Here is a 57671-nt window from a genome sequence, read left to right as displayed (position 1 = left end):
GAGTCGAAGAGCGTTGAAGAAATGATTATGGAACAGCCAGATCTATTGAATGATATGCAGTTCATTCAAAATAACTATAATGCTGTTACACAAATCGTTTACTCGCAACCATCGCTTTCACAATACATTAGTAATGTGAATGCACTTACTGCCTCAGGTGGTATTTATTATGGACCTAGTGGTAAAGAAACATACTACAACTTAAATATGTCAGGTGTTATCGACATGATGCGTGGTATGGGAAATAATGATACGTATTGGGTTCGTGAAGATGGTGCGAAAATGTTGGGGGATTATATTATTGTTGCGGCCGATTTAAATAAATATCCTAGAGGTACAATTGTAGAAACTTCATTAGGAAAAGGAATCGTCTGTGATACTGGAAGTTTTACGCAAAATTCAGATACTCAATTAGATATTGCGACAGACTGGTAATATATATGAGTGTGAAGTAGAAGTCATGTGCTTCTACTTTTTTTGTTTTCCATTAAAAAATGGCATCCGAAGATGCCAAATTCATTGTTCTTTTGAATTTATAATTTTTTGTACTTTAGAAACAGGATTGAATGTCGTAAGACTCTTTGTGTTTATTGTCATGCCACTAATGGTTTGGATAAACCATAAGAAGAATAAAATCACCAGGATAGGTATTACACAAGATGTTACGATCATGATGGCTGTTGCTTCCATGAAATTATTTAATGACTTGTTAAACATCTTCGTATATTTTTGGGCTGTTGAAGAAAATGCTTCAGCTGCTTTTTCAAAGAAGTTTTTATTTTCTTTATCCTTTTTGATTTTCTTCTGGATGTTGTTGGCATTATCAATCGTTTCTTGAATACTTGTTTCATAGGTGGCTTCGATTGTCTTGGATAGTTTTACACTACAAGGCACGATTAGACACATTGCCACAGCCATAATACCAATCTTAATACATACAATTCTTAACCAATCCCATTTAGTGACGTTGTTGACTAGCCATGCCAAACAGAGTATTGGAATGATGTATTTAAAGGTGACCATACATGTGAGTGTCAAAGAATATTTCTCCAAATAAATAGCTCCTAGAACTAATAAGAATTTAGAACTTAAGTCGGCCAATCCATTCGCAATAGGAGTTCCTGTATCTCCAGGTAAAATGGTAATGGCTGTAGAGATGGCAGCACTCGATGCAGCAAGTGTCATGACCGTATTTCTTTTTTCATCTAAATATTGAATGGATTGTGCATGAAATTCAGGTGTTGATGTTTTTTGTGCAACCATATAGAAGCTTGATAAACAAATAAGGATGGGTAAGATCCATTTTAAAATAGTTTTGTACATAATGACGATTCCTTTCTATATTTCTCATTTTATCACAAATAGAGTATAATCAATCTAGGAGGATTTAATTATGATTCTAGTTATTGTTATTATTGTTGTTTTAGTTTTATTAGTACTATTCTTTATGTCTAGCTACAATAAACTTGTTCGTTTATCAAATAAGGTAGATGAAGGTTTTTCTACAATGGACGTGTATTTGAAGAAGCGTTTTGATTTGATTCCTAACTTAGTAGAAACAGTGAAGGGATATGCGAAACATGAGGCGGATACATTAAGTTCGGTGATTGCACAAAGAAATATGGCGAAAACATCAAAGGATGTTATGGATAGTGAAAATAAGATCACAAATGCGATTCATGGTATTTTTGCGGTGGCAGAACAATATCCAGATTTAAAGGCCAACACAAATTTCATGGATCTTCAAAATCAATTGAAGAAGGTCGAGGAGGATATCGCAAATTCTCGTAAATACTATAATGCGTTAGTTCGTGAATATAATGATGTGATCATGAGTGTTCCGACAAATATTGTGGCATCTTTATTCCATTTCGAAAAGAAAACAATGTTTGAAGTGGCCAATGCTTCGGAAAGAGAAAATGTTCAAGTTAAATTTTAAGAAGGTCTTTGCCTTCTTATTCGCATTTGTACTTTGTTTTGGATGTATCGATGTATATGCTGATGACGGAGGATATACGATTGATAATTATACGGTGAATGCCACATATAATTCGAATAATACAATTGATGTTAAAGAAGTGATTGATGTGAACTTTTCAAGTTATCGTCATGGTATTTATCGTAATATTCCAGAAACGATGTATATCAATCGTGATGAAAAGTATAAGTTAAAAATTCAAGATATCAATGTATTAAATGATGAGTATGATGTAGATAGTGATTCTGGGAATCGTGTGATTCAAATTGGTAGTGCAGACTATACGATCATTGGCCCACATACATATACTTTGACATATAAAATTGTGATTCCAGAAGATTATCATTCGGATTTAGATTTTATATATTATTCTGTACTTGGAAACAATTGGGATACAACAATCAATCACTTTAGTTTTGATATTCAATTTGAGAAGGCTTTGACAGAAAAGGAAATGTCAAACATTCAAATCTTTAGTGGAAGTCTAGGCAATCAATCAAATGATTTAAATGTGACTCCAATCATTACTTCGAATTCTATTAGTGGTTCTGCCTATGATATTGGTGCTAAACAAGCCATTACGATCTTTGGTAAGTTAAGAAAGAACTATTTTGTAGGAGCTAAAAAGACCACTTCAAAAGTACCATTTGTCTTTTTGGGGTTGGCCATTCTATTTGGTTTATATAGTTTGATTCGTGCATTCTTATTAAAGAAAACGCATATTACTCCAATTGTGAATTTTTATCCACCAAAAGATATGGATCCAGCTATGGTTGGAACAATTGTAGATGAGTCTGTGGATCAAGAAGATTTGATGGCATTGATTCCATATTGGGCAAGCAAGGGATATTTAACGATTTCTGAAAAAGAGAATGATTTAGTACTTACAAAAGTAGAGAATCATGAACCACCTATTTTAAAACATCAAAAGAAGATTTATAACGGATTGTTTAGAACGAAAAATAGTGTGCGATTATCAAAATTATCAAGTAAGTTTGGTAAGGCTATGGATGATGCAAAAGAAGCTTTAAATGATGAATTTAGTGGCGATAAGAATTTATCAACAATTGATCATGGCTTTGCGACGACCATTCTAGCCATGATTTGTATGATTGTATGTATCTTATTTAATTCAAGATATAGCATTGTAGATAATTTGATTGAAACCATTTTAGCTACATTTAGTTTTGTGCTTATGATGGTCATGAATTATTCTGCAGCTGCAACTGGTGTATTTAATAAAAATAAACTGGGTGTATTAAAGAAAGTATTAAGTATTGCGTTTATTTTGATTCTTGCATACTTTATATATCGACAATGCGATTCGATTCTAAGTATTGTACCATTTGAATTTATGATGATAGGCATTGTGGTTGTTTCACTACCAATTCTATTTAGTTCTAAATTTAATGTGGTGAGTGACTACTTTAAAAGTGTAGCTCCTGAACTATTAGGTTTTAAAGACTTTATTGAAAAGGCAGAAGTTCCACAATTGGAAAGATTATCTTTAGAAAATCCAGCTTACTATTATGATGTGATTCCATATGCGATGGTCTTTGGATTATCTGAAATGTGGACAAAGAAATTTAGTACGATTCCTTTGGCACAACCAGATTGGTATGATTCTTATTATTCTGATCCATACTCTTCATATTTCTACTATAGAATGCTGACAAGAAGTATGTATGAACCAATCCATGAGAATTTAATGGATTATCAAACAGAACAAATGAAAAGTACAGCCGATAGCATGGGCTCTAGCTTTGGTGGCTTCTCTGGTGGAGGCGCCGGTGGCGGAGGCGGCGGAAGCTGGTAATAGATGAGTATTAGGGTGATGAGCCCGCGTAACTTGGTAGGTGTTGTGCACCTACCTTTTTTGCGTTCAATAGTAAACGGGGGGGGACTTCACACTAATGCATATTTCGTACATATTCATTACTATAGAAAAAACAAACAAAGAGTCTATATACTTATAATGGTTGTCTTTCACAAGAAATTGTATGATCCAGTGATATGTTTATCAAACATAATTTTGATAAACATGTTTGAGCGACAGTTGAAATAAAGTCTTTGAAGAAGTGTATACCTTGTACTAGCGACGTATACGTCGTAAGTTTACGGTATAAATTTGAAAAAATTGATAATTTTAGAATAACTTAGCACATTACACATGAAAGTTACGACAAATACGACGCAAGTGTAATGTGAATATTGAAGATTTTAGAGTATAATCTAAAGAGGTTAAAAAAGAAAAAGACAGATAATCCTTATACTATAAGTGTTTTCTGTCTTTTAATTTAATGATATTACTTTTCATATATTGTTCTAGAATAAGTTTTTTTATTTTTTCTTCGTTCTCTTATTCTTTTGATTTGATAAGTTGCTTTCACTTCTAATGAATGGCGAGCTTTTCTTAAGCTTCTTGCATGCAGATTAGAGTCAATAAATGCAACGGCAGAATCTTTAGTGTCATTTCTTAAGGCTAAAGGAAAATTTCTTGTTTGAGTATACAAAACATCGACTAAAAGTACATCATTAATGTTTCCGTAGATCATATAAATGATTATATAAATGCTTAAAATTTCAGGGGTTCATCAACTTGAATATTTCTTTTCTTTATTTAGTATACATAGTGAATATTTTGCTTGAAAAAAAGACTTGGAATTATCCAAGTCTTATTGAGCATTCATCTTTTGACGATATAAGTTACGACGATCTAGAGCTGTTAAACCTTTTTTACGGATACGAATCGCATCTGGTGTAACTTCAACTAATTCATCATCGTTGATCCATTCTAATGCTTCTTCTAGTGAGAAGATTTTTGGTGGAGTAAGAAGCATTGCTTCATCACGACCACTTGAACGGATGGCTGTTAATTTCTTGTTCTTTAATGGGTTAACATCCAAATCGATGTTTTTAGAACTTTGACCAATGATCATACCTTCATAAACAGGTGTTTGTGGAGAAATGAATAATTGACCACGTTCTTGAAGGTTCCATAGGGCGTAAGTCATAGCTTCACCTGTTTCAGTTGAAATCATAGCACCTTCCATACGTTGTGCGATTTCACCTTTATATGGTTCATAACCACTAATACGACGTACTAATGTACCTTCACCATGTGTATCATTGATAAATTCAGAACGGAAACCTAATAAACCACGAGTAGGTGCTGTATACACGATCTTAACATATCCATTTTCTTCAGACATGTCTTGCATAACACCCTTACGAAGATTTAATTTGTTGATGATGGTTCCTGAATATTCTTCTGGAGCTAAACATACAACTTCTTCGATTGGCTCTACTTTGTGTCCATTTTCGTCTTTGTGTAGGATAACCTCTGGCTTAGAAACAGCTAGTTCATATCCTTCACGACGCATATTTTCAATTAATACAGAAATATGCAATTCACCACGACCACTTACTTTGAAGCAATCAGCTGAATCGGTTGGTTCAACCTTTAATCCAACGTTTACTTCTAGTTCTTTTTCAAGTCTTTCTTTTAAGTTACGACTTGTCACATATTTACCACTTTGTCCGGCAAATGGACTTGAGTTAACGTGGAAGTTCATTGATAGAGTTGGTTCTTCAATTTCAATGTGTTCCATTGGTTCAATGTGATCTGCTGTACAGATTGTATCACCAATACTAATATCTGGCATACCAGCAATAACTACGATATCACCTGAATGTGCTTCTGGAACGCTTGTTCTAGATAATCCTTTGTATACGAATAATTTAGATAAGCTTTCTTTGGCATTCAATCCAGATTGGTTACAACGAATATATTGTTGTCCTTGTTTTAAGACACCTGAATATAAACGTCCGATTCCTAAACGACCAATGTATTCATCGTATGCCAAGGCAGATACTTGCATTTGAAGAGGTTCTTCATCCATATCTGGATATACATCACAATGTTTTAAGATTGTATCGAATAATGGGTCGATGTTGTCGCTTGGAGTTTTAAGGTCGTATTGAACACGTCCTTCTCGAGCTACACCATAAAGGATAGGGAAGTCTAATTGTTCATCGTTCGCATTTAAGTCTAAGAATAATTCATAAACTTCATCTACAACTTCTTCAGCTCTTTGGTCTTTCTTATCGATCTTGTTGATCAATAGAATTGGTTTTAAACCAATTTCCAAAGCTTTTGATAATACGAAACGAGTTTGAGGCATTGGACCTTCACTAGCATCGACTAATAAGATAACTGTATCTACGGTACGGATAATACGTTCAACTTCACTTGAGAAGTCGGCGTGGCCTGGCGTATCTACAATATTAATTTTTACACCGTTATGAATAACGGAACAGTTTTTAGAATAAATCGTAATTCCACGTTCACGTTCTAGATCGTTTGAGTCCATGATACAGTTTACAACTTCTTCGTTGTCACGGAAAACATCACTCTGTCTTAAAAACGCATCAACTAACGTACTCTTACCGGCATCAACGTGGGCGATAACGGCAATGTTAAGAATTTTTTCTTTATTGGACATACTGTCACTCACTTTCCTGTCAAAAACAGTACAATTATAAAGCAAGAAGCCTTAAAACTCAATAAAATGTGGTATAATAAAACAAAATTTTTCTGAAAGGGGTAACACCATGCAAGTGCAATATATAAAAGAGTATTCAAATTGTTTGGATCGTGAAATGGAATATAAAATCTATGGTCAAGGCGGCAAATTATGTCTAGCCATTCCAAGTCAAAATGGACGTTTCTTTGAATGGGAAGATCGAGGCATGATTCATGAAGTATCCAAATGGATCGAAGCCAATCAATTGACAATCGTAACGTGTGATACTTTGGATTTAGAAACATGGTCCTATCCTTACAACACAAAGGTTCGTATGTTGAAACATGAACTTTGGTTTGAATATATTCTTACAGAATTAATTCCTAGTGTACAAGAAAAGATGAATAATCACGATAAGTGGATGGTTACAGGGGCAAGTCTAGGAGCAACGCATGCCGCTAATTTAATTTTCCGTTTCCCAAATCAATTCGATACCTTATTAGCCTTATCTGGCATTTATGATACAGAATTTTTCTATGGCGATTATCATGATGAAAATACTTATCACAATAATCCATGTGCCTATTTAAAGAATATGCCACAAGACCATCCCTATATGGAATTGTATAAACAATCTAAATTGATCTTTTGTGTAGGACAAGGTAATTGGGAACAAGAATGTGTTGAATCACTTAGACAAATCAGCACTATTTTATATGATCAGCACATCGAGGCTTGGTGTGATTTCTGGGGTTATGATGTCTATCATGATTGGCCTTGGTGGAAGGTACAACTACAGTATTTTATGGAACAAATATTTAAGGAGTCGTAAGTATGATAAATAAAGTAAAAACAATTAAAAATGAATTGATTTCACAAATGAACATGAAAGTTAAGGGGAATATTTATCATTGGACTCAAATTAATTTTGCGTTTAATTCCAACAAAATAGAGGGCTCGAGACTATCGAAGGATCAAACTGAACAAATATTTGAAACAAATAATATGTTTATTGAACCTAAAGATAAAGAATTAGTTCCTTTAGATGATGCACTAGAAGCACGAAATCATTTTCGGTTGTTTGATTATATGTTAAAAACAGTGGATGAACCATTATCAAAAGAAATGATGATTCAGATGAATATGATTTTGAAAAGGGGTACGTCTTATGAGGATAATCCGGCATATAATGTGGGTGGTTTTAAAGTAAGAGAAAATGGGATTGGAATGATAAATCCTTTTAAAACGACAAAACCAGCTGATGTTGAAACGGAATTAGATGCTTTGTTAGAAAAGTTTCAAAATAAAGGGGTTTTATCCTTTGAAGATATTGTAGAATTTCATGTTTGTTTCGAAAGAATACATCCGTTTGGAGATGGAAATGGACGTACTGGACAAATGATTATGTTTAAACAATGTCTACAGAATAATTGTATTCCATTTGTACTATTAGATCGAGATTGTGCATTTTATCTGCGTGGCTTAAAAGAATGGGATTTTGAAAGAAATTATTTAATTGATACTCTTTTAACACAACAAGATATTTATGCATCTGTTTGCGAACAATTTGATATATTTAAAGATTTTGGTCAAAAAGAGTTGTCAAAGAATAAGATTGTTGATGAAAATGAACAATATGTTTTGTTTGAAATAGATGAAGGAATCTATCAACTTGTAGCTGATGATCAAGTCATTGGGGAAACGGAAAAGAGCAATATTTGTGATGCATTAGAGTCAATCAAAAGCCAAAAAGTCAAATTAGATTTTTAAAGTAATAGCGAGAACTACTCCTTTTGTGTTAGATGACCTTATGTTCGAGCCACTTATTTGATTTAAAACGAGCTAAGAAAATAAATGAACGAATCGTCCAAGTGGAAGGTACAACTACAGTATTTCATGGAATAAATATTTAAGGAAGTATGACAAAAATTAAAAATGAATTGGTTTCACTATGACATTATCGTTTTTGAATCAGAAGGTATTAATTAGTGCATAATAATTTCCTTGCATTTTCACAGATGGGTGGTATATTACTAGTGACGAAGGTCGTCATCAGACGGCAAACTAGCGAATCACTATCGTAACCAATCGGTAGGGCTCGCTTTTTATTTTTGAAAAGACTCAATATTCTTATATTTTTTGACCCTTATAAAAATTTTGAATTTTTTCCTTTATAGTTTGAAACATGAAATCTAAAATTAAAATAAATGCGATATTGCACTAAAAAAAGAGATGCACAATATATGCATCTCTTAGATGTTAAGCGTGAACTACTCCTTTTGTGTTAGATGACCTTATGTTCTAACCATTTATTTGATTTAAAACGAGCTAAGAAGATAAATGAGCGTACTGTCCAATCGGATCCCATACCAATCCATACGGCTAAGGGTCCCATATGGAATTGATGGACTAAAAAGATTGTGACTACAACTCTGCAGATCCACATGGATAGAGTGGATGTGATCATACTGAATTTTACATCGCCAGTAGCTCTTAGGCCATAGCCTGGTAAAAATGAGGGTGTCCAGAATATCATTTTGTATGTGAAGACAATGCGTGTTAACCAAATGGCTAGTTTGGCACTTTCTGGCTCCATTCCGGCAAGACTAGTGATTTGTTTGATTGGAAACATGATCATAGCACAACATATAATGCAGGCTATCCATGCATATTTTGTGAGTAAAATTGTATAGTGTTTCGCTTGTTCGTATTCTTTAGCACCTACACATTTTCCAACAACAGTCATCATACCAAGCCCAATACCGATACTTGCTTGACATGCAAAACTTTCTAACATGGCAACCATGGCTTGGGCTGCAATGGCCGTTGTTCCCATTGTGGATACAGTGGATTGAATAACGAGTTTTCCAAATTGAAACATACCATTTTCAATGCCAGTTGGAATACCTATTTTTAATATTTTTGTGATTGTTTCAATTTCTGGTCGGATACTTAAATAAGAATCGACATATAAATCTTGTTTGGGCTGTTTTAATAGAATCAGGATAATGGCTGCACTAACGATTCTAGATAGTAGGGTAGAAATGGCGGCTCCGGCTACACCTAAGTTTAGGGTAAAGATGAAAAAGGTGTTTCCTAAAATATTTAAGATATTTGACCCAAACGCAATGGCCATGGGAAGTCTTGAGTTTTGACTGGTACGAAAGCTTGCGGCAGCTGCATTATATAGGGCAATGAATGGATAGGACAGGGCTGTGATGTAAAGGTAACTTAATGAATTGTCCATCACGCTTTTTTCGACAGATCCAAAGATAAGGGTAAGTAGTGGTCTTCTAAATACAATGCAGGGAATTGTTATCAATATGGAAATGAGGGTTACGGAAAAAATCAATTGTTTCAAGGCTTGGTTGGCCTTATCTTTTTGGTTCGATCCTAGGTATTGGGCACAGATGATAGCGCCTCCGGTTGCCATGGCGGCAAATACGTTGATGATTAAAATGTTTAATGAATCCACAAGGGAAACGGCGGAAATGGCGGCTGAACCTATGTTGGTGACCATAATGGTGTCAACGGATCCCATTAATGCGGTTAAAACTTGTTCGAACATTAATGGAATTAATAGCCTTTTTAATTGTTCTTTGGTGTACATGGTAAAACTCCTTTAAAAATAAAAAGATATCTTTCGATATCTTAACCTACAAGCACTACATCACGGATGTTTGGCACTTCTTCAAGCAATAATTCTTTGATACCGCCTGAGAAATCTACAGAAGCCATCATACATCCTTGACATGCACCTTTGAAAGATACATAGACAACATTGAATTCATCAACTCCTAATAATTCAATATCGCCTCCGTCATGTTGAATATAAGGGCGAATCTTATCTAAACAATCATTAACGGCTTTACTATCTACTACAGTATCCATAAAATAACACTCCTAACTTATAAAAATAGTGGACATAAAATCAATGGGACAATAAGTCCTACCACAAATCCTCCAATGACTTCGACAAATTTATGACCAAGAACATTCTTTAATTTTTCTTGATAGATTGGATCGTCAAAGCGAAGTCCTGTCATTTCACGTAAATCTTTGACTAACTGTTGTGTTAATTCAATATTTTTACCTGAGTAATAGCGGACGTGACATGCATCATACATGACAATAAAGGAAAAGATAGTGGTTACGGCAAATATGGCTGAATCAAAACCTTCCTGAATTCCAATAGATAAGGAAAGGGCGGTAACTGTGGATGAGTGACTGCTTGGAAAGCCTCCACTAGCGATGACCCAGTGTAAGTCCCATTTGCCGGTTCTATAATAATATACGACCGTTTTTCCCACTTGTGCAAGCACATTGCTCAAAAGAGCTGTGATCAGCGGGTATAAGGACGATGGTATCATAAACTCACACTCCTAACAAAAAACATTATATCACACAATGTTAAATCGTGGTATAATCATGAGTGGAGATAGCTATGGAGGGAAAATAAATATGATTACGTTAGATTTAAATCATGCTTTCTTAAAAGAAGATGTAAAAGCTTATCAAGATCAAGTTCGCGCAATTGATGAAGCTTTACAAAACGGTACATGTAAGGGTAACGACTTTATTGGTTGGCTAAACTGGGCTAACAATTATGATAAAGATGAATTTAGTCGCATTAAAGAGGTTGCCGCAAAAGTACGTGAAAACACAGAAGTATTCGTTGTATGTGGTATTGGAGGATCTTACTTAGGTGCTCGTGCTGCCATTGAAATGATGAATGGTTTATATGGTGACAACAAGCCTGAAATTATTTATATGGGAAATACTTTCTCATCAACTTATATTTCACAGGTTATGAACTATATTAAAGATAAGGAAGTTACAGTAAATGTTATTTCTAAATCTGGAACTACAACAGAAACAGCTTTAGCTTTCCGTATCTTGAAACAATTTATGGAAGAAAAATATGGTGAAGATGCAAAAAATCGTATCATCGCTACTACAGATAAAGCTAGAGGAACATTGAAGGCTTTAGCTGATAAAGAAGGATATGAAACATTTGTAATTCCTGATGATATCGGTGGTCGTTTCTCAGTTATTACGCCAGTTGGATTATTGCCAATTGCAGTAGCTGGAATCGATATTGATGCGTTGATGAAAGGTTTACATGATGGTATGGGTGAATATGGAGATGCAGATCTTGAAAAGAATGCAGCTTATCGTTATGCCGTAGCTCGTCGTATTCTTCAAAATCAAGGATATGATGTTGAATTATTAGTAAACTATGAACCTCAAATGCAGATGGTTGCAGAATGGTGGAAACAATTGTTTGGTGAAAGTGAAGGAAAAGATGGAAAAGGTATTTTACCGGATTCAGTATGCTTCTCAACAGACTTACACTCTTTAGGACAATTTGTTCAGGAAGGTAAGAAAGTATTGTTTGAAACAAACTTATATGTTGAAACACCAATGATTGACTTAACATTCCCTAATGATGAAGCCAATGAAGATGGAATGAACTACTTAGCTGGTAAGAGTGTGGACTGGGCTAATAAAATGGCTGCCAAAGGAACATTACAAGCTCATGAAGAAACTGGTGGAGTTCCAAATATCTTATTAACTATGCCAGGTATGACTTCTTATGACTTTGGTAATATGTGTATGTTCTTCTTCAAGGCCATCGCAATGACAACTTTGATGAATGATTCTAACCCATTCAACCAACCTGGTGTTGAAGTTTATAAAAAGAACATGTTCAAATTATTAGGTAAAGAATAATGATGAAAATAGAGATGTAAGCAAGTGTTTACGTCTCTTTTTTATATGCTTACAAATTAGATAAGACTAACCTCTATAGTGAATTTTACCTTTAAAATTTGACATGAAGCTCGTATAATAAACTATGGTATTGAATATCTATAAAGGAGGAAATATTAATGCCTAGAGCAAAACAGTCTATGGATGGAAATACGGCTGCGGCTCACGTTGCGTATGCTTTTACAGACGTTGCTGCAATTTACCCTATTACACCATCTAGTCCTATGGCAGACTCTATTGACCAATGGTCTGCAGCTGGACAAAAAAATATTTTTGGAAATCAAGTAGTTGTAAGTGAATTACAATCAGAAGCAGGTGCTGCTGGTGCTGTTCACGGATCATTAGCTGCTGGTGCATTGACTAATACTTTCACTGCATCTCAAGGTTTATTATTGATGATTCCAAACATGTACAAGATTGCTGCTGAACAATTGCCTTGTGTATTCGATGTTTCTGCACGTACAGTTGCAACTCATGCATTGAATATCTTCGGTGATCACTCAGACGTATATGCTTGTCGTCAAACAGGTTTCGCTATGTTATGTGAAACTAACCCACAAGAAGTTATGGATTTATCTCCAGTAGCTCACTTAGCTGCTTTAGAAGGTAAAGTACCATTCATTAACTTCTTCGATGGATTCCGTACTTCTCACGAAATTCAAAAAATCGAAAAATGGGACTACGAAGATTTAAAAGAAATGTGTCCAATGGAAGCTGTTGAGGAATTCCGTAAACACGCTTTAAATCCAGAACGTCCAACTATGCGTGGTTCTCACGAAAATGGAGATATCTTCTTCCAACACCGTGAAGCATGTAACACTGCATATGATGAATTACCTGCTGTAGTAGAAAAATACATGGGTAAAATCAATGAAAAATTAGGAACAAACTATGACTTGTTCAACTACTATGGAGATCCTGAAGCTGATCGTGTAATCATCGCTATGGGTTCTATCAATGACGTTGCTGAAGAAGTTATTGACTACTTAACTGCAAAAGGAGAAAAAGTTGGTTTAGTTAAGGTTCGTTTATATCGTCCTTGGTCAAGCAAACACTTACTAAAAGTTCTTCCTAAGACAGCTAAGAAAGTTGCAGTACTTGACCGTACTAAAGAACCAGGTGCTCTAGCAGACCCATTATACTTAGATGTAGCTACAACACTTCGTGAAGCAGGATTAAATGACATCACTCTTTGCGGTGGACGTTATGGTTTAGGATCTAAGGATACTCCACCTTCAAGTGTATTCGCTGTTTACACTGAATTGTTAAAAGACGAACCAAAACCTCGTTTTACAATTGGTATCGTGGATGACGTTACAAACTTATCATTGCCAGAAGTTAAACCAGCTCCTAACACTTCAACTCCAGGAACTGTTGAATGTAAATTCTGGGGTCTTGGAGGAGACGGTACTGTAGGTGCTAACAAGAACTCTACTAAGATCATCGGTGACCACACTGACAAATACATTCAGGCTTACTTCCAATATGACTCTAAGAAAACAGGTGGTATCACAATTTCTCACTTGCGTTTCGGAGACAAGCCAATCCGTAGTCCATACTACATTAACCAAGCTGACTTCGTAGCATGTCACAACCCTTCATATGTAGTAAATGGATACAAGATGGTTCAAGACGTTAAACCTGGTGGTGTATTCATGATCAACTGCCAATGGTCAGACGAAGAATTAGACAAACACATGCCTGCTGAATCTAAAAAATATATCGCAGACAACAATATTCAATTGTACACAATCAATGCCATCGATAAAGCTATCGAAATCGGTATGGGTAAACGTACAAACACAATCTTACAATCAGCATTCTTCAAATTAGCTAACATTATGCCAATTGACGAAGCTGTAGATTACATGAAAGCAGCTGCTAAGAAATCTTACTCTAAGAAGGGTGATGCAGTTGTAGAAATGAACTACAAAGCTATCGATGCTGGTGTAGGTGCAACTCACAAAGTTGAAATCCCTGCATCTTGGGCAAACCCAGAAGCTGATGCACCAAGACCTGAATTATCAGGACGTCCTGCAACAGTTAAGATGGTTAAAGACATCATGGAACCAGTTAACAAAATGGATGGAGATTCATTACCTGTATCTGCATTTACTGGAAACATCGATGGTCAATGGGAAACTGGTGCTAGTGCTTACGAAAAACGTGGTACAGCCGTTACAGTTCCTGAATGGGATGCTGAAAAATGTATTCAATGTAACCAATGTGCATTCGTATGTTCTCACGCAACAATTCGTCCATTCTTATTGAGCGAAGAAGAAGTGAAAGCTGCTCCTGCACAAATCAAATTAGCCGATGTTAAACCAAAAGCTACAGAATACAAATATACAATGAGTGTATCTCCATTAGATTGTATGGGATGTGGTGAATGTATCACTGTATGTCCAACTCAAGCTATCAAGATGGTACCTCAAGAATCTCAAGCTGAACAACAACCAGTATTCGATTACTTAGTAGCTAACGTTTCTAAGAAAGATTCTGGATTCGCTGATGATACTGTTAAGGGTTCTCAATACAACCAACCATTGTTAGAGTTCTCAGGATCATGTGCTGGATGTGCTGAAACATCATATGCTCGTTTAATTACTCAATTATTCGGTGAACACATGTATGTATCAAATGCGACTGGATGTTCTTCAATCTGGGGTGGTCCAGCATCTGTATCTCCATATACAGTAAACAAAGATAGCTTACAAGGACCAGCATGGGCTAACTCATTGTTCGAAGACAATGCTGAACACGGATTCGGTATGCAATTAGGACAAAAAGTATTACGTGAACAAGCTATCGAAAAATTAGGTGCTATGAACGAAAGCGAAAAAGCAACTCCTGAATTCAAGGCTGCATTCGAAAAATTCATGGAAACTAAAGAAGATACTCGTACTAACACAGAAGCAACAAAAGCATTATTAGTTGAAGTAGAAAAAGCTGCTGAAGCTGGATGCCCAGGTGCTAAAGCTGTATTAGACAAGAAAGAATACTTAGCTAAGAAATCTGTTTGGATCTTCGGTGGAGACGGATGGGCTTATGATATCGGATTCGGTGGATTAGACCACGTTCTTGCATCAGGTGAAAACGTAAACGTTATGGTATTCGATACAGAAATGTATTCAAACACTGGTGGACAGGCTTCTAAAGCATCTAACATCGGTGAAGTTTGTCAGTTCGCTGCAGCTGGTAAAGAAATGAAGAAAAAATCTTTAGCAGAAATCGCAATGAGCTACGGATATGTTTATGTAGCACAAATCGCTCTTGGAGCTAACCCTGCACAAGCAGTTAAATGTATTGCTGAAGCAGAAGCTTATCCAGGACCATCTTTAATCATCGGTTATGCACCATGTGAATTACACGGTATTGCTAAGGGTGGAATGAACCACTGTCAAGATGAAATGAAGAAAGCTGTTAAATCTGGATACTGGAACTTATTCTCATTTGATCCAGCTAAGAAAGAAGCAGGTAAGAACCCATTCACATTAACTTCTAAAGAAGGAGATGGAACTTACCAAGACTTCTTACACAACGAATCTCGTTACACTCGTTTAGTTAAACCATTCCCTGAAAGAGCAGAAAAATTATTTGCTAAGTCAGAAGAAGTAGCTAAAGAACGTTACGAACACTTACAACGTTTAGTTGAACTTTACAAGTAAGAAAATAAATGAAGAAGCTGATTAATTTCGGCTTCTTTTTTTGTGTTTTCAAGGTTATCAATATATAATGTGTATAGTTAATAAATATTGATAAATAAAGAGTATAGAAAAATAGTGGTTATAAAATATTGTATATAATATGTAATTTTTCAATGCTTTATGGAGATGTTTGTTAAATGAAATAGGAGAATAGGGATATGTTTAAAAAGCTTTTTGTATCAAGTGCATTATTTGGATTGGTATATGGTTTTATTACGAACTATGGAGAGTTGGTAGGAGAAAATAACTTGAGTTTAATGGATCGTGCCATTATTACACAAATGGATAACACGTATGGTGTCATTATGGCTTTATTGGTAGTTGGTTTATATTTAGTACTTTCTTATGGTAAGTCAGAAGATCGTATTCAAAAGTTAAGAAAAGAATATTTAGATCAGAATGGCTTTGAAAGTGAGGAAGGACTTTCAAATGTTGAATATAGATTGATGCTTGATTATGTGGATTCTCATAAGGGGATGAAGAAGCCTTTGAAACTATGTTTAGTTGTTGGGATTGTTTTATGTGCAACATTTGTGAGTCAACCAGTAAAATTGGCGTATGATGAAGGCTTAGCTTTATATAATGAACAACTTGCACTAGAAGAGCAACGTGCAAAAGAGGCAGAGGCTGCTTATAATGCACCTTTTCAAGATCAGGTTCTTTATTTGGAGGGATTACCACCAATTAATGTGGTATCTGGTAGTACATTTAAAACAGGGGATGTGAATACGTATATTGATACGTATATTCGTAGTCAGCCATCTGTTTTATTGAATCGTTGTGTAATGATCAATCTTTGTGATGAAAATAATATGAATTATTTTAAACAAACACATGATATGTCTTTAGATGATGATGCGTATGCCTTTGCAAGCAGTGATGATATGAACATATTTGTTCCATTAAATCTAACGGATTATGATCAGGAAACTGTCACACATGAATTGACACATATTTTTGATTATTCATTGGCAGATGGATATACATCTTATATGGGAGTATCCACTCGTCAAGATTTCATCAATTATTTCAATGAAAATCCGACGTTATTTAGAGAATATAGTTGTCAAGATCCGGGCGAGTTCTTTGCGGATGCAGGGAGTCATTATGTGAATTTTCCAGAAGACTTAAAATCAAAAAATGAATCTTTATTTTACTATATGAATAATTGGATGGGATTATATTAAATGGTTAGTTTTACAATGTAATCTTGTTTCTTTTGGGATATAAAGATTATAATAATTTAAATACCAAAGGAGTTTTAGAGATGGAAAAAGGTAAATTAAATCGAATTACAGATGTAAAAGGTGTGTTGGTTGGACATAAGACAATCAGTTCTGGCTCTCATCAAACTGGTGTGACATTTATTCGTACGGCTGAAGATGTGTTTCATCAAAAGCTAGCTTGTGGATGTAGTATTCTAAATGGTTTTGGCAAGACGACAGGCTTACCTCAAATTATGGAGCTAGGAACACTAGAGAGTTATATTTGTTTGACAAACACTTTAAATGTGGGTGTTGTTCAACAAGCTTTAGTTGATATCATGGTCAAAGAAAATGAAGATCTAACGAGTGTTAATGTTGTAGTTGGAGAATGTAACGATGGCTATTTAAATGCGATTCGTGATTGTGTAGTCACTAAATCGGATGTCTTAGATGCATATGCAGATTGTAAAAAAGAATTTGAACTAGGCAGTGTTGGAGCCGGACGAGGTATGTCTTGTTTTGAAATGTCTGGTGGTATTGGTTCGAGTTCAAGAGTTTTTGAAATTGATGGAAATAAGTATACTTTAGGAGTACTAGTACTCTCTAATTTTGGTTTAAGAGAACAATATTTATTAGATAAAGTAGAGGGGAATCAATTGCCTTTAGAACAAGAAAAAGGTTCGATTATGATGATTGTTGCGACGGATGCTCCATTAAGTGATCGTCAACTACGTAGAGTATGTAATCGTATGCCAATAGGACTTGCTTTAACAGGCTCACATATGGGCAATGGTTCTGGTGATATTGCGATTGCGTTTAGTACCGCAAATCGTTTTGGATCTGAAGAAATTCATTCTTTAACGCAAATCAATGATAATAAGATCAATGTTGTATTTGATGCAGCGATTGAATCTTGTAAAGAAGCTGTACATTTATCTTTAATTGAAAATGAAGAGGTAACTGGACAGTCTGGTCATGTTCGTAAATGTTTAAATCAAGTGAAGATTCAGTAGTGAAATCTTCACTTTTATGTTATATTTCATCTGGTGATTATATGAAGAAATTAATGTTTGATTGTGATGATACACTTTATGATTTATCCTGGCCATTTTGCAAATGTATGGAAGAATTTCTTCCTAGTGTAGATGTGGACATGGGTTTATTTTATGCGGATTATCGTAAGTTTGGAGATATGATTTTTGATGATCTACAACAAGGAAAGATAACGATTGATGAATCGGGAGTTTATCGTATTGAGAAGGCTTGCGAAAAGTATGGGATTGAATTGAGTCACGAAAAGGCTGTAAAATTTCAGTCTTGCTATAAATATTATCAGCATCATATTGAAATGGATGCACCATTGATTGATTATTTTACGGACTGTGAAGATGAACTTGCGATTTTGACAAATGGAGAGGATGCTCATCAAAGAATGAAATTAGAAGTGCTTCGTGTCTTTGAGTTTTTTAAATCATCTCATGTCTTTACAAGTGGACAATTGGGTGTCGCAAAACCGGATGTGAATGCCTTTCAAAAGTGTATGGAAGCCATGCATGAAGATATTCATGAATGGTATTATGTAGGGGATAACTACATCAATGATATGCAAGGAGCAAAAAATGCAGGCATGAAGACAATTCATTTTAATCGTCATCATCAGGTAAGTGGGCCTTGTGCAGATCATGTGGTATATTCGGCTAAAGAATTGGTTGAATGCATTAAAAAAGACTAGATTGAACTAGCCTAGTTAAGAATGTCATAATGGCATTCTTTTTTTTCTACAATTCTTCTTCTCCTATCATTTCATCCGACCATATTTCTTCTTGTTCTGTTGGTTCATTGTAATCTTCGAACTTTTCATTAAGTGTTTGTTTGTTTATATTTAAAGTATACATGAAATTTAGTCAGATTTAAATAGGAGGTTAAGTAGGCATAGAATCACATTTGTGGTAAAATAATTTTGTATGTTTTGATAAGGAGTAATTATGTTTATAACAACAATTCATTCTATTGATTCATTAGAAAAATTAAAAAGAGCGAAGGCGGATGCTGTGATCATTGGAGTTGAACATTATTCAATTCGTTCGAGTATTACGGTAAAAAAAGAGGATTTACAGCTTTGGAAGAAGAAGTGTAAAAAGCTTGGCCTAAAATTATATATCAACTTTTTAAGATTATGTATGGATGAAGATCTATCGGGTGTTCGTGAATACTTTTCGATTTTTAAAGAATTGGATGTAGATGGTATTTACTATGCGGATGAAGGACTATATTTTGAGGCGAAACAATTGGGGATTGAATCGAAATTGATCTATCAACCTGAAACATTGGTAGCTTCAAGTGCAGATGTAGATTTCTATATGTCTTTGGGCATTCAATCTGTATCTTTGGCACATGAATTGAGTCTTGAAGAAGTGGTAAGTATTGGAAAGCACAATCCGAATATAGAAATTTTAGTGCATGGCTATTTCTCGATTCTGTATTCAAGAAGACCTTTGGTCACAAATTATTTAGAGGCTGTGAATAAACCGGTATGTTCATTACCGTGTCATTATGATTTGATTGAACAAACGCGTGATGAGCGTATGCCAATTGTACAAGATGAAACGGGTACGCATATCTTTAGTGAAATGCCAATCAATTCATTACAGGAAATGTGGGATTTTACGGATGTAGGCATGCACCGCTTCCGTATTGATTCTTTATTCTTTGATGATGATTGGACTGTGGAAATTTTAGGATTATATGATATGGCTTTACAAGGTATTAAGATTACGGATGATGAGTCAAGTAATCGTTGGTATTTAGAAGAGACAATCAAGAAAAAGGAGGAGCAAGTAAATGAATAAAATTGAATTATTGGCTCCTGCTGGAAATTTAGAAAAAGCTAAAATTGCGATATTATATGGGGCGGATGCCGTATATATTGGTGGAAAACAATTTAGTTTGCGTTCTCGTGCTAGTAACTTTTCCATTGATGAGATTGCAGAGTTGGTTCAGTTTGCGAATGCACACAATTCTCATGTGCATGTAACTGTAAATATGCTTCCACATGAATCAGATCTGGATGGTATTGAAGAGTATTTAAAAACATTGGATTCGATTGGTGTTCATGCGATCATTGTGGCAAGTCCATCGATCATGATGTTGGCTAAAAAGCTTGGGTGTAAGTTTGAGGTGCATGTATCTACGCAGCATTCTTCTACAAACTCAAGTGCTGCAAGATTCTGGAAAGAAAAGGGCATGGATCGTGTCGTATTGGCTAGGGAATGTCAAATAAAGGATATTCGTTCGATTTGTGAAGAGAATATATTACCGATTGAAGTCTTTATTCATGGAGGTATGTGTATTTCATTTTCAGGACGTTGTGTATTGAGTAATCATATGACGCTTCGTGATGCGAATCGTGGTGGTTGTGCACAGAGTTGTCGTTGGAAATATCATTTAATGGATGGTGAAACCGAATTGAGTGATCCGACAAATTTATTCTCTATGTCTTCAAAAGATCTACAGGCCGTGGATTATATCGAGGATTTTATCCATATGGGTGTAGCGTCTTTGAAAATTGAAGGACGTATGAAAAGTGCTTATTATTTAGCTACGGTTGTATCGAGCTATCGTATGTTGATTGATTATATTTATGAGCACAGTCATGCGGATGTTGAAATTATTGAGCGTGTGAAAAAGGAAATCGCAAAGGCAGAAAATCGACCGACAGGGCCGGGCTTCTATAATGGGCTTCCTGGATATAAGGTGCAGTTGTATCAAGATCATGATGAAACGGTAACGCAGGAATATGTAGCCATTGTGCAGGATTATGATGAAGCTAGTCAGATGGCAACTTTACAGGTAAAGAATCATTTTATGCCTAATCAAGATTTAGAAATATTTGGCCCTCACATTCCTAGTACAATTGTACATGTAGATGATGTGTATGATAGTGACAAGAATGTTTTAGAGGTTTGTAATAAGCCAATGCAGATCGTACATACAAAGTGGTCTGGGCCTATTGAAATAGATGCGATGATTCGTAAGATAAGATAAGTGGAAGAGGTAAGTAAAGATGAAATTAAGTCAGAGTTTCTTTTATACATTAAGAGAAAATGCGAAAGATGAAGATAGCGTATCAAGTAATTTGTTGGTGCGTGCTGGAATGATCAAAAAATGTTCAAACGGAATTTATATGATCATGCCTATGGGAAAGAAAGTTCTTTCTAAAGTTGAAAATATTATTCGTGAAGAAATGGATGCGAAAGATGCACAAGAGTTATTGATGCCTGCATTAATTCCGGAAGATGTATATGTGCAATCGGGTCGTCGTGAAGCATTTGGATCTAATATGTTTTCATTGAGTGATCGTTATAATAAGCGTTATGTTTTGGGCCCAACTCATGAGGAATTGTTTGCGGTAGCGAGTAGTATGGATGGTAAATCTTATAAGGATTTCCCATATAACTTATATCAGATTCAGACAAAATATCGTGATGAAACTCGTCCTCGTTATGGATTGATTCGTGTGCGTGAATTTATCATGAAGGATGCGTATACATTTGATGTGGATGAAGCTGGATTGGATGTAGCTTACAATAAAATGTATGATGCATATTGTCGTATCATGGATCGTTTAGGCTTGGAATATAAAATCGTTAAAGCGGATACTGGAGCTATGGGTGGTTTATTATCTGAAGAATATCAGGCTCTATCAAGTATTGGTGAAGATGTTGTCGTTGGATGTGAGGGTTGTGACTATTCTAGTAACTTAGAAATCACTGAAGTTGTGGATACTATGCAAGATTCATGTGAAGAAGAACTTTCTATGGAAGTTGTTGATACACCTAATGCGAAGACTATTGAAGAAGTGGCTGCTTTCTTTGGTAAGAAGGAAAGTGATTTCGTTAAAACATTACTTTACAATGTAGATGGAAAAGTCATCGCATTCTGTATTCCTGGTGATCGTGAATTGAATGAAACAAAGGCATTGAAATTATTGGGTGCAAACGAAATGGAAATGGCTAGCTTTGAAGAAGTTGAAAAAGTAACGCATGCTCGTGTTGGTTTTGCAGGTCCAGTGGGTATTGATTGTCCTGTTTATATGGATCGTCAAATTAAACATATGAAAAACTTCATCGTAGGAGCCAACCAATCGGATCGTCACATTAAGAATGTAAATTGTAAAGATTTTACACCTGTTGAAGTGGCTGATCTTTGTCAGGTAAAAGAAGGGGATATTTGTCCTAAGTGTGGTAAGAAGTTAACTTTCCAACATGGTATTGAAGTTGGTAACTTATTTAAATTGGGCACTAAATATTCTAAGAGTATGAATCTTTATTATACAGATGCCAATAACCAATTACAGCCAGTTTGGATGGGAAGTTATGGTATTGGTCTAGAAAGATGTATGGCAGCCGTTGCAGATCAGCACCATGATGATTTTGGTATTAAATGGCCAGTAGAAATTGCACCATTTAGACTTGCAATCGTTCCTGTATCTTTAAAGGATGAAGAACAAGTTAAGATTGCCAACAATCTATATGAATATTGTAAAGAACACAAGTTCGATGTGATTTTAGATGATCGTAATGAGCGTCCAGGTGTTAAATTCAAAGATATGGAATTAATTGGTGTTCCTTATCGTATTACGGTAGGTCGTGGTGTTAAAGAAGGAAAACTTGAATGGACAGATCGTTATACGGGCGAAAAGACTGAAATTGCGATTGAGGATGTATATTCTGAAATTGAAAAAGTTTTCGCTATGTAAACGCTTGTACTTGAAATATAAACAAAAAATTAAGGTTTACATTTACTTTCATAGGTTTTTCATGTATATTAGTCATAGTTAAAGGAGTGTAATTATGCAGAATAAAATTGAAATTTTTAACAATCAGGTTATTATCAACTACAATTTGGCGTATCCAAAGAGTCGTGAGGTTTTATTGAAGTCTCATACGTTCGCAAAATTCGTTCAATATTTCATTGAATATCAAGAAACAGATAATGCGAAAATGTATGCTTATATGACAAAGAATGGTGAATTGAATTCGAAAGAAGCAGCTTCTGATTTCTGTCATTTCTTGCGTTTATTGTCAATCTTTACTTGTGAAGAATTAGAAAATGAATATTATCTTTCAGATAAAAATGCAACATTAAGTGTTATTGAAGAAATGTATCGTAATTGGCGTTCTTTACAACGTTTTGGATATATGAAGAGTGATAACTCAACGGATTTTGGTATTAATACATTAGTGGCATTTGACTCAGCTTCAAACGATTTAATTCTTCGTACATATCGTTTGTTTGAAGAAAAATTAATGGGAAGACCAAACTTAGTATATCGTCAGGTTCAAGCTGGAACGAATGCATGTTTCTCTGTTCACACATTGGATAAAGTATGGGCTGATGAATATGCTGCATTACAAGATATTCCAATGATCGATACTGTAATGTTAAGAACTCCAATGATTTTGCATCCAAAATCAAGTAAACGTACTGGTATGTTTACTGAAATTGATACACAGCCAATGACATATTTCAAAAAGGGAGAATCAAACTGGTTCTGTTATCCTTGTAAAGTTGGAGCTTTATTGTGCTTCGTATACTTCAACTCAAAATATATGTCTAGTGCATTGAGTATGGCTAACTTATTTGAATTAGCTACAAAAGAAGAGAGTGCGCAAAAACCAGACTTAGTTGTTATTTTTGGTAATGATGATGGTAATGATGATACAAACTTCTATTATGATGAAGCCAATGATATTTGGGTAGGATGTATCAGTGATAATCCTCGTATCGAATACTTTGGATATTTAAAGAAAATGTGTTTAACATTACACAACTTGGCACAAATGAAAAAAGGTTGGTTACCAATCCATGGTGCTTTCGTAAACATCTATTTAAAGGATGGAACAAAGAAAGGTATCATGTTGATGGGTGATAGTGGTGCTGGTAAATCTGAATCGATTGAAGCATTAAAAGCAGCTGCTGGAGATATGATCCGTGAAGTTGAAGTTGTATTTGATGATATGGGAACAATTCACCTAGAAGATGGTGTTCCATATGGTCAGGGTACTGAAATTGGTGCCTTCATTCGTCTAGATGACTTGGATCCAGGAACTCCATATCGTGACATGGACCGTTCAATTTTCATGGCTCCAGAAAATCCAAACTCACGTATGATTCAGCCAGCAGCTCCATATCGTGTTGTTGTTCACAACCACAAAATTGATTTATTTGCGTACGCAAACAACTACACAAATGAATTTGGTCTTAAGAAATTAACTGTACAAGAAGTAAAAGATACTTGTAAGTTAGGTAAACGTATGGCTTTGGGTACAACACAAGAAGTTGGTATTTCAACTACATATTTCGCAAACCCATTTGGTCCTATGCAAAAACAAGAACTATGTGAACCAATCATTGACACAATGTTCCAGGCTCTAGAAGATAATGGAGTATTTGTTGGTGAGATCTATACGCACTTAGGATTCGATAAATCAAACCGTAAAGGTTTAAATATTGCTGCTCAGCAATTATTAGAATTCATTCAGAAAAAGGATTAAATATGTTCAATAATGATTCAATGAATTATTATTCACAAAGCACTTTAAAAAGTGCTTTGTTGAAGTCTTATGCATGGATGGCAATTGCCTTATGCATCACAGCTATTGTGTCTTATGGTTTATATGCCACAAATGCTTTATTGATTTTACTTAGTGCAATGCCATTTCTATTCATGCTCTTTGTGATTGCACCATTTATCTTGTCGATTGCCTTTGGCGTTTCTATGGCAAGATCTACATCAAGTATAGGTATGAAAGTGATGTTAGTTCTTTATGCCATTTGTATGGGCGTATCCCTTACTTCGATTGGTTATGTGTATGATGTGGCTACAATTGGTACGGCTTTTCTAGTGAGTGCAGTTTACTTTATCAGCTTAGCTGTTATTGGTACAACTTCTAAAAAAGATTTTACAAGCTTTGGCTCATTATGTATGGTTGGACTTTTCGTGTTGATTATTACACAATGCTTCATGATGTTATTTAGAGTGAGTATGGATGTACGCTTGCTTTCTATTGTTGCTCTATTGATTTTTACAGGCATTACAGTTTGGGATGTTCAAAGAATGAATCGTTTATTGATTCAATCGGATGGTTCAATCGTACAACAAGATAAGATTGCCATCTTCATGGCTTTACAAGTGTATTTGGATTTCTTGAATATTTTCTTAAGAATCTTACAATTGATTGGTATGGGAAATCGTAACAATAAGTAGATGTATTCGGGTAACCAAATAATCTAGGGGACTGATGTCATAAAGTCGTTACCCTATAAATTCCTAGATTTGTTTTTAATGATTAAAAGGATTTCAGTTATGGTTATAAAACTGAGATCCTTTTTTACTTGTAGCCATAGGATGCGATTACGTGTATAATTGAAATCGGAGAAACCTCTGGAATCTCTCTTTAAATCTTTTGGTTTGCGATTAAAGGATTCCATAGGTCCGTTGGAAAGGCGCGCGTAATATTCTTTTTCTATACAATTTTATATAGGTCTAAGATTCCTTCTTAAGAACACTGCAAAATCAGTCAATTATAAAAAGTTTTTGCACTATAGTGCATTTACACGATTTTCTTGTCGATTTATGCTATAAAAATAGCGCAGGAGGTGTGAAAACATGATAGATTATCATGAACTTAGGCGGCGTGATGGAACACCCCGGCACGATCAAAGAACCACAGATGCAAAACGTATCATATCACAATTACAGTTTTTATTTGAATGTAAACAATTATAATGATACGAAGAAATTTCATGCAACGATTGTTAAGTTGATAGCAACTTTGAAGCATGCTACAAAAACCACTGTTTAGTAATTTGGTGTTAAAACATTCTACTGTTATCTGTCGAACAATTAAATAATAAAAATGGAGTAGTGTAATACTACTCCAAAGGTTTTTGATAGAAGTTTCCGTAGAAGTTTACTGTATTGTATGTATTGATCAATACTTTAGGATCCACTTTTCTTACGTTTTCTACAACGTCTCTTAATTCATATGTGGAAATAACGGCTTTACATACATAATACTTGCGGTGGCTATATGCACCATAACATTCAAACACGCTCATACCATGACGACAAGTGGCCATAAAGGCATCGATAAGTGGGTCTGGATCGTTTGTCGTAAATTCAACGGTAATTTGTGCATATCTTTGATATAAAGATGAGATTGTCTTTGTAGATAAGAATTGGAATAAAATGGAATATCCTGCATAGATCCATCCACATAAGTATCCAAAGACAATGATCATAGCGCAGTTATAGAAGAATACATAGTCCCAGATTCCTCTATGAATCTTACTAGAAACGTATTGGGCAATGAAATCAGTTCCTCCGGTAGATCCTCCTGCTCTTAAGGATAGGGAAATGGAGAAGCCCCATAAGAAGCCTCCAAATAATACGTTTAAGATTTGATCTTTAAAGAAAGGTTCAAAATGGAAGATTGAAATAAAAAAGGATACTAGGAAGAATTGTACACAACTCAAAAATGTGAATCTTGGTGAGATGTGTTTATAACAAAGTATTGCTGCAGGAACATTTAATGCGATGATTCCAACTTGAGTTGGAAAGTTAATGTTGACTAGAGCACAGACTTTATTGATTAATAGGGCAAGTCCTGTAAATCCTCCTGAGATCAAATTGCACGGCGCCATAAATACATTCATGATATAACATTGCATAAAAGCACTAAATACAATCATTATGGTCGACGTTAATAGTCTTAGCTTCTTTTCTTTTTGAAGTTGGTGAATAATGTGTTGCATAATATAAAATACCTCTTGTTTATTGACCATCTTATCATAGGTCATTTACCTAATAAGTTCAACCTAAAATGGAAAATGTATGGTTTTTTAAAAAATGTAAAAAAAGTTAAATTTTTTCTTGCTTTTTATTTGGCGTTGAGGTATTATATATAGGCAGTCAACGAAATGGTTCCGTAGCCAAGTGGTAAGGCAATAGACTGCAACTCTGTGATCATCAGTTCAAATCTGATCGGAACCTCCATAAATGATGGGGTCGTGGCGGAATAGGCAGACGCAACGGACTTAAAATCCGTTGGGAGAAATCCCGTGTGGGTTCAAGTCCCACCGTCCCCACCATCGTTTATTTAAAAAAATCATTAAGTTACGGTTCCGTAGCCAAGTGGTAAGGCAATAGACTGCAACTCTGTGATCATCAGTTCAAATCTGATCGGAACCTCCAATTACATGGGGTCGTGGCGGAATAGGCAGACGCAACGGACTTAAAATCCGTTGGGAGAAATCCCGTGTGGGTTCAAGTCCCACCGTCCCCACCATTTTTTGGAAAAGTTAGCTAGAAACGTTTGTTTCTAGCTTTTTTCGTGTAATTTGGACAGTTAAATGACCAAATTTACCATATATAAATAAATCTTTAAATGTATTGATAAAATAATACTAAAGAGAGGGACGCAGTATGAGCTGGATTGAAAGAACAACGAAAAAACGAATTAAAGAATTGGATGAACATCCAGAATTAAATTCGAATGATTTTGAACAAAAGGGAAACAAAATGATGAAGGATATTAAGTTCTATGTAATTCTTATTCTTGCGGCTGCATTGGTTTTAGCACTTTGGTATGACTGGAATCATCCGGAAATTAATATATTTCCATTTCATTTTCCAATATTAGTCTAAGTAGAGGTAACTATGAGCTGGCTTGATAAAATTGCTAAGAAACGATTGGCTGAATTGGAGGAGCATCCAGAATTGAATGATCAGAATTATTCGCAAAAGCTGAATTCAATTATCTTTTATATTGTACTATTTGCGGTTGCCATACTTATTCTTTTGTTTTGGTATGACATTAACCATTTTGAAATTTGGATCTTCCCGCAAAGATAAAAAAATAGCCACATTTGTGGCTACAACAACATAAATCCAATACCTACGGTAATACCTGTTATAAATAGGATGGAAATGGTTCTTAAAATGTCTTTCTTTCTTGCTTCATAACGAATCATGACAATTAAACCGAGTCCAGCATTTGTGACTAGACCTGCTAGTAATGATCCAAATGACAATTCACCAGCTGTATAGAGTTGTGTTAGTACAACAGTGGCTGCGCAGTTAGGAATAAAGCCAAATAGTGCAGCAATGATTGGTTGGAATAAATTGTTTTGAAGTAAAATCATAGATAATGTTTTTTCTCCAATCCATTCCATGAGTAGTGTTAATACAAAACTTGTAATAAAGATGAATACATAGATTTTTAAAGATCTTAAAAGGGCACTGATCCATAGTGGATATTCAGGATAGCAACATGGACAGCTTGATCCAGAACTTTCTTCTTCCTCATATTCGTCTTCATCATAATCCTCTTCTTCCATATCTTCGAAGCGGAGGATTTTTTGATGGCGAAATAGTACGTGATCTGTAAACAATCCAACGATGATCGCAATGACAAGTTTTAATCCTAAAATACCAAGTAAAGATGAATACATCTTAGGATTACTAATAAGGATTGGGATGGCTTCATCGCTTGTCGCAATCATAACACTGACTAAAGTTCCTAGTGTAATGTTATTTTGAACAAACAACATGGCTGCTAAAATACTAAATCCACATTGTGGAATCAAACCAACTAAAGCGCCTAGAATGGGTCCTAGTCTTTGTAGTCCAAAGAAGAGTTTATCGTCTTGTGTATTCTTTCTTTCAAAAACTTCTAATATACAATAAGTAATATACAATAGTGGGAGCATAGCCCATGTATCGTGTATTGTATCTAAAATAATGTCTATAAAATTCAAAGGTAGTTCCTCCTAACTTACATAAGTATACACATTTTTTCAGAAATTGCACGTAAAAAGCAGGAAACTAATCAATTGTTCCTGCTCTATCGTTGATCGTAATTTTTTTGTTTCTTAATCGAACTTGAATATAATCATGTACACCTGCATAAATAAGCGCAAATACAGGAACGCCTAAGAACATTCCAACAACGCCAAATAAAGCGCCACCAACAGTAACGGAGAATAAGATCCAGAAGCCTGACATTCCAAGTTTATCTCCAAGTACAATGGGTTTAATGATGTTTCCATCGCATTGTTGAAGAATGAAGATAAAGATTGCAAAAATCAAGGCTGAGAATGGATCAATCAAACATAAGATAATGATGACGGGAATGGCTCCTAAGAATGGTCCAAATACAGGGATTACATTTGTGACACCGATAATAAGGGCAATCATACTTGTATATGGAAGCTTTAAGACTAGGGCTCCAAAGTAACAGATGACACCGACAATAAATGAGTCAATGATGTTTCCAACGATGTATTGTTCAAATACAGTTTTCGCATCGTTTGTCCATAGCGTCAAATAGTTCGCAAAGTTTTTGTCAAATAATGAGTAATTTAATTTTTTGATTCCTTTTACTAATGTTTCACGGTCCAATAAAATGTAGAATGCGGAAACTAAAGCTAAAATAATATTGATGAATCCTTTCACAAAGCTGTATGAATAAGAGGCAATTTTAGGGATGGATTCTGTTAAAACGCTAGTGATTTTCTTTGTGATATCAAAATTGATCAATATTTGTTCGACTTGTTTTTCTGAAATGTTTAATTTATACGCAAAATCTTTTGTGTATCCAATTAAAGTCTCAGAATAAATCGCAACATTTGTAGAGAATTGTCGCACAGAATCAATCGTATTCGGAATGATGATGGAGAAAAACAAGATTAGAAATCCAATGGCTAAAATAAACACAATACCTGTCGATAAGATTCTTTTGTGTTTATTTTGCATTGGAACATTTCCAAGTAATTTTTCTTCAACCCATTTTTGCGGATTATTCAATATAAACGCCAAACCAATTCCAAGAAGGAAAGGGAATAGAATCGTAATTATGAACTGAATGGCTCGTGTTATATCCTTAAATCGATTTAATATTGTGAAGAAAAGAATCGCAATAATCAATGATGCAGAGTAAACGATGATTCTTTGTTTCATTTCCTGGGTTAATTTAAAATGCATTTAAGTAAGACTCCTTCCATACCTAATATAATACCATCTAGAAAAAAATTATAAAAGCCATTATAATAGTCCTATGGAAAAAATATTTGAAGGGGCCATTTCCTGCAAAGCCCTATTAGAAGCAGGGTCTCGAGATTGTAAAAAACTATATATTGATAAGAAAAAGAATACAAAAGATACAAGATATTTAGCTAAACTTGCCAAAAGTAAAGATTGTGAAGTTGTCTTTTGTTCGCGTGATGAAATCCATGAACTCGCAACAGGAAAAACGCATGGTGGAGTTTTACTTTTAGCTGAAGAAAAACAGATTCCTCAACTTATTCAAGCACATGTTCATGGATTTCTTTGTTACATCGACGGAGTCGAAGATCCATATAATTTAGGAAGTATTTCTAGAACACTCTATGCTTCTGGTTGTGATGCGATGATTCTTCCAAAAAGAGATTGGAGCTTTGCCGAACAAACTATTCTAAAGGCTAGTGCTGGGGCTTATGAAAAGTTACCAATCTACTTTGTAGATTCAGACGAAGAATTAGTTGACTATTGTAAAAAGAATCATCTTCCAATTCTTTGTGCACATAGAAAAGATGCCGTAGGACTTTATGACTATACTTTTGAATCGGATTTTTGTTTATGCTTAGGTGGAGCCTTAAGAGGACTTAGTTCAACCATTACTACAGCTTCCAAACAAAATATTGTCGTAGAATATGGAAGAGATTTTAGAAATGCCTTAGATTCAGCAAGTGCTGCAGCTGTATTTAGTTTTGAGATATTTAGACAAAAAAAGAAGAAATTTTAACGTTTCTTCTTTTTAATTTGTTGAATAATTTTTGTGTGCTAATTCATAATCTACAAAATCAACAATTGAGTTTTATTTCTCCTGAAATAGTTTCCATCCAATTTGATGCATCAGAGTCACTAGCTTGGACTGGCATGACAAGTACCGAAAAGAGGATTAAAAAAATCCCAAATGTTCTTTGAATTGTTTTCATTATATTATTTTCCTTTAAGTATGTGTGTATGCTTAAGAATAGTGTAACATATTTAACAAAGATTTAATTTCAACTTGCATAGTCATTAATAAATCTTTTGTATCCTCATAATTGTGAATAAGAATAAACAAGTACTAATGACGATTTTAGATACGAAAGCCATTTATCCTGTATTTCAACCCATTGTGGATTTAAAAAATGGTAATGTGGTTGCGTATGAATCGTTGAGTCGGATTGAAAGTAAAAATATAGAATTAAATATAGAACAATTATTTAATTTGGCAGAACAATATGATTGCGTATGGAAATTAGAAAAGCTTTGTCGAGATAAAGCTTTAAAAGCATCTGTACATAAACCTTTGGGTACAAAGATATTCTTAAATGTGGATGGACAAATTTTTCAGGATTCGAACTTTATATCCGGCTTTACGAATCGAAAATTAGAAAAGTTTGGATTATTAAATGAAGATATTGTCTTTGAAATCACAGAAAGAACAGACATTGAAAACTATGTGTTACTGCAATCCATTATGAATCACTATATTGATCAAGGCTACCAAATCGCCTTGGATGATGTAGGAGCAGGATATTCAGGATTAAATCGTGTGGTGAATACAACACCCAATTATCTAAAGGCTGATATTGAATTGGTACGTAATATTCATTTAAGTAAGTCTAAACAAAGTATGATGAAACTATTGGTTGAGTATTGTGATGAAATGGGATTTAAGCTTATCGCGGAAGGCATTGAAACACAAGAAGAATTAGAATGTGTATGTAACTTGCATGTGCATTATGGGCAAGGCTATTACTTAGGGCTACCTGACTGTAAGTTTAATGGTGTATCAAGTCAAGCTTTACAATATTTAATGAATATTCATGGTATGATAAGGTCATAAAAAGGAGATCATATTATGCCACAAAACGAATGAATCAACTCTGAAAAAACTTGAAATGTACCAAGATATTACGATTTCCAAATACCAAATTGATATAGGAGAGATTAAGGATGCAAAAGTAGCTATTCAAGAAATGAGAAAGAAATATGGCTTATAATTCAGTAAATGATAAAAGCACCGTTTGGGTGCTTTTAGTTGTTTTTGAAGGCTTTTTGGATGTCTAAGATTCCATTCACAAAGAATAATAGGGATACACAAATATCCACAACTTGATTGTTGAATGGCTTTACGACAAAACCAATGATAATTCCTGAAATAATGTTTAAATTCCAAGAAAAATATGCATACCTATCTCCTTATGTTCAAATATACCAAAATAAATATCAATGTCAAATCCAGATTAATGCTATAATAGATGCATGCTGATTAATGTATATGTAGAATATAATCGCCTACGTAATACTTTTACTTATTCTTGTGATCAAGATGTTGAAGTTGGATGTCGTGTCCGTGTTGAATTCAACAATCGAACACTTGTAGGATTTGTCGAAGAGGTCGATGTAGAAAGCGATTTTAAAAATATTAAACCTGTTATTGAAGTCATAGATGATAAGCCATTATTGAATAATGAACTCAAGTTATTGGCAAATTATATGGCTGATTTTTATGCGAGTTCAAAAGTAACTTGTTATAAAACGATGTTACCACCAGCACTTCGTCCATCTAGTAATCATTCAAAAATTATCTATGAAGACTATGCGATATTGAATGATTCGGATTTACCTTTAACTTCCCGACAAAAAGAAGTTTTATCTAGTTTTAGCTATCCATGTAAGATGAGTGAACTTAGAAAAGTGAGTCCATCGATCGCAAAAGTATTATTGGATAAAGGCTATATTACAATTGAAAAACGAATTAAAGATTCAAATACTTCTGTTCGTGAAATTGCGGATGTGATTCATTCATTAACTTCTGAACAAGAATGTGCCATTAAAACCATTCAAAATACCGATAAGACTGTCTCTTTACTACATGGTGTGACGGGTTCTGGTAAAACCGAAGTCTTTTTAAGGCTTGCCGAAGATGTTTTAGCATCTGGAAAACAAGTGCTATTTCTTGTTCCTGAAATTGGTTTGACACCCATGATGATACAAAGAGTGCAGGCTCGTTTTAAACAAAAGATTGCGATCTATCATTCTGGATTAAATGCACAAGAAAAGTTGGAACAATATAATTTAGTGAAAGATCATAAAGTCGATATTGTGGTAGGTACGCGCAGTGCTTGTTTTATGCCATTTACTTCATTAGGATTGATTTTAATGGATGAAGAACATGATTCAAGCTATAAACAAGACAATACACCACGCTATCACACACGAGATATTGTGTTATTTCGTGCGGCTTATCATAAGTGTAAAGTTGTTTTGGCAAGTGCCACACCTTCTTTAGAATCATACGCAAGAGCCTATAAAAATATATATGAATTGATCGAACTTAAAAATCGCATTCATGAAATGCCTGAAATTTGTTTGGTGGATATGAAAAAAGAAAGAGTCACAAATGGCCTATCTGAAACATTACTTCAAGCTATTCATGAACGTCTTTCTAGAAAAGAACAGGTTATTTTACTTTTAAATCGAAGAGGGTATCTTCCTGTTGTTCGCTGCAGCGATTGTGGACACGTTCGTATATGTCCAGATTGTGGCGTAGCCTTAACGTATCATAAAAATCAAAATGCCTTAGTTTGTCACTGTTGTGGAAGGCAATTTCCATTTATAGAAGAATGTCCAAGTTGTCATTCGAAGAATTACTTTAAGGCCGGTATGGGTACAGAGCGATTAGAAGAACAGATCGTTGAAATTTTTAAGGATCATCATGTCGTTCGTATGGATGCGGATAGCACGCGAAAAAAGAATGCGCATGAAAAGTTGTTAAAAGAATTTGAGGAGTCAGGCGATTTATTGATTGGTACACAAATGGTCGCAAAAGGACTTGATTTTGAAAGAGTAACTCTAGTAGGTATTTTAAATGCGGATGCCACGCTTTGTAGAAATGATTATAGAGCGAGTGAAACGGCTTATGAAATGTTAGAACAGGCAAGTGGAAGAAGTGGTCGAGGAAAGTTAAAAGGTGAAGTCATGATTCAAACTTTTGATCCCAATCATTTTGTGATGCAATGTGTTAAGATGCATGATTATAAGATGTTTTTTAATCAAGAAATGCGCTATCGCCATTTAGGTATGTATCCACCATATGTATATTTATGTACCTTGGTGTTTACGCATTTTGATTTAAAGGAAGCTTATAAGATGGCAAATGGCGCGAAAGAGTATTTTTCTTCACTACGAGTTTTAGGCCCAATTGAAATTCGTATGCAACAAAAGAAACATCGTGTTCGCTTGATTTTAAAATCAAAGGACGATAAGTTGCTGCATAAGCTTGTTCGAGATTATTTAGATGAAACAAAACAGATTGTGGATGTGAATATGCATCCAATTATGATGGAGGAATAGCATGAGAAAGTGGATATGGAAAGCTTTAGATGAAGTGGTAAATAAAGAAGTATATTCCAATTTATATTTGAGAAATCACTTGCACGAAGTGGATGAAAAAGATCGTGCTTTGGCCACAAGAATCTTTTATGGTACGATTCAAAACTATCGATATTGTAAAGCGTGTTGGTCAAAGTATGTGAAGAATACATTACATCCAAAAATGGATGTATTACTTACAATGAGTACATATCAATTGTTGTTTTTGGATAAAGTGCCAAGCTATGCGATTGTCAATGATGCGGTCAATATTGCCAAAAAAATCAATGTGAAATATGCTGGACTTACAAATGCGGTGCTACATAAGGTAAAACCCATTGAAACCGATAATGTGGCTTTGAAATATTCTTTACCCGATTGGCTATATAAGATGTGGATTTCTCAATATGGACAAGAAAAAGCTTTAGTGATGGCCAGTGCTAGTGTGAACATTTTACCGATGTATGTTCGTCGAAATGTATTAAACACAAATGAATCGGATTTTGATAGGGATACATTTGATTGTATTCAAGACCCATTGTATATCTATAAAGGAAATGACTATTTTCATCATACATACTATCAAAAAGGCTATATGAGTGCACAAGATGAGGGTAGTTTTGAAATTGCAAAGTTTGTAGATCCGCAAGAAAATGAAACGATTCTAGATTGTTGTGCAGCTCCAGGAACAAAAAGTATGGCCATGGCAGAAAGGATGCATAATCAAGGGCATATTGATGCGTATGATTTGCATGCCCATCGTAAAGACTTGATTGAAAAGGATGCCAAACGATTAGGAATCGATATTATACATGCAGGTGTACAGGATGCGACAACATTGAAAAGTTCTGCTTTATATGATCGCATTTTATGTGATGTACCTTGTTCTGGCTATGGTGTACTATCTAGAAAACCAGACATTAAATTACATATGGTCCCAGAAGATATGGATACATTGATTCCTTTACAATATTCTATACTTTCAAATGTATGTCAATATGTTAAGGTTGGTGGAACTTTAGTTTATTCAACTTGTACAATGAATAAAAAAGAGAATGAAAAACAGATTGAGAAGTTTTTGAAGGCACATGAAGAGTTTAGTTTAGTCGAAGAAAAAACAATCTTTAGCGATGCGACACAAGATGGCTTCTATATGGCAAAACTAGTGCGTAAATGATATAATGAAAGGCAGAAATTGAGGTGCTATTTTGGAAAGTTTATACAATTTAAATTACGATCAAATGTGCGAATATGCATTGGATCATGGATGGAAATCTTATCGTGGACATCAAATTTTTCAATGGTTATATCGTAACCGCGTATTTGATATTGATGAAATGACGAATGTATCAAAGGAAACAAGAGAAATCTTGAAGAAAGATTTTATTGTGAATCCTTTAGAATTAATAAAAAAACAAGTTTCACATGATGGAACGACAAAATTCTTATTTAAAACAAGTGATGGAGCCCTATTAGAAAGTGTTATGATGGTCTTTGACTATGGAAGAAGTGTATGTGTTTCAAGTCAAGTTGGATGTAATATGGGGTGTGCATTTTGTGCAAGTGGTTTAACAAAGAAAAAAAGAGATCTAACAAGTGGGGAAATGGTAGCCCAAGTTATGTATGTTCAAAAGGAATTGGATAAAGATAACCTACGCCTATCACACATTGTTGTCATGGGAACAGGAGAGCCATTTGATAACTATGACAATGTTATGAATTTTTTAGCAACGGTGAATCATGATCGTGGTTTAGGTATTGGTTCAAGACATATCACAATTTCGACTTGTGGAATTGTACCTAGAATCTATGATTTTGCGAATGAACACACACAATACAATTTGGCCATTAGTTTACATGCACCAAATGATGAATTGCGTGATCAATTGATGCCAGTCAACCATGCATATCCATTGAAGGAATTAATGGAAGCCATTCAATATTATGGTAAGGAAAATAATCGTCGTTTGACATTTGAATATATTTTATTAAAGGGTGTTAATGATCGTCCTGAACATGCCAAACAATTATCGAAGCTTTTGCATGGAATGAATGCCTATGTGAATTTGATTCCATATAATGCGGTGGATGAAAAAGGCTTTAAATCCGTTACGCATGATGAGGCAATGGTCTTCTATGATTTATTGATGAAAAATCATGTGCGTTGCACAATTCGAAAAGAACATGGTAATGATATTGATGCAGCTTGTGGTCAGTTAAGAATTAAGGAAATTAAAAAGGAAGGAATCTAAGTCGATGAAAGTTTTTGCGAATACGAATGTAGGTCTTGTAAGAAAATTAAATGAAGATGATTATTGTATTGCTCATAATGACAATGATGAATGGATGGCCATCGTCTGTGATGGTATTGGTGGGGCAAAGGCAGGAGAAGTGGCCAGTCATACAGCGGTCATGACGATGTATGAAGCTTTTATGAAGGCTCCTAAGTTTAATAAAGATCGACAGGTTGATAATTGGATTCGTGAAAATTTAAATCAGGCGAATGATTTTATTTATGCTAAAAGTTTAAAAAATCCGAACGAAAGAGGTATGGGAACAACGGCTGTTGGTGTAATTGTAGCTAAAATTGGAACCTTTATTTTCAATGTGGGAGATTCAAGAATTTATGCCGATTATAATGGAGAATTGATTCAAATGAGTGAAGATCACAGTGTAATTGCTCAACTTTTAAAGGAAGGCAAGATCACAAGTGAAGAGGCCAAAACGCATCCTAAAAAAAATACTTTAACGAATGCACTTGGTGTATGGCATGTATTCCGTATCGATATCAATAAGATTGAAAATACATATAACTATTTATTGATCTCAAGTGACGGGCTTCATGGATATGTTGAAAAGAAAGTGATTTCCGATATTGTACATGATCCAAGTCTTTCTTTGCAGGAAAAAGTGGATACATTGATCGCAAGAGCCAACCAATCAGGTGGATACGACAATTGTTCAGTTATTTTAATGGAGAATGATGGAGAACAATAATATGATGATGGAACAGATAGCGAATCGTTATGAAATCTTGTCTTTGATTGGACAAGGTGGTATGGCGGATGTCTATAAGGCAAAAGATACCATTTTAAATCGTATTGTCGCAATCAAAGTTCTACGTGATAAATTAAGTCAAGATGCGATGGCACTTGTTCGCTTTCAACGTGAGGCAAGTGCTGCAAGTCGGTTATCCCATCCTAATGTAGTGGATATATATGATGTGGGTGAATACGAAGGTATGCACTATATCGTTATGGAATTTATTCGCGGAAGAACATTAAAAGAATTGATTGCGCAGCGCGGTGCCTTAGATGTTGATGAGGCCATAGGCATTATGAAACAATTAGTGAGTGCGATAAATCATGCGCATGAACATAAAATTATTCATCGTGACATTAAACCGCAAAACGTTTTAGTTAAGGATGATGGAACGATAAAAATTACGGATTTTGGGATTGCGGTAGCCAATGGATCCGTACAATTAACTTTTAATAATACAGTTATGGGTTCAGCACACTACTTAGCTCCTGAAACAACACAGGGAAAAGAACCCAATGAACAAGTCGATATATATTCTTTGGGTATTGTATTCTATGAATTATTAACAGGCAAAGTTCCTTTTACAGGAAAAACACCAACCGAAATCGCAATCAAGCACTTGCGTAAGCCAATGCCATATGTTCGTGATTTTAATCCGAACATTCCGCAATCGGTAGAGAATATTATTTTAAAGGCGACGGCTAAAAATCTATCTGATCGTTATGTTTCTTGTAAAGAAATGCTTTATGATTTGATTCATTGCATGGATGATGAATATCGGAATATGAAACGTATTAAAGTGGATCAAGATCAAACAAGTGAATTGTTGAAATTTGATAATGGTCATCTTGATTTTGAGGATGAAGAGCCAACAAAAGTCGAAAAGAAACCAAGAAATTGGATTCCTGCATTGATGATTTCAGCAGCTGTCATTATTGGAATCGTTGTCTTAGTGCTTGTCGCAAGTATTACAGGAATTATTCGAATTAGCGGATTTTTAGGCTATCAAACCATGCCAGATGTGATTGGACAAACGCAAGAAGATGCGATTGATACATTGCAGGATGCGCATTTTAATACTTCCAAAGTCACATATGTGTATAGGGCGAATGATAAATATGAAAAGGGCAAGATCATTAAGTCTTCACATAAAAAGGGTGATGTTATTTTAAATGATACAAAAATTGTTTTAACTGTATCTAAAGGTGCGACATATTTAGTACCAGATTTTACCGATGGAACGTATGCGGATGCTGAATATGAATTGGAAAAGAATTGTCCAAATGTAAATATTGTTGTGCAGTACATGGGTAAAAAAGATTTAGATCCAGGTATTGTTTTGAAACAAAAGGGTTTAACGCCAGGAACTCGAATTGATCCAGATAGTAAAAAAACGATAACTTTAGTCGTAAGTACATATCCTTCTATTGTGATTCCATCGGATTTGATTGGAAAAGATGTATTGGATGCCAAAGACGAATTGAATGATCTTGGTATTGCGGCTGTTTTAAGTAAAATTTCAGATGGTTCAGGAAGTAATAAAGTCATTAGTGTCTCACCAGATGTAGGGACTGAATATGTACAGGAAGGAACAAACAGTGTTGTAACACTGTATTATGATTAATATGCAGCAGGGAAGAATTATAAAAATTATTTCGAATCAATATACGATTCAAAATGAAAAAGAAGAAATTATTGCCAAACCAAGAGGTAAGATGCGCCAGCAACAAACGCCTGTTGTAGGAGATTTTGTAGAATATGAAAAGATTGAAGATTCGTATCGCATTCATAAAGTGTTGCCACGAACAAATCGTCTTTTAAGACCGGCCATTGCCAATGTCGATCAGGCATTGATTGTCACAAGTTTAAAAGATCCTGATTATTCGTGTCATCTTTTAAATCGTTTGATTTTCTTGGTAGGTTTAGCAGGCGTAAAACCAGTGATTTGTGTCACAAAACTGGATTTATTAGAGGATTCTGAAGAAATTTTGTCGGATTTAGATAAATATAAAAAAGCTGGATATGATGTGGTATTTTCAAATCCAGGTAGTGATGATAAAGAATTGCAGGAAATCTTAAATGGTAAGGTATCCGTTTTATGTGGTCAATCTGGAGCTGGTAAGAGTAGTTTATTGAATCGTTTAAATCCAGATTTCGAATTGCAGACACAAGCAATCTCAAAAGCTTTAGGTCGTGGTAAGCATACAACACGCTATTGCCAACTACATCCTGTGTGTGATGGATTGGTGGCGGATACGCCAGGTTTTTCAAGCTTGGATTTTACAAGATTAGATACATCCCATTTAGATGAATGTATTCTTGATTTTAAACCTTATATTCATACGTGTCGATTTAAAGACTGCAAACATTTAAATGAGCCGGATTGTAGTATTAAAGAAGCTGTAAATAAGGGTGAAATCAATGCGTCGATCTATGAGGATTATAAGAATATTATGGAAGAAAGAGGTAAGAAACTATGAATGAAATTGTAATTGCACCTTCAATTTTATCTTTGGATTATTCCAATGTGAGTGCGCAACTTGAAGAGTTAAAGGCATCTAAGGCAAAATGGTTACACTTTGATGTGATGGATGGTCATTTTGTACCAAACTTAACTTTTGGACCTGATATTTTAAAAGGTTTTAAAAAAGCTTGTCCATTATTTATGGATGTGCATTTAATGGTTCAAGATCCAGAAAAATATGCGCCCATTTTCATTCAAAATGGTGCTGATTTAGTCACATTCCATACAGAAGCTTTAGATAATGATTTAAATCGTATTCAAGGGTTATTGGATACAATTCATTCTTTAGGGGCAAAAGGCGGTATTGTGGTTAAGCCAAATACAGCAATTGAACCTTTTGAAAGTGTATTAAAATCTTGTGATCTAGTTTTAGTTATGAGTGTAGAGCCTGGTTTTGGTGGTCAAAAATTCATGGCTGATATGCTTAAAAAGGTAGAGTGGTTAAAAGAAAAACGAGAAGAATTGAATCTTTCATATCGTATTGAAATTGATGGTGGTATCAATCAAGATACATATAAATCAGCATTGGATGCAGGTTGTGATACATTGGTTGCGGGTAGCTACGTATTTAAAAATGATATTGCCAAAACTATTGAAGGTATGCTTGCATAAATATGACTTGTGCTGTTTTAATTACACCACTCGTTGATGTTGTACCTAAAATTGATGATTGTGATTATATTGGCGTTGATGCTGGGGCCTTAAAGATTATAGATCAGAATCTTCCTATCAAAATGGCAGTGGGAGACTTTGATTCTTTGAATGAGGAAGATTTAAAACGAATAACGTGTCCAATAGAAAGACATCCGATTATGAAAGATGAAACGGATTCAGAACTTGCGATTCGGTTGTGCAAAGATTATGATACGATCTATTTATATGGTGGAATACAAGGAAGAATCGATCATACAATTGCCAATATTCGTTTGGCAATGTATCGTTTTAATAATTTAGTTTTGATTGATGAACATCAAAAGATATCCGTTATGAATGTAGGGGAATATGAAATTGATAATGTGTATCGACATATATCATTTTATCCAATTATAGAAGGGGTATTATCTTTATCTGGATTTTTATATCCGTTACAATCTAGACGTATTCATATTGAGGAAATCTATACAACAAGTAATTCTTTGGTCAATGATAAAGGCATTGTTCGTGTCGAAGAAGGGCGTTTTCTTTGTGTACAATCCAATTGGAGGTAGACTATGTTTTATGATGTAGCTATGAACTTTGTGATTGGAACGATTTTAATGGTGGCAGGAGCTATCATGATATGTATTCCAAATCGAGTTTTCACATGGATCTTAGTCGTTACCATTCTGTTTCTATTTGTGAATGGAGTCACTCTATTTATTCGTTTTGTTAAAAATAAAAAAAACAAAGACTTTTTCTTTTCCATCTTATCGATTGCGTTTATGTTTTTCTTAATGAACTTTCGGTATATTCCACAATGGATCTTGCGCGTGAATTTTGGTGGGTATTGTATTCTTTGTGGTTCGGCTTGTTTTATCCAACTTGTGATTGATAAAATCAATCATTTTAAAGGGAAGTTCTTTAACTTTGTGTTTACTATTATTTATATTTTATTTGGATTCTATCTTCTATTGAATCCAAATTTTCATACTGACCTTTTAATGCAGGCATTTGGAATCTATTTTATGATTCTAGGCTTACGCTATTTAGGGGATGGGTATGAGGGGATTAATCCTTTGACGAAATATAAGTGGAAACGTAAAGTGAGAATTACGCTTCCTGCTTTTATGTGTGCTTTTGTGCCAGATGCTGCATTAGCGAGTATTAACCATTATTTAGAAGAAGGCAAACCAGAGGATTTAAATACGTATAAAATGGATGATCCTGTTCGTCTAAAAGTGATTGTGCATTTGGGTCCTAAAGGGTTTCAAAAGGTAGGGCACATTTGTTTTGCGTTTGACAATATTGTATATAGTTATGGAAATTATGATAGTGACTCCTTTCGTTTGAATCAAACAATTGGAGATGGCATCTTTTTTACGGTTCCATTAAAGAAATATATTCCGAATATGATTTCGGCTGAGAATAATTCGATTTTTGAATATGGTATTTATACAACGCCTCAACAAAATGAAATGATTGAAAAGGAAATTGAAAAGATTCGTTTAAACGGATACAGATGGTATACGAAAATAGAAAAAGAAGATGGCTATGATCGTTTTAGTGAGTATGAAATGGATTATCCAAGTCGCTTACATTATCGTACGGGTGCTAAATTATATAAGGTAAAGAGGGGTAAATTCCATATTTATTGGGCTTTAGGCGATAATTGTGCTTCTTTTACGGATTTAGTTTTAGGAACATTGGGTGCGGATGTATTGAGTGTGCGCGGCATCATTAGTCCAGGAACGTATTTGGATTGGCTTCAAAAAGAATATTTAAAGAAGAACAGTCCAATTGTATCTCGATGTATATATACAAAAGAAACGGTGGAACAATAGTATGAATGGGTATTTTTATGTTTTAACGACAATTGATCTTTTTGTGCTTTGTTTCATGTGTGTTTTGACGCGCTTGAGTGAATCTTTAAATGAGAAACAAAAGCGTGGTTTTTTCTTTGCGTTTATATTAATTGCGCTTATTTCTATATTAGAAGTTATTACTTTAAAAGTGGACGGTTTACCAATAAAATATCGTTGGTTAAATATTATATCGAATTATCTTGGGTTTGGACTTACACCATCCGTTTGTATCTGTCTAGTGTATGTATTGGATCGAAAGACAAAGTTAAGGTGGGAATTAAAGCTTGCGATTTTATGCGAAATCATCTATCTTTTATTTCTTGCGATATCAATTCCTTCGGGGCTTGTATTTTCAGTTAGTAAAGAAAATATATATTCTCGTGGACCTTGTTTCTTTATTTATATTTTTGCGTATTTTGTAGGTATATTGTATTTATCTTTATCTACGATCTTAGTTTCTAAGCAATTTCAAAATCGAAGTAAGGCTTTGATTTATCCGTTGATGATTTTCTTGATTGTTGAAACGATTATTCAAATCATGGTTCCTAATCTGCATGTGAGTTGGCTTTGTGTCACATTACTTTCTGTACTTTATTTTATATATTGTAATGAAATGTGGAATCAACTCGATAGTTTAACCGGATTATTGAATCAGAATAGTTTCTTGAATCGTAGTCATGAAATGAATTATACAAATGGGATGTTGATCGTGTTTGATGTGAATGATTTTAAGCATGTCAATGATATATATGGACATGTCAAAGGAGATCAATGTTTAAGCATCATTGCAGATTGTATCAAAAAGGCCTATGCTAAATATGGATTTTGTTACAGAATTGGTGGCGACGAGTTTTGTGTATTACTAAAGAATTGTCGGAATGAAGAATCTTGTTCTATACAGTTTGATCAGTTGATGAAATCCAAACAAAGAAAATATAAATATTTACCTTCGGTAGCTTATGGTTCTGCTTTATTGTTGACAGGAGATATTGTGAGTGTTAAGGATTTGGCGGATCAAAATATGTATGTAAATAAAAAGAAGAATAAAGAAAAAGAACAGTGATTATAAAAAATCATTGTTCTTTTAAGATATAAACCAAGTAATCAAATCAACGAGCCACGAAATGAAATTCGATCCTTTCTTGATTTCTTTGTCATATTCTTTAGCTTGTAGCATTTCTTCTTTGGTGAAGCCTTTTTGTGTTAAATCGTTTATTTCTTTTTGCGTTAGGCCTTGATTGAGTAATTCATCATTGTCTTGTTTGTTCATATTCTTTACCTCATATTAATGGCTATTGTCTTTACGATATTGTAAGGGAGACATGTTTGTGGCTTTTTTGAAGGCTTGGGCAAAATAGGATTGACTTGTGAAACCAACAATATATGCGATTTCTGAGATTTGTAGGTTGGTTGTAGACAACAAAAGTTTAGCTTCATCCAAACGTTTTTGAATCATGTAGTTAATGGGAGAAATTCCTTTATATTGTTTGAAGGCATGTACAATATGGTATTTATTTAAGAAAGTTAATTCACTTAATGTATCTAATGTAAGATCTTCTTTAAAGTGTGCATCAATATATTTTTCAATAAAGACACAATCTTTATTGGCTTTGTTGATTGGTGAAGACTTCAAGTTAATATTGGCCCTTCGCATTAGGTTGATCAATAAAACTTCAAGTAAATTTTGACAAAGAGATTGGTATTCTACATCTTTTGCCTTTACTTCCAAAAGGATTGTTTTTAAATAGAATAAAACTTCATGTTTATATTCATAATAATTGGCAATGCTGCAACCTTGTTCTTCATCTTCTTCCTTGGAAAAGAATGTGACACCTTCAATTCCCATGACGATATATTCGAAGTTTACATTTTCAATACCACGTTCTGTATGAGAAACTAAAGGATTGACAATAACTAGATCGTCTTCTTTGACAGGATAGTTTTTATTATCTAGACTTAGTAGTCCATGACCTTTAGTTACATAGAATATTTCTGTATATAAGTGTGTATGCAGAGTGGAATTCCATTCGTGATCAAACTTAGATTCAGTTATATATAAAAGCTTTGGTCTAGCTTTATTGAAATCGACTTGGTCAATTTGAAAGCGTTGTGTACTCATAAAAACACCTCTTTTTATATGATTATATAATGTTTTCGTTTGTTTATCAATTTTGTTCACAATTTTATCAAAACGCAATATATCTAAAATATCGAGCTATATTTTTATGATAAAGCGCTTACAAATAAGTTATACTTGGATTGTCAAAAGAGGTTCATACGAATTTATGAGGGAGGTAAAGTATGAAAAAAGTTATAACTGCTGGCTTATCATTTGCGATGGCTGCTTCAATGTTAGCAGGATGTTCAAGTAAACCAGCTGAAAATTCAGATTCTGGAGATAAGAGAGTATTAAAATTCGATTCTTTCTCTGGTGGAAATGGTGAAGAAGTATTTACAAAATTGGCTGAAGCTTTCGAAAAAGCAAATCCAGATGTAGATGTTCAATTGCGTTTTGAAAAAGAATTGCCTGACGTATTAAATAAAGAAAATGCGAAGGGTGAATATTCAGATGTTGTTTACTACAATTTAGGACAGCCTTCTGGATATACAGAAACTCAATTAAATACACATGAAGTATTGGATATTTCAGATGTTGTTGAAGAAGTAGGTATGGATGAAAACTATGCGAATAGTAGTATCGTACAATATTATGGTGATGGTAAATCTTATTTGATGCCACTTAAGACAACTCCTGCTGGATTCTTCTATAATACGGAATTAGTTGGTGAAGGAAAGAAATATGATCTTCCAACAACTTGGGAAGAATTCTGGGCTTTAGGTGATCAAGCAAAACAAGATGGTATTTCATTATTTACATATCCAACAAATGGTTACTTTGATAATACATTAAATGCATTGTTGAAAGAAACTGGTGGAGAAGAATTATTATCTAACGTATTAAATTATGACAAGGATGCTTGGAATACAGATGGTGCTAAACAAACTATCGATATTTTAACTAAATTAGTAAGTCCTGATTATTTATATTCGGATACAGTATCAAATGCGAATGCGAAAGATGGATTCACAATGAACCAACAGGCAGTTATTGATGGAAAAGCATTATTCATGCCTAATGGTGACTGGGTAGTGAATGAAATGGCAGATACAACTCCTGAAGATTATCACTGGGGATTACTTCCATTACCTGCATTAGAAAAAGATGGTGAACGTTTTGTTGGATCTATGACTGAACAAGTATGGATTCCTGCACAAGCTAAAAACGTAGATGATGCGAAAGCGTTCTTGAAGTTTATCTATTCTGAAGAAGGTGTTAAGATCATGGCTGAAGGTGGAAATATTGTTCCAACAAAAACTATGTCGGATACAATTGCAGCTATGGAAGATGGATATACAAAAGAATTCTTCTCAGTATATGACAATGCTTCTGCAGCTTTAGGTGCATTTGCTCCTTACAACACAGATAACTTACCAGATTTCGACCGTGCTGCTACAGTATTTGGTTCAATTGACTCTTTAGCAACTGGTGAATTAACTGCAAAAGATTATCAAGCTAAATTATCAGATGCTTGGGCTAAATTATCAAAAAATAAAGCCGTAACTGAATAGTAAAACATAAAGCGATGAGCATATTGTTGCTCGTCGCTTTTTCAAAGAGGGGGAGGTACTCATGAATAAAAAGAAAGCACAAAATCGATTTGTATTTGCGTGTCTTGCACCAGCCGTTATTTTAGTGGTCATTTTTATGGTCATTCCAACGATTGATGTATTTAAGACGGCATTCTTTAAAAAGAGCAATTTCGTAAGTGATGCCACTTTTGCGGGATTCTTCAACTTCAAGGTTCTTTTTAACGACATGCGCTTTATTGAGGCTATGCAAAATACAATTTTGTATGTCGTATTGATCACAATCATCACTTTGGTGTTGGCGGTCTTATTTGCGACATTATTAACTCGTGAAGAATTTGTAGGAAAGAATTTCTTCCGCATTATATTCTATATTCCAAATATTTTAAGTATCGTTGTTATTGCGGGAATTTTCTCAGCTATTTATCAACCAACCAATGGTATTTTAAATTCATTCTTGGGGATGATCGGTCTAGAATCTTTACAAAGACAATGGATGGGAAATCCGGCTATTATCAACTATTCAATCATTGGTGCATTGGTTTGGCAGGCTATTGGATACTATATGGTTATGTATATGTCAAGTATGACAAGTATTCCCGAAAATTTATATGAGGCAGCTAGTCTTGAAGGGGCTAGTAAAGTAAGACAATTCTTTATGATTACTTTGCCTTTGATTTGGGATAACATTCGTACAACTTTGACTTTCTTCGTGATTTCTACAATCAACTTATCATTTATGTTTGTACAATTGACAAGTGAAGGAAATCTAGGAAGTGAAGTGGCATTGAACTATATGTATAACAATGCGTTTGCCGGTAAATACGGATTTGGTATGGCCGTTGGAGTATGTATCTTCGTATTCTCATTTGCGTTATCGGCTATCATTAATAAAGTCACTGAACGTGATGTATTACAGTATTAGGAGGATGAGATATGAAGAAGCGTAATTTTCCTTTATATAAAATCTTTGTCTATGTTGCACTAATCACGTTGGCAATTTCTATTATTGTACCTATTGTTTGGGTGTTTTTAGCATCATTAAAATCACAATTGGAACTTGTTAGTGGAAATCCATTTGATTTACCAAAACAAATATTATGGTCAAACTTTGCGGATGCCTTTGTGAAGGCAAGAATGGGTGATTATTTATTAAATACAATCATCGTTACTGCACTATCGTTAGTGATTCTATTGGTGGTTGCTCTTCCTGCATCGTATGTTTTGGCACGATTTGATTTTGTTGGAAAGAAATTTTTTAATGGACTTTTCATGGCTGGACTATTCGTAAATGTAAACTATATTGTATTACCCATTTTCTTGATGTTATTTAATGCGGATATTAAACTTGGATTTGATTTTTTCTTAAATAGTAAATTCTGGTTATCTGTCGTATATGCGGCAACCGCTTTGCCGTTCACAATCTATTTGTTGACGGGTTATTTTAAGACTTTACCAAAGGCTTATGAAGAAGCAGCTCGCATTGATGGTTGTGGCTATTTCAAAACGATGACAAAGATCATGATTCCCATGGCAAGACCAAGTATTATTACAGTCATTTTATTTCAGTTTTTAGCATTCTGGAATGAATATATTATCGCATTTACATTTATGGATAAAGAAAATGCGACATTGGCGGTGGGCGTTAAATACTTGATGGCTGATGCAAAATCACAAGCGAATTTTGGTGTTATGTATGCTGGCTTGGTAATTGTTATGATTCCAACACTGATTCTTTATATTTGTGTTCAAAAGAAGATTACACAAGGTATGAGCATTGGTGGAATGAAAGAGTAAGAGGTGTCTAGTATGAGAGATGATAATAAAGTAATGAATATAATTATGATTATTTTATTCTTTGTGTTTTTAGGGTTAATCATTTGGGCACAAAAGACAGTGAGTGTTCGCAATTTAATGATTGAAATTGTTGGATTGACGGGTTTACTTACATTGTTGTTTTTATACAACAAGAAACATAAATAGGAGGATGAAGTATGGCAGAATTATCTTTGCAGCATGTTGATAAAATATATGACAACAATGTTCAAGCTGTATTTGACTTTAATTTAGATGTAAAAGATAAAGAGTTTATTGTATTTGTAGGACCTAGTGGTTGTGGTAAGTCTACAACACTTCGTATGATTGCGGGTCTAGAAGAGATTAGTGCCGGCGATTTCTATATTGATGGAAAAAGAATGAATGATGTAGAACCAAAGGATCGTGATATTGCGATGGTATTCCAATCTTATGCCTTATATCCACATATGAGTGTATATGAGAATATGGCTTTTGGTTTAAAACTTCGTAAATATAGTAAGGAAGAAATTGATAAGCGTGTACATGAAGCAGCGCGTATTTTGGAAATCGAGCCTTATTTGGATCGTAAACCAAAAGCTTTATCTGGTGGACAAAGACAACGTGTTGCCTTGGGACGTGCCATTGTGCGTAATGCGAAAGTATTCTTGATGGATGAGCCATTATCAAACTTGGATGCAAAATTACGTGTTCAAATGCGTTCTGAAATCATTCAACTTCATGAAAGAATTGGAGCAACGACAATTTATGTAACACACGATCAAACAGAAGCTATGACGATGGCCGATCGTATTGTTGTGATGAAGGGTGGATATATTCAACAGATTGGAACACCTAAAGAAATTTATAATAATCCCGCAAATCTATTTGTGGCAGGATTTTTAGGTGCTCCAGCTACAAACTTTATTAAAGGTACATATCAAGATGGATTCTTTATTGTGAATGATATGAAGATCGATATTCCTTTGATGTATCGAGAAAAACTTTCTAGCTATCAAGGTAAGGAAATCATCATGGGTATTCGTCCAGAAGATTTACATGGAGAAGGTATTGTTGCGGATACATATCCAAGTGCATTATTTGATTTTGAAATCGAAGTAGCTGAATTATTAGGTCATGAATATATTTTGCATGGTTCTTTAAATGGGCAAAAAATGTGTGCGAAAGTCAATTCTCGTTTAGAGCCAGAAGCACATACAACAATTAAGTTGACTATGGATTTATCAAAAGTACATTTCTTTGATTTAGAAACAGAAAATAGAATTGATTAGTTTAGGAGAAAATAAAAATGATTGAAACAGGCAGAGTAACTGTACCAACAGATGTTGATGTGATTGATGCGACAATTGAAATCATTCATCGATGGAAAGCCGATGCGATTCGTGACTGTGATGGAACGGATATGCCGGAAGAATTGCGTAAAATGGACATCAAACAATATGCGACTTATTATACAACAAGAAAAGATAATGCGTGGGCTAAGGCAAATCCGGATGAAATTCAACAAATGTATTTGATGAGTGATTTTGTGACGGCTCGTGATACAGAATTAAAGATTCAAATCATGCAGCATTTCTATTCAGATCAATTAAAGCCAAACACAAAAGACAATCATAGATGGTGGGAAGTGATTGATCGTACTACAGATGAAGTCATCACAAATTGGGATTATGATGAAAAAACAAAGGAAGTCATCATTCATGATACAATTCCATATCATGCGTATACAGTAAGCTTTTTAGCTTTCGTTATTTGGGATCCTGTACATATGTATAATGCCCTAACAAACGATTGGAAAGATGAAGAGCATCAGATGACGTATGATGTTAGACAGCCTAAAACACAAAAGTATGTTTTAGATAAATTTAGAAAATTCTGTGAAGAAAGAGATGATGTAGATGTTGTTCGTTTTACAACATTCTTCCACCAGTTCACTTTACAATTTGATGAGTTTGCACGTGAAAAATTTGTCGATTGGTTTGGATATAGTGCATCTGTTTCTCCATATATCTTGGAACAATTTGAAAAAGAAGTGGGTTATCCATTTAGAGCGGAATATATTATTAATAAGGGATTTAACAATTCGACTTTCTGCGTACCTACGAAAGAATATCGTGATTTTATGGATTTCCAACAACGTGAAGTTAGTAAACTCGCAAAGAAATTTGTCGATATTTGTCATGAATATGGTAAAGAAGCGATGATGTTTTTAGGCGATCACTGGATTGGTACGGAGCCATTTGGAAAATATTTTGAATCGATTGGTTTGGATGCGGTTGTAGGATCTGTTGGTTCAGGAACAACACTTCGTTTGATTTCAGATATCAAGGGTGTTAAATATACAGAAGGAAGATTTTTACCATATTTCTTCCCAGATGTTTTCCATGAAAATGGAGATCCTTTAAAAGAAGCAAAAGTCAATTGGGTCACAGCAAGAAGAGCCATCTTGCGTAGTCCGGTCGATCGAATTGGTTATGGTGGATATCTAAAATTGGCATTGGATTTCCCAGAATTTATTGATTACATTGAAAAGGTTTGTGATGAATTCCGTACTTTATATTCACATGTAAATCAACAGGTTCCACACAATTTATTAAAAGTAGGTGTGATCAATAGTTGGGGTGAACTACGTCGTTGGGGTACTCATTTAGTTCATCATGCGATTTGGTATAAACAAATCTATTCGTACACAGGTGTAATGGAAGCGTTGAGTGGATTCCCATTCGATGTTCGCTTTATTAGTTTTGATGATATTCGTAAAGATCCATCGATTTTAGATGATATGGATGTTGTGATGAATATTGGTTCAGCATATACGAGCTTTAGTGGTGGTGCTGAATTTGATGAAACGATTATTACGGCACTTCGTCGTTATGTAGACCAGGGTGGTGGATTTATTGGTGTAGGTGAGCCAACCGCAATCAACCGCAACGGTAAATACTTCACATTATATGATGTTTTAGGTGTAGATAAAGAATTAGGTTTCACAATGCATACGGATAAATATAATTGGGAAGTACATCCAAATCATTTCATTACAGAACAATTAGAGCATGAAGATTGGGGAGAATGCATTAATGATGTTTATGCACTTCCTGGTACTGAAATTTTGGCAGAAAAAGATCTTCATGTGAATTTAGCTGTAAATGAATATGGAAAGGGTCGCGGTATCTATATGAATGGTCTTCCATTTAGCTTTGAAAATGTAAGATTATTGTATCGTGCAATCTTCTTTGCAGCACATAAAGAAAATGAAATGAAGCGTTGGTATTCAGATAACTATAATGTAGATGTCAATGTATATCCTTCTACAAATAGTTTCTGTGTTGTAAATAATACGTATGAACCTCAAACTACAACAATTTATAAGGGTGATGGTTCAAGTTTTGAAGTTGAATTAGCAGAATGCGAAATTCAATGGTTTGAAATCTAATAATATCCTCCAATAGTAAATAGAGCCAAGCTGAAAGTGCAGAGAAATCTGCACTTTTAGCCTATTGTGGATGGTATAATAGGATTGTAGGGGTGATAAATTTCATGGATAGTATAATTTTTGATGAGAAAAATAAAGTGTTCACAATACTTTCGGGAAGTTTAGGAAACTATCGATTTAATGATGTTGTTTCAAGTCAAATTGTATATGAAGATGCAAAATATAAAGATAAATCACCTATGTTTTCTCATAAGGTGTTAGTAAGTACTATGAATTCTAGTATATTTGTTGAAATGAAAAAAGTATATGTGGGTGTTGAAATTAAATTATTAAATGGAAATAAGGTATATGTATATATATCGAAAAATCCAGTGGTTCAACATAATTTTCAATTCAAACAAGACTTGAAGGTTGCCAAATGTGTGGATGAAAAATTTAATAGTGTAAAAGAAAAAAAGAAGAGTTAACTCTTCTTTTTTATCTTATGCATAATTTTTTTAAGGATCCTAATTATCTAAAATTAAATAGCGTTTTGTTTCTTCAATGTTTTTAATGTTCTAGCTGAAACACGGATAGTTTGAGGTTTTCCGTCAACTACAACACGAACTTTTTGAAGATTCACGTTCCATTTACGGCGAGAAGCACGCATTGAGTGAGAACGTTTATTTCCAGATAAAGGACCTTTTCCAGATACTGCACATACTCTTGACATCTTAATGTCCTCCTTTTTCTTTCATTTACGCAATCGCTTAACTATAATACCATTAACAAGCCTGTATTTCAAGTCCTGAATTAAAATTTGTTCCGAATTCAATAGAATGTTATAATGATAGTGTTTTGAAAAGAGGAGTAGATAGAATGTTGAATTCGAATTATATATGGATTATTGGAATGTGTTTAGTCACATTGGTTATTATGTTAGTAATCATGCCTGGATTGATTGATTATTTACATAAAATTAAATTTGGACAGACTGAAAGAGAAGAGGGTTTGGCAAGTCATAAAAAGAAAAATGGTACGCCAACGATGGGTGGATTAGCCTTTATTATTGTACCTACACTTGTTTATATTATTGGTTCTTTCTTTACACCATTTAAATTGGATATGAATACAATCATTATTTTATTGGCCTTTGTAGGATATGGTGTTGTTGGATTTATTGATGATTATATTATTGTAGTACAAAAGAATAATGAGGGATTAAAGCCAGCACATAAGTTTTTACTTCAATCTATTTTGGCGGTTGTGTTTTTCTTCTTATATCGTACAAATTCGACTACAGATATTTGGATTCCTATTTTTGATGTCACAATCAATTTATCATGGTTCTACTTTATTTTAGTCTTCTTGATGTTTACAGCGGAAACCAATGCCGTAAATTTAACGGATGGCTTAGATGGATTGTGTGCAGGTCAAATGGTGATCGCATTAGTGCCTTTTGCGATTTTCGCATTCATCCAAGGTCTAAATAATGTGGCATGTTTGATTTGTATGGTCATCTTTGCCTTACTTGGCTATTTAAAATTCAATAAGCATCCAGCCAAGATCTTTATGGGTGATACTGGATCTTTGGCTCTAGGTGGCTTTATAGCGGCAATCGCAATGGTTTTAAAACAAGAAATCCTTTTGGTTGTGATTGGATTTGTGTTTGTGGCAGAGGTTTTAAGTGTAATTATACAGGTTACGTATTATAAAAAAACACATAAGAGAATCTTTAAGATGGCGCCTTTACATCACCATTTTGAAATGTGTGGCTGGTCTGAAGAGAAGGTTGTAACTCGCTTTAGACTAGTAGGTGTGATCTTAGCTATTCTTGGGCTTGTTTTGGGGGTAATGTAGAATGGAAACTGTATTAGTTATTGGTGCGGCTCGCAGTGGTATTGCGGTAAGTAAACTATTATTAAAGAATGGATATCATGTTATTTTAACGGATTCGAATAAAGTCAATGAAAAGGCTGGATTAGAATCATTAGGTATTGAAGTGTTTGATGAAGGACATCCTGATTCTTTAAAAGAAAGAAATTATGCGTTTATTGTGAAGAATCCTGGAATTCCTTATCGTGTGCCTTTTGTACATTATTTTGTGGAACAAAACGCAAAAATCTATACAGAAATTGAAGTGGCATATCGTTATGCGAAAAACTTTGAATATGCAGCTGTTACAGGTACGGATGGAAAGACAACGGTAACAACTTTATTATATGAGATGTTGAATCGTCAAAAGAAAAGTTTGGTTGCCGGAAATATTGGTACGCCTCTATGTGAATTGGCTTTAGAATATACGGATACAGATTATAATGTAGCCTTAGAATTGAGTAACTTTCAATTGTTAGGGATTGAAACATTTAGACCTCATGTATCGACTGTCACTAATCTAGCACCGGATCACTTGGATTATATGGATAGTCTAGAAGCTTATTATGAAAGTAAGATGCGTATTTATGAAAACACTAATGCGGATGATTATTTTATTCGTAATGTGGATGATGAAAATGTTGTGAAGTATGCACAAAACATTCCTTGTAATGTGATCGATTTTTCTTTGAAAAGAAAAGATGTGGATTTATATAAAGATGATCAGTATGCCTACTATAAAGATATTCAATTGTTTAAATTATCGGATTTAAAAATTGTTGGTGAATTCAATTGTGGAAATGCGATGATGGCAAGTTGTATGGCTTATTTAATGGGAGTTTCACTATTTAATATTCAAGAAGTGATTCGTGAATTTAGTGGTGTAGAACATCGTATTGAATATGTGGATACCATTGATAATGTGCGTTTCTATAATGATTCAAAGGCTACAAATACGCATGCGGCTTGTGCTGGATTATCGGCTTTTGAAAAGAATGTGATCTTACTATGTGGTGGTAAGGATAAACATATTTCTTTTGATGATTTGAAACAATATGATGCGGTTGTCAAGAAATGTATTTCTTTTGGACAAACAAAAGATAAATTTAAAGATATCTTCTCAAATCAAGTAAGTGTAGAAACAATGAAGGATGCGTTTGAAAAGGCTGTATTGTTCGCCAAACCTGGTGATATTGTCTTGTTGTGTCCTGCATGTTCAAGTTTTGATCAATTTAAGAATTATGAGATTCGTGGAGAAATCTTTAAAGAGATGGTTCATGATTATGCATCAAAAAGGAATGAAGAATGATAGATCTTATTAAAACGATTTTTTTAGGTATCATTCAAGGAATTACGGAGTGGTTACCTATTTCTTCAACGGGACATTTGATTTTATTTTCAAGTATTTGGCCACTAGAACCAGCTAAATTCTTTGAGGTATTCAAAGTTGTGATTCAATTTGGTAGTATTTTAGCGGTTTTAGTTTTGTACTATCAGAAATTGAATCCGTTTGATGCAAGAAAATCGCCAAAGAAAAAGAAACAAACGCTTCAATTATGGTCAAAGGTAATTGTAGGGGTGATTCCTGCTGCCATCATTGGTTTATTGTTGGATACTATTATTGAGGAATATTTATCGAAGAATATTGTGATTGCGATGACTTTGATTGTATATGGAATTATCTTTATTTTCGTAGAGAAACATCCAAAGAAAGAAAAGATTCAAACCATTGAGCGCTTAGATTATAAATCGGCTTTAAAGATTGGCTGTTTTCAATGTTTGGCATTGATTCCAGGTACATCAAGATCTGGAGCTACAATTTTGGGTGGTTTATATTGTGGTTGTTCAAGAACAGTTGCCAGTGAATTTTCCTTCTTTTTAGCGATCCCTGTAATGTTTGGTGCAAGTCTTTTAAAGGTCATCAAATATTTAGTAAAGGTAGGACTCTTTAGTTTTGGACAATTGTTCTTATTACTATTAGGAACATTTGTAGCTTTTGTGGTCAGCTTATTTGCGATAAAGGCATTATTGAATTATGTAAAGAATCATGACTTTACTGTTTTTGGATGGTATCGCATTATTCTTGGTATTTTTGTGATTTTATTTTTCTATGTTTTGTAAGAGGTAAGTATGAATAGATTTGATTTACATATGCATTCTTGTTATTCGGGGGATGGTCAGTTTACACCTGAAGAATTGATTGAAATTGCCAAAGAAAAAGGCTTAAAGACCATTGCGTTAAGTGATCATGATTGTATTAGTGGTGTAAAGGAAATGATCAAACTTGGCAAAGAGGCTGGTATTGAAGTGATTCCTGCCATTGAGTGTTCTACAAGTATTGGATATACAGATGTGCATTTACTTGGGTATGGTATTGATATAGAAAATGAGTATTTTCAAAATTTATTAGAGAAGACACAAGTAAAGTCTGGAAATGCATTTTCAACTCGTTGTGATAAATTACGTGCAAAATATGGGGTTGAAATTGATGTAGAGGCTGTTTTAAAAGAGGCAAATGGTAAAAATCCATGGTTTGTGATGTGTACACATATGTTTAATGATCCTCGTTATCAAGATATTCCTGATTTTAAGGATTATATTCCGGGTGGTAAAAGAAGTGATCCTGCACCAGTTAATTTCTTTTGGGATAAATGCCAATATGGATCGGATTTATTTGTGTATGTACCTATGCCTGATTTTTTAGAATCGGTAAAAAAGATTCATGAAGCCGGTGGTCTTGCGGTTGTAGCGCATCCGTTTAATACGTTTTATAAAAATGATGAAATGTTGAAGATTTTATTTGAATCGGGAATAGATGGTATTGAGGCATATAGTAATTATCATACGCCAGAGCAGAATGTATATTATGAGAATTTAGCGAAGGAACATCATCTTTTGATTACTTGTGGAAGTGATTTTCATGGGGAGAAAAAGCCTAGCATTGAGATGGGTGAATATGGTTTAGAAAAAGATGGTTCGGTTTGGCTAGAACAATTTAAGGAAAAACTAAAGGCAGCTAGATAATCTAGCTGCCTACATTGTCAATATAAATGTAAATAGAATACAATAGCTTAATAGATTGTTTGAACGACTGGCTCTAAATAGGGATTGGTGTCCCATTTCTGTAATGGCACAGAATTTATCGACAGCTTGAATGATCCATCCAACACTTGTGTTTGGGTGGCTTGTTTTAAGTGGCCACATGTGATGTAAAATCGCATCATCAATGGTTGGATTGGTTACTGTAATATTTTTTGCGTTTTCTAGAGCGATGATTGGATGAATCTTGACATGATTTCCTTCTAAAGGACGATCATTATCTGTTTTCCAATCATAGTAATATAGGTCATGTAAAAGACCGGCACGGGCTGCGCTATAGGCGTCGAGTCCAAGTTTTCTACAAATCAAAAATGAATAATAGGAAACATTCAATGAATGTTGAAAGCGTGATGTAGCTAAGTGTTGGCTGCATTTTTTTAAATCTTGAACTTCTTTTGTATCAATTAAATCTGAAATGGTTTCAAAATAATCGTATGCGATATTTGTATCCAGTGTTTTTAAATTAATTCTAGATAGAATAGCTTTTTCCATTTTTTGTCCTCACTAGAGAAGAATATAGCACATATAAATAATAGATACAACTATTTCTTTTAAACCTAGTGATATGATATAATTAATTGAAGGAGGCGATTATTATGGTAATTTTATATACTTCTCCAGGTTGTGCGAGTTGTCGTAAGGCAAAACAGTGGTTAAAGGACAACCAAATTGAATTTGTTGAAAAAAATATTTTTACTTCATTGTTGAAGGAAAGTGAAATTAAATATTTATTGTCGCGATGCGAAAATGGAACGGAAGATATTATTTCAGTTCGTTCTAAGGCTTTTCAAGCGCTAGATAAGGATATTGAAGATTATTCTGTGAAAGAACTTGTATCTTTGATTCAGGAAAATCCATCAATTTTAAAAAGACCGATTCTTTTATCGGAAAAAAGTCTTGTGGTTGGATATGATGATGATGAGATCACGACAATGATGCCAGCTCAATTAAGAACAGTCGTAGACAATGCGTGTACAGATGCTTGTCCAAACTATTCAGTTTGTGGTAAGTGTAGAGAACAGCCTTAACTTTGTAAAAAATGTATAACTACAATTGAATTTTTGAATAAATTGTTGAAATTTCCTGTATTTATGGGA

The 57671-nt window shown here is 34.4% G+C and carries 54 protein-coding genes and 4 tRNA genes (1 of these 58 running past the window's edge); 45 read left to right on the top strand and 13 right to left on the bottom strand.

What is annotated here, in order from left to right:
* On the top strand, positions 1–435 hold the 3' portion of the coding sequence (locus Q0E86_RS02750; protein WP_295754398.1) for a hypothetical protein. Its footprint begins 264 nt before the window's first position; 435 of the gene's 699 nt are visible here — the last part of the coding sequence; the start codon falls outside the window, past its left edge; the stop codon is at positions 433–435.
* An 81-nt stretch (positions 436–516) separates the two neighbouring features.
* Here the strand turns inward: Q0E86_RS02750 and Q0E86_RS02745 are convergent, their stop codons facing one another.
* The gene (locus Q0E86_RS02745; protein WP_295754397.1) at positions 517–1323 is read right to left on the bottom strand and encodes a hypothetical protein; all 807 of its coding nucleotides are present in this window, start codon (positions 1321–1323) and stop codon (positions 517–519) included.
* A gap of 70 nt (positions 1324–1393) precedes the next feature.
* On the opposite strand from Q0E86_RS02745, the gene Q0E86_RS02740 reads away from it, so the two are divergent.
* Positions 1394–1939, top strand: a complete 546-nt coding sequence (locus Q0E86_RS02740; RefSeq protein WP_295754396.1) for a LemA family protein — start codon at positions 1394–1396, stop codon at positions 1937–1939.
* Positions 1920–3794: a DUF2207 domain-containing protein gene (locus Q0E86_RS02735; RefSeq protein WP_295754395.1), complete on the top strand. Its 1875-nt coding sequence runs from the start codon at positions 1920–1922 to the stop codon at positions 3792–3794. The genes Q0E86_RS02740 and Q0E86_RS02735 overlap by 20 nt, the downstream gene beginning before the upstream one ends.
* Before the next feature lie 859 nt (positions 3795–4653).
* On the opposite strand, the gene typA is transcribed toward Q0E86_RS02735, so the two are convergent.
* Entirely contained in the window at positions 4654–6483 is a 1830-nt protein-coding gene (gene typA / locus Q0E86_RS02730) for a translational GTPase TypA (RefSeq protein ID WP_117992617.1), read from the bottom strand.
* A gap of 109 nt (positions 6484–6592) precedes the next feature.
* Here typA and Q0E86_RS02725 point away from each other — a divergent pair, with 109 nt between their 5' ends.
* Both Q0E86_RS02725 and Q0E86_RS02720 read left to right on the top strand, forming a co-directional pair.
* Positions 6593–7336 (top strand): esterase family protein, encoded by a 744-nt coding sequence (locus tag Q0E86_RS02725; protein ID WP_295754394.1) that lies wholly within the window; start codon positions 6593–6595, stop codon positions 7334–7336.
* 2 nt (positions 7337–7338) lie between these two features.
* Positions 7339–8274: a Fic family protein gene (locus Q0E86_RS02720; protein WP_295754393.1), complete on the top strand. Its 936-nt coding sequence runs from the start codon at positions 7339–7341 to the stop codon at positions 8272–8274.
* 514 nt (positions 8275–8788) lie between these two features.
* Here the strand turns inward: Q0E86_RS02720 and Q0E86_RS02715 are convergent.
* From Q0E86_RS02715 to Q0E86_RS02705, 3 genes are read right to left on the bottom strand one after another with little or no spacing between them, the layout of a single operon-like run.
* Complete coding sequence (locus Q0E86_RS02715; protein WP_295754391.1) at positions 8789–10114, bottom strand: MATE family efflux transporter; 1326 nt, start codon at positions 10112–10114, stop codon at positions 8789–8791.
* Positions 10115–10155: 41 nt separating this feature from the next.
* Entirely contained in the window at positions 10156–10395 is a 240-nt protein-coding gene (locus Q0E86_RS02710; protein WP_295754390.1) for a NifU family protein, read from the bottom strand.
* A 17-nt stretch (positions 10396–10412) separates the two neighbouring features.
* Positions 10413–10874, bottom strand: a complete 462-nt coding sequence (locus Q0E86_RS02705) for a divergent PAP2 family protein (protein WP_288537035.1) — start codon at positions 10872–10874, stop codon at positions 10413–10415.
* Between the two features lie 91 nt (positions 10875–10965).
* On the opposite strand from Q0E86_RS02705, the gene Q0E86_RS02700 reads away from it, so the two are divergent.
* The 10 genes from Q0E86_RS02700 to Q0E86_RS02655 all read left to right on the top strand — a co-directional run bounded on the left by Q0E86_RS02700 (position 10966) and on the right by Q0E86_RS02655 (position 25457).
* Complete coding sequence (locus Q0E86_RS02700) at positions 10966–12237, top strand: glucose-6-phosphate isomerase (protein WP_295754389.1); 1272 nt, start codon at positions 10966–10968, stop codon at positions 12235–12237.
* 158 nt (positions 12238–12395) lie between these two features.
* On the top strand, positions 12396–15944 hold the full coding sequence (gene nifJ, locus Q0E86_RS02695; protein ID WP_295754388.1) for a pyruvate:ferredoxin (flavodoxin) oxidoreductase: 3549 nt from the start codon (positions 12396–12398) through the stop codon (positions 15942–15944).
* Positions 15945–16141: 197 nt separating this feature from the next.
* Positions 16142–17170, top strand: a complete 1029-nt coding sequence (locus tag Q0E86_RS02690; protein ID WP_295754386.1) for a hypothetical protein — start codon at positions 16142–16144, stop codon at positions 17168–17170.
* Between the two features lie 80 nt (positions 17171–17250).
* Positions 17251–18201 carry a P1 family peptidase gene (locus tag Q0E86_RS02685; protein WP_295754385.1) on the top strand — a complete coding sequence of 317 codons (951 nt, stop codon included), beginning with the start codon at positions 17251–17253 and terminating at the stop codon, positions 18199–18201.
* Positions 18202–18242: 41 nt separating this feature from the next.
* Positions 18243–18920, top strand: coding sequence for an HAD family hydrolase (locus Q0E86_RS02680; protein ID WP_295754384.1), 678 nt, complete (start codon positions 18243–18245; stop codon positions 18918–18920).
* A gap of 253 nt (positions 18921–19173) precedes the next feature.
* Positions 19174–20037, top strand: a complete 864-nt coding sequence (locus Q0E86_RS02675; protein ID WP_288521082.1) for a peptidase U32 family protein — start codon at positions 19174–19176, stop codon at positions 20035–20037.
* Positions 20030–21232: a U32 family peptidase gene (locus tag Q0E86_RS02670; RefSeq protein ID WP_295754383.1), complete on the top strand. Its 1203-nt coding sequence runs from the start codon at positions 20030–20032 to the stop codon at positions 21230–21232. The genes Q0E86_RS02675 and Q0E86_RS02670 overlap by 8 nt, the downstream gene beginning before the upstream one ends.
* A 19-nt stretch (positions 21233–21251) precedes the next feature.
* On the top strand, positions 21252–22946 hold the full coding sequence (locus Q0E86_RS02665) for a proline--tRNA ligase (RefSeq protein ID WP_295754382.1): 1695 nt from the start codon (positions 21252–21254) through the stop codon (positions 22944–22946).
* A gap of 94 nt (positions 22947–23040) precedes the next feature.
* Entirely contained in the window at positions 23041–24744 is a 1704-nt protein-coding gene (locus Q0E86_RS02660; protein WP_295754381.1) for a hypothetical protein, read from the top strand.
* 2 nt (positions 24745–24746) lie between these two features.
* Positions 24747–25457 carry a Bax inhibitor-1/YccA family protein gene (locus tag Q0E86_RS02655; RefSeq protein WP_295754380.1) on the top strand — a complete coding sequence of 237 codons (711 nt, stop codon included), beginning with the start codon at positions 24747–24749 and terminating at the stop codon, positions 25455–25457.
* A 53-nt stretch (positions 25458–25510) separates the two neighbouring features.
* On the opposite strand, the gene Q0E86_RS02650 is transcribed toward Q0E86_RS02655, so the two are convergent.
* Together Q0E86_RS02650 and Q0E86_RS02645 are read right to left on the bottom strand one after the other, a co-directional pair.
* Positions 25511–25720, bottom strand: a complete 210-nt coding sequence (locus Q0E86_RS02650) for a transposase (RefSeq protein ID WP_295754409.1) — start codon at positions 25718–25720, stop codon at positions 25511–25513.
* 405 nt (positions 25721–26125) lie between these two features.
* Positions 26126–27007, bottom strand: a complete 882-nt coding sequence (locus Q0E86_RS02645; protein WP_295754379.1) for a YitT family protein — start codon at positions 27005–27007, stop codon at positions 26126–26128.
* A gap of 167 nt (positions 27008–27174) precedes the next feature.
* On the opposite strand from Q0E86_RS02645, the gene Q0E86_RS02640 reads away from it, so the two are divergent.
* The 6 genes from Q0E86_RS02640 to Q0E86_RS02615 all read left to right on the top strand — a co-directional run bounded on the left by Q0E86_RS02640 (position 27175) and on the right by Q0E86_RS02615 (position 28106).
* Positions 27175–27248 (top strand) — tRNA-Cys (locus Q0E86_RS02640).
* 8 nt (positions 27249–27256) lie between these two features.
* Positions 27257–27343, top strand: a tRNA-Leu gene (locus Q0E86_RS02635).
* A 29-nt stretch (positions 27344–27372) separates the two neighbouring features.
* A tRNA-Cys gene (locus Q0E86_RS02630) sits at positions 27373–27446 on the top strand.
* A 7-nt stretch (positions 27447–27453) separates the two neighbouring features.
* Positions 27454–27540 (top strand) — tRNA-Leu (locus tag Q0E86_RS02625).
* Positions 27541–27677: 137 nt separating this feature from the next.
* Complete coding sequence (locus Q0E86_RS02620) at positions 27678–27899, top strand: hypothetical protein (RefSeq protein ID WP_295754378.1); 222 nt, start codon at positions 27678–27680, stop codon at positions 27897–27899.
* A gap of 12 nt (positions 27900–27911) precedes the next feature.
* Entirely contained in the window at positions 27912–28106 is a 195-nt protein-coding gene (locus Q0E86_RS02615; protein ID WP_295754377.1) for a hypothetical protein, read from the top strand.
* 20 nt (positions 28107–28126) lie between these two features.
* Here Q0E86_RS02615 and Q0E86_RS02610 read toward each other — a convergent pair whose 3' ends face one another.
* Entirely contained in the window at positions 28127–29011 is an 885-nt protein-coding gene (locus Q0E86_RS02610; protein WP_295754376.1) for a putative manganese transporter, read from the bottom strand.
* Positions 29012–29078: 67 nt separating this feature from the next.
* On the bottom strand, positions 29079–30236 hold the full coding sequence (locus Q0E86_RS02605; protein ID WP_295754375.1) for an AI-2E family transporter: 1158 nt from the start codon (positions 30234–30236) through the stop codon (positions 29079–29081).
* Positions 30237–30309: 73 nt separating this feature from the next.
* On the opposite strand from Q0E86_RS02605, the gene Q0E86_RS02600 reads away from it, so the two are divergent.
* The 12 genes from Q0E86_RS02600 to Q0E86_RS02545 all read left to right on the top strand — a co-directional run bounded on the left by Q0E86_RS02600 (position 30310) and on the right by Q0E86_RS02545 (position 43788).
* The gene (locus Q0E86_RS02600; RefSeq protein ID WP_295754374.1) at positions 30310–31035 is read left to right on the top strand and encodes a TrmH family RNA methyltransferase; all 726 of its coding nucleotides are present in this window, start codon (positions 30310–30312) and stop codon (positions 31033–31035) included.
* A gap of 330 nt (positions 31036–31365) precedes the next feature.
* On the top strand, positions 31366–32127 hold the full coding sequence (locus Q0E86_RS02595) for an EAL domain-containing protein (protein WP_295754372.1): 762 nt from the start codon (positions 31366–31368) through the stop codon (positions 32125–32127).
* Between the two features lie 419 nt (positions 32128–32546).
* Complete coding sequence (priA, locus tag Q0E86_RS02590; protein ID WP_295754371.1) at positions 32547–34640, top strand: primosomal protein N'; 2094 nt, start codon at positions 32547–32549, stop codon at positions 34638–34640.
* A 1-nt stretch (position 34641) separates the two neighbouring features.
* Positions 34642–35835 carry a 16S rRNA (cytosine(967)-C(5))-methyltransferase RsmB gene (gene rsmB, locus Q0E86_RS02585; RefSeq protein WP_295754370.1) on the top strand — a complete coding sequence of 398 codons (1194 nt, stop codon included), beginning with the start codon at positions 34642–34644 and terminating at the stop codon, positions 35833–35835.
* 31 nt (positions 35836–35866) lie between these two features.
* The gene (gene rlmN, locus Q0E86_RS02580) at positions 35867–36910 is read left to right on the top strand and encodes a 23S rRNA (adenine(2503)-C(2))-methyltransferase RlmN (protein ID WP_295754369.1); all 1044 of its coding nucleotides are present in this window, start codon (positions 35867–35869) and stop codon (positions 36908–36910) included.
* Positions 36911–36914: 4 nt separating this feature from the next.
* Complete coding sequence (locus tag Q0E86_RS02575; RefSeq protein ID WP_295754368.1) at positions 36915–37655, top strand: Stp1/IreP family PP2C-type Ser/Thr phosphatase; 741 nt, start codon at positions 36915–36917, stop codon at positions 37653–37655.
* 1 nt (position 37656) lies between these two features.
* Complete coding sequence (gene pknB, locus Q0E86_RS02570; RefSeq protein ID WP_295754367.1) at positions 37657–39324, top strand: Stk1 family PASTA domain-containing Ser/Thr kinase; 1668 nt, start codon at positions 37657–37659, stop codon at positions 39322–39324.
* Position 39325: 1 nt separating this feature from the next.
* Positions 39326–40180 carry a ribosome small subunit-dependent GTPase A gene (gene rsgA / locus Q0E86_RS02565; protein ID WP_367117374.1) on the top strand — a complete coding sequence of 285 codons (855 nt, stop codon included), beginning with the start codon at positions 39326–39328 and terminating at the stop codon, positions 40178–40180.
* Positions 40177–40836: a ribulose-phosphate 3-epimerase gene (gene rpe, locus Q0E86_RS02560; protein ID WP_295754364.1), complete on the top strand. Its 660-nt coding sequence runs from the start codon at positions 40177–40179 to the stop codon at positions 40834–40836. The genes rsgA and rpe overlap by 4 nt, the downstream gene beginning before the upstream one ends.
* A gap of 2 nt (positions 40837–40838) precedes the next feature.
* Positions 40839–41432, top strand: coding sequence for a thiamine diphosphokinase (locus Q0E86_RS02555; protein WP_295754363.1), 594 nt, complete (start codon positions 40839–40841; stop codon positions 41430–41432).
* Positions 41433–41435: 3 nt separating this feature from the next.
* Positions 41436–42704 carry a DUF308 domain-containing protein gene (locus Q0E86_RS02550; protein ID WP_295754362.1) on the top strand — a complete coding sequence of 423 codons (1269 nt, stop codon included), beginning with the start codon at positions 41436–41438 and terminating at the stop codon, positions 42702–42704.
* A gap of 1 nt (position 42705) precedes the next feature.
* Positions 42706–43788 (top strand): GGDEF domain-containing protein, encoded by a 1083-nt coding sequence (locus Q0E86_RS02545; RefSeq protein WP_295754361.1) that lies wholly within the window; start codon positions 42706–42708, stop codon positions 43786–43788.
* Between the two features lie 21 nt (positions 43789–43809).
* On the opposite strand, the gene Q0E86_RS02540 is transcribed toward Q0E86_RS02545, so the two are convergent.
* Both Q0E86_RS02540 and Q0E86_RS02535 read right to left on the bottom strand, forming a co-directional pair.
* Positions 43810–43995, bottom strand: coding sequence for a hypothetical protein (locus tag Q0E86_RS02540; RefSeq protein ID WP_295754360.1), 186 nt, complete (start codon positions 43993–43995; stop codon positions 43810–43812).
* A gap of 15 nt (positions 43996–44010) precedes the next feature.
* Entirely contained in the window at positions 44011–44844 is an 834-nt protein-coding gene (locus Q0E86_RS02535; RefSeq protein ID WP_288535512.1) for an AraC family transcriptional regulator, read from the bottom strand.
* A gap of 182 nt (positions 44845–45026) precedes the next feature.
* Here Q0E86_RS02535 and Q0E86_RS02530 point away from each other — a divergent pair, with 182 nt between their 5' ends.
* The 7 genes from Q0E86_RS02530 (at position 45027) to Q0E86_RS02500 (ending at position 52088) form a co-directional block, all read left to right on the top strand.
* Entirely contained in the window at positions 45027–46355 is a 1329-nt protein-coding gene (locus Q0E86_RS02530; RefSeq protein WP_288535509.1) for a carbohydrate ABC transporter substrate-binding protein, read from the top strand.
* 61 nt (positions 46356–46416) lie between these two features.
* Positions 46417–47298, top strand: coding sequence for a carbohydrate ABC transporter permease (locus tag Q0E86_RS02525; protein WP_295754358.1), 882 nt, complete (start codon positions 46417–46419; stop codon positions 47296–47298).
* 11 nt (positions 47299–47309) lie between these two features.
* Positions 47310–48170, top strand: a complete 861-nt coding sequence (locus tag Q0E86_RS02520) for a carbohydrate ABC transporter permease (protein ID WP_288535505.1) — start codon at positions 47310–47312, stop codon at positions 48168–48170.
* A 12-nt stretch (positions 48171–48182) separates the two neighbouring features.
* Positions 48183–48356, top strand: coding sequence for a DUF6903 family protein (locus tag Q0E86_RS02515; protein ID WP_227992413.1), 174 nt, complete (start codon positions 48183–48185; stop codon positions 48354–48356).
* 11 nt (positions 48357–48367) lie between these two features.
* Positions 48368–49459: an ABC transporter ATP-binding protein gene (locus tag Q0E86_RS02510; RefSeq protein ID WP_288535501.1), complete on the top strand. Its 1092-nt coding sequence runs from the start codon at positions 48368–48370 to the stop codon at positions 49457–49459.
* Between the two features lie 17 nt (positions 49460–49476).
* Entirely contained in the window at positions 49477–51621 is a 2145-nt protein-coding gene (gene gnpA, locus Q0E86_RS02505) for a 1,3-beta-galactosyl-N-acetylhexosamine phosphorylase (protein WP_295754357.1), read from the top strand.
* 104 nt (positions 51622–51725) lie between these two features.
* Complete coding sequence (locus tag Q0E86_RS02500) at positions 51726–52088, top strand: hypothetical protein (RefSeq protein ID WP_288535496.1); 363 nt, start codon at positions 51726–51728, stop codon at positions 52086–52088.
* A gap of 53 nt (positions 52089–52141) precedes the next feature.
* Here the strand turns inward: Q0E86_RS02500 and rpmB are convergent, their stop codons facing one another.
* Positions 52142–52333 carry a 50S ribosomal protein L28 gene (gene rpmB, locus Q0E86_RS02495; RefSeq protein WP_003865181.1) on the bottom strand — a complete coding sequence of 64 codons (192 nt, stop codon included), beginning with the start codon at positions 52331–52333 and terminating at the stop codon, positions 52142–52144.
* A gap of 146 nt (positions 52334–52479) precedes the next feature.
* Between rpmB and mraY the strand changes: the two genes are divergently transcribed.
* Genes mraY through Q0E86_RS02475 form a run of 4 tightly spaced genes read left to right on the top strand, consistent with a single transcriptional unit; the run spans position 52480 to position 56499 of the window.
* Positions 52480–53460, top strand: a complete 981-nt coding sequence (gene mraY / locus Q0E86_RS02490; protein WP_288535494.1) for a phospho-N-acetylmuramoyl-pentapeptide-transferase — start codon at positions 52480–52482, stop codon at positions 53458–53460.
* A gap of 1 nt (position 53461) precedes the next feature.
* Positions 53462–54784: a UDP-N-acetylmuramoyl-L-alanine--D-glutamate ligase gene (gene murD, locus Q0E86_RS02485; RefSeq protein ID WP_295754355.1), complete on the top strand. Its 1323-nt coding sequence runs from the start codon at positions 53462–53464 to the stop codon at positions 54782–54784.
* Positions 54781–55596, top strand: coding sequence for an undecaprenyl-diphosphate phosphatase (locus Q0E86_RS02480; protein ID WP_295754354.1), 816 nt, complete (start codon positions 54781–54783; stop codon positions 55594–55596). Before murD ends, Q0E86_RS02480 begins: the two co-directional genes overlap by 4 nt.
* Positions 55597–55605: 9 nt before the next feature.
* Positions 55606–56499 carry a PHP domain-containing protein gene (locus tag Q0E86_RS02475; RefSeq protein ID WP_295754353.1) on the top strand — a complete coding sequence of 298 codons (894 nt, stop codon included), beginning with the start codon at positions 55606–55608 and terminating at the stop codon, positions 56497–56499.
* Positions 56500–56508: 9 nt separating this feature from the next.
* On the opposite strand, the gene Q0E86_RS02470 is transcribed toward Q0E86_RS02475, so the two are convergent.
* A complete protein-coding gene (locus Q0E86_RS02470; RefSeq protein ID WP_295754352.1) occupies positions 56509–57066 on the bottom strand; it encodes an HD domain-containing protein in 558 nt (185 codons plus the stop codon).
* Between the two features lie 104 nt (positions 57067–57170).
* Here Q0E86_RS02470 and Q0E86_RS02465 point away from each other — a divergent pair, with 104 nt between their 5' ends.
* Entirely contained in the window at positions 57171–57602 is a 432-nt protein-coding gene (locus Q0E86_RS02465) for a Spx/MgsR family RNA polymerase-binding regulatory protein (protein ID WP_295754351.1), read from the top strand.
* The last annotated feature ends 69 nt before the right edge of the window (positions 57603–57671 follow it).

Origin of the sequence: uncultured Holdemanella sp., assembly GCF_934754935.1 — a bacterium.
GTDB lineage: Bacteria > Bacillota_I > Bacilli_A > Erysipelotrichales > Erysipelotrichaceae > Holdemanella.
Note: the sequence above shows the minus strand (reverse complement) of the source record. Positions and strands in the feature narration are given on the sequence as shown.

What these genes read in the sequence shown, in the direction of transcription:
- Q0E86_RS02745 (WP_295754397.1), bottom strand. Translation starts at nt 1,323, where the DNA reads ATGTACAAAACTATTTTAAAATGGATCTTACCCATCCTTATTTGTTTA.
- Q0E86_RS02740 (WP_295754396.1), top strand. Translation starts at nt 1,394, where the DNA reads ATGATTCTAGTTATTGTTATTATTGTTGTTTTAGTTTTATTAGTACTA.
- Q0E86_RS02735 (WP_295754395.1), top strand. Translation starts at nt 1,920, where the DNA reads ATGTTCAAGTTAAATTTTAAGAAGGTCTTTGCCTTCTTATTCGCATTT.
- typA (WP_117992617.1), bottom strand. Translation starts at nt 6,483, where the DNA reads ATGTCCAATAAAGAAAAAATTCTTAACATTGCCGTTATCGCCCACGTT.
- Q0E86_RS02725 (WP_295754394.1), top strand. Translation starts at nt 6,593, where the DNA reads ATGCAAGTGCAATATATAAAAGAGTATTCAAATTGTTTGGATCGTGAA.
- Q0E86_RS02720 (WP_295754393.1), top strand. Translation starts at nt 7,339, where the DNA reads ATGATAAATAAAGTAAAAACAATTAAAAATGAATTGATTTCACAAATG.
- Q0E86_RS02715 (WP_295754391.1), bottom strand. Translation starts at nt 10,114, where the DNA reads ATGTACACCAAAGAACAATTAAAAAGGCTATTAATTCCATTAATGTTC.
- Q0E86_RS02710 (WP_295754390.1), bottom strand. Translation starts at nt 10,395, where the DNA reads ATGGATACTGTAGTAGATAGTAAAGCCGTTAATGATTGTTTAGATAAG.
- Q0E86_RS02705 (WP_288537035.1), bottom strand. Translation starts at nt 10,874, where the DNA reads ATGATACCATCGTCCTTATACCCGCTGATCACAGCTCTTTTGAGCAAT.
- Q0E86_RS02700 (WP_295754389.1), top strand. Translation starts at nt 10,966, where the DNA reads ATGATTACGTTAGATTTAAATCATGCTTTCTTAAAAGAAGATGTAAAA.
- nifJ (WP_295754388.1), top strand. Translation starts at nt 12,396, where the DNA reads ATGCCTAGAGCAAAACAGTCTATGGATGGAAATACGGCTGCGGCTCAC.
- Q0E86_RS02690 (WP_295754386.1), top strand. Translation starts at nt 16,142, where the DNA reads ATGTTTAAAAAGCTTTTTGTATCAAGTGCATTATTTGGATTGGTATAT.
- Q0E86_RS02685 (WP_295754385.1), top strand. Translation starts at nt 17,251, where the DNA reads ATGGAAAAAGGTAAATTAAATCGAATTACAGATGTAAAAGGTGTGTTG.
- Q0E86_RS02680 (WP_295754384.1), top strand. Translation starts at nt 18,243, where the DNA reads ATGAAGAAATTAATGTTTGATTGTGATGATACACTTTATGATTTATCC.
- Q0E86_RS02675 (WP_288521082.1), top strand. Translation starts at nt 19,174, where the DNA reads ATGTTTATAACAACAATTCATTCTATTGATTCATTAGAAAAATTAAAA.
- Q0E86_RS02670 (WP_295754383.1), top strand. Translation starts at nt 20,030, where the DNA reads ATGAATAAAATTGAATTATTGGCTCCTGCTGGAAATTTAGAAAAAGCT.
- Q0E86_RS02665 (WP_295754382.1), top strand. Translation starts at nt 21,252, where the DNA reads ATGAAATTAAGTCAGAGTTTCTTTTATACATTAAGAGAAAATGCGAAA.
- Q0E86_RS02660 (WP_295754381.1), top strand. Translation starts at nt 23,041, where the DNA reads ATGCAGAATAAAATTGAAATTTTTAACAATCAGGTTATTATCAACTAC.
- Q0E86_RS02655 (WP_295754380.1), top strand. Translation starts at nt 24,747, where the DNA reads ATGTTCAATAATGATTCAATGAATTATTATTCACAAAGCACTTTAAAA.
- Q0E86_RS02645 (WP_295754379.1), bottom strand. Translation starts at nt 27,007, where the DNA reads ATGCAACACATTATTCACCAACTTCAAAAAGAAAAGAAGCTAAGACTA.
- Q0E86_RS02620 (WP_295754378.1), top strand. Translation starts at nt 27,678, where the DNA reads ATGAGCTGGATTGAAAGAACAACGAAAAAACGAATTAAAGAATTGGAT.
- Q0E86_RS02615 (WP_295754377.1), top strand. Translation starts at nt 27,912, where the DNA reads ATGAGCTGGCTTGATAAAATTGCTAAGAAACGATTGGCTGAATTGGAG.
- Q0E86_RS02605 (WP_295754375.1), bottom strand. Translation starts at nt 30,236, where the DNA reads ATGCATTTTAAATTAACCCAGGAAATGAAACAAAGAATCATCGTTTAC.
- Q0E86_RS02600 (WP_295754374.1), top strand. Translation starts at nt 30,310, where the DNA reads ATGGAAAAAATATTTGAAGGGGCCATTTCCTGCAAAGCCCTATTAGAA.
- Q0E86_RS02595 (WP_295754372.1), top strand. Translation starts at nt 31,366, where the DNA reads ATGACGATTTTAGATACGAAAGCCATTTATCCTGTATTTCAACCCATT.
- priA (WP_295754371.1), top strand. Translation starts at nt 32,547, where the DNA reads ATGCTGATTAATGTATATGTAGAATATAATCGCCTACGTAATACTTTT.
- rsmB (WP_295754370.1), top strand. Translation starts at nt 34,642, where the DNA reads ATGAGAAAGTGGATATGGAAAGCTTTAGATGAAGTGGTAAATAAAGAA.
- Q0E86_RS02575 (WP_295754368.1), top strand. Translation starts at nt 36,915, where the DNA reads ATGAAAGTTTTTGCGAATACGAATGTAGGTCTTGTAAGAAAATTAAAT.
- pknB (WP_295754367.1), top strand. Translation starts at nt 37,657, where the DNA reads ATGATGATGGAACAGATAGCGAATCGTTATGAAATCTTGTCTTTGATT.
- rsgA (WP_367117374.1), top strand. Translation starts at nt 39,326, where the DNA reads ATGCAGCAGGGAAGAATTATAAAAATTATTTCGAATCAATATACGATT.
- rpe (WP_295754364.1), top strand. Translation starts at nt 40,177, where the DNA reads ATGAATGAAATTGTAATTGCACCTTCAATTTTATCTTTGGATTATTCC.
- Q0E86_RS02555 (WP_295754363.1), top strand. Translation starts at nt 40,839, where the DNA reads ATGACTTGTGCTGTTTTAATTACACCACTCGTTGATGTTGTACCTAAA.
- Q0E86_RS02550 (WP_295754362.1), top strand. Translation starts at nt 41,436, where the DNA reads ATGTTTTATGATGTAGCTATGAACTTTGTGATTGGAACGATTTTAATG.
- Q0E86_RS02545 (WP_295754361.1), top strand. Translation starts at nt 42,706, where the DNA reads ATGAATGGGTATTTTTATGTTTTAACGACAATTGATCTTTTTGTGCTT.
- Q0E86_RS02540 (WP_295754360.1), bottom strand. Translation starts at nt 43,995, where the DNA reads ATGAACAAACAAGACAATGATGAATTACTCAATCAAGGCCTAACGCAA.
- Q0E86_RS02535 (WP_288535512.1), bottom strand. Translation starts at nt 44,844, where the DNA reads ATGAGTACACAACGCTTTCAAATTGACCAAGTCGATTTCAATAAAGCT.
- Q0E86_RS02530 (WP_288535509.1), top strand. Translation starts at nt 45,027, where the DNA reads ATGAAAAAAGTTATAACTGCTGGCTTATCATTTGCGATGGCTGCTTCA.
- Q0E86_RS02525 (WP_295754358.1), top strand. Translation starts at nt 46,417, where the DNA reads ATGAATAAAAAGAAAGCACAAAATCGATTTGTATTTGCGTGTCTTGCA.
- Q0E86_RS02520 (WP_288535505.1), top strand. Translation starts at nt 47,310, where the DNA reads ATGAAGAAGCGTAATTTTCCTTTATATAAAATCTTTGTCTATGTTGCA.
- Q0E86_RS02515 (WP_227992413.1), top strand. Translation starts at nt 48,183, where the DNA reads ATGAGAGATGATAATAAAGTAATGAATATAATTATGATTATTTTATTC.
- Q0E86_RS02510 (WP_288535501.1), top strand. Translation starts at nt 48,368, where the DNA reads ATGGCAGAATTATCTTTGCAGCATGTTGATAAAATATATGACAACAAT.
- gnpA (WP_295754357.1), top strand. Translation starts at nt 49,477, where the DNA reads ATGATTGAAACAGGCAGAGTAACTGTACCAACAGATGTTGATGTGATT.
- Q0E86_RS02500 (WP_288535496.1), top strand. Translation starts at nt 51,726, where the DNA reads ATGGATAGTATAATTTTTGATGAGAAAAATAAAGTGTTCACAATACTT.
- rpmB (WP_003865181.1), bottom strand. Translation starts at nt 52,333, where the DNA reads ATGTCAAGAGTATGTGCAGTATCTGGAAAAGGTCCTTTATCTGGAAAT.
- mraY (WP_288535494.1), top strand. Translation starts at nt 52,480, where the DNA reads ATGTTGAATTCGAATTATATATGGATTATTGGAATGTGTTTAGTCACA.
- murD (WP_295754355.1), top strand. Translation starts at nt 53,462, where the DNA reads ATGGAAACTGTATTAGTTATTGGTGCGGCTCGCAGTGGTATTGCGGTA.
- Q0E86_RS02480 (WP_295754354.1), top strand. Translation starts at nt 54,781, where the DNA reads ATGATAGATCTTATTAAAACGATTTTTTTAGGTATCATTCAAGGAATT.
- Q0E86_RS02475 (WP_295754353.1), top strand. Translation starts at nt 55,606, where the DNA reads ATGAATAGATTTGATTTACATATGCATTCTTGTTATTCGGGGGATGGT.
- Q0E86_RS02470 (WP_295754352.1), bottom strand. Translation starts at nt 57,066, where the DNA reads ATGGAAAAAGCTATTCTATCTAGAATTAATTTAAAAACACTGGATACA.
- Q0E86_RS02465 (WP_295754351.1), top strand. Translation starts at nt 57,171, where the DNA reads ATGGTAATTTTATATACTTCTCCAGGTTGTGCGAGTTGTCGTAAGGCA.